This is a genomic window from Neobacillus paridis (assembly GCF_016765675.1).
GTDB classification, from domain to species: domain Bacteria; phylum Bacillota; class Bacilli; order Bacillales; family Cytobacillaceae; genus Neobacillus; species Neobacillus paridis.
The window spans coordinates 1-57,671 of sequence record NZ_JAESWB010000340.1; the positions used below are offsets into that span (position 1 = coordinate 1).

General features: G+C 41.0%; 57 protein-coding genes and 1 riboswitch (1 of these 58 running past the window's edge). Of the genes, 43 read left to right on the forward strand and 14 right to left on the reverse strand.

The annotated features are described in order from the left end of the window. The first annotated feature begins 216 nt into the window (after positions 1-216). Together JK635_RS19785 and JK635_RS19790 are read left to right on the forward strand one after the other, a co-directional pair. Complete coding sequence (locus JK635_RS19785; protein ID WP_202655657.1) at positions 217-456, forward strand: YuzB family protein; 240 nt, start codon at positions 217-219, stop codon at positions 454-456. Positions 457-584: 128 nt separating this feature from the next. Then, the gene (locus JK635_RS19790; protein ID WP_202655658.1) at positions 585-950 is read left to right on the forward strand and encodes a HesB/IscA family protein; all 366 of its coding nucleotides are present in this window, start codon (positions 585-587) and stop codon (positions 948-950) included. A 224-nt stretch (positions 951-1,174) separates the two neighbouring features. On the opposite strand, the gene JK635_RS19795 is transcribed toward JK635_RS19790, so the two are convergent. Continuing rightward, positions 1,175-2,173 (reverse strand): NAD(P)/FAD-dependent oxidoreductase, encoded by a 999-nt coding sequence (locus tag JK635_RS19795; RefSeq protein ID WP_202655659.1) that lies wholly within the window; start codon positions 2,171-2,173, stop codon positions 1,175-1,177. Between the two features lie 421 nt (positions 2,174-2,594). On the opposite strand from JK635_RS19795, the gene JK635_RS19800 reads away from it, so the two are divergent. From JK635_RS19800 to kapD, 8 genes are all read left to right on the forward strand, one after another. Next, a complete protein-coding gene (locus tag JK635_RS19800) occupies positions 2,595-3,821 on the forward strand; it encodes an NAD(P)/FAD-dependent oxidoreductase (protein ID WP_202655660.1) in 1,227 nt (408 codons plus the stop codon). Positions 3,822-4,002: 181 nt separating this feature from the next. Further along, positions 4,003-4,320 carry a YuiB family protein gene (locus JK635_RS19805; RefSeq protein WP_202655661.1) on the forward strand — a complete coding sequence of 106 codons (318 nt, stop codon included), beginning with the start codon at positions 4,003-4,005 and terminating at the stop codon, positions 4,318-4,320. Positions 4,321-4,433: 113 nt separating this feature from the next. Next, positions 4,434-5,039, forward strand: coding sequence for a stationary phase survival protein SpsC (gene spsC, locus JK635_RS19810; RefSeq protein WP_202655662.1), 606 nt, complete (start codon positions 4,434-4,436; stop codon positions 5,037-5,039). Positions 5,040-5,168: 129 nt separating this feature from the next. Next, on the forward strand, positions 5,169-5,549 hold the full coding sequence (locus tag JK635_RS19815; RefSeq protein ID WP_202655663.1) for a DUF309 domain-containing protein: 381 nt from the start codon (positions 5,169-5,171) through the stop codon (positions 5,547-5,549). Positions 5,550-5,610: 61 nt separating this feature from the next. Next, complete coding sequence (locus JK635_RS19820) at positions 5,611-7,119, forward strand: leucyl aminopeptidase (RefSeq protein ID WP_202655664.1); 1,509 nt, start codon at positions 5,611-5,613, stop codon at positions 7,117-7,119. Between the two features lie 206 nt (positions 7,120-7,325). Continuing rightward, positions 7,326-7,559: a hypothetical protein gene (locus JK635_RS19825; protein ID WP_202655665.1), complete on the forward strand. Its 234-nt coding sequence runs from the start codon at positions 7,326-7,328 to the stop codon at positions 7,557-7,559. Between the two features lie 127 nt (positions 7,560-7,686). Next, on the forward strand, positions 7,687-8,070 hold the full coding sequence (locus JK635_RS19830; protein ID WP_202655666.1) for a hotdog fold thioesterase: 384 nt from the start codon (positions 7,687-7,689) through the stop codon (positions 8,068-8,070). Positions 8,071-8,231: 161 nt separating this feature from the next. After that, a complete protein-coding gene (gene kapD, locus JK635_RS19835; RefSeq protein WP_202655667.1) occupies positions 8,232-8,855 on the forward strand; it encodes a 3'-5' exonuclease KapD in 624 nt (207 codons plus the stop codon). 36 nt (positions 8,856-8,891) lie between these two features. Here the strand turns inward: kapD and kapB are convergent, their stop codons facing one another. Beyond that, positions 8,892-9,275: a kinase-associated lipoprotein KapB gene (gene kapB, locus JK635_RS19840; RefSeq protein WP_202655668.1), complete on the reverse strand. Its 384-nt coding sequence runs from the start codon at positions 9,273-9,275 to the stop codon at positions 8,892-8,894. 276 nt (positions 9,276-9,551) lie between these two features. On the opposite strand from kapB, the gene JK635_RS19845 reads away from it, so the two are divergent. The 6 genes from JK635_RS19845 to gnd all read left to right on the forward strand — a co-directional run bounded on the left by JK635_RS19845 (position 9,552) and on the right by gnd (position 14,281). Continuing rightward, positions 9,552-10,088, forward strand: coding sequence for a peptidylprolyl isomerase (locus JK635_RS19845; protein ID WP_202655761.1), 537 nt, complete (start codon positions 9,552-9,554; stop codon positions 10,086-10,088). A gap of 77 nt (positions 10,089-10,165) precedes the next feature. Beyond that, a complete protein-coding gene (locus JK635_RS19850; RefSeq protein WP_202655669.1) occupies positions 10,166-10,375 on the forward strand; it encodes a hypothetical protein in 210 nt (69 codons plus the stop codon). Between the two features lie 131 nt (positions 10,376-10,506). After that, positions 10,507-11,004, forward strand: coding sequence for a superoxide dismutase family protein (locus JK635_RS19855; RefSeq protein WP_202655762.1), 498 nt, complete (start codon positions 10,507-10,509; stop codon positions 11,002-11,004). A gap of 192 nt (positions 11,005-11,196) precedes the next feature. Further along, on the forward strand, positions 11,197-11,415 hold the full coding sequence (locus JK635_RS19860) for a hypothetical protein (RefSeq protein WP_202655670.1): 219 nt from the start codon (positions 11,197-11,199) through the stop codon (positions 11,413-11,415). Between the two features lie 202 nt (positions 11,416-11,617). Continuing rightward, positions 11,618-12,829, forward strand: coding sequence for an alanyl-tRNA editing protein (locus JK635_RS19865; RefSeq protein WP_202655671.1), 1,212 nt, complete (start codon positions 11,618-11,620; stop codon positions 12,827-12,829). A 39-nt stretch (positions 12,830-12,868) separates the two neighbouring features. Beyond that, a complete protein-coding gene (gene gnd / locus JK635_RS19870; RefSeq protein ID WP_202655672.1) occupies positions 12,869-14,281 on the forward strand; it encodes an NADP-dependent phosphogluconate dehydrogenase in 1,413 nt (470 codons plus the stop codon). Positions 14,282-14,340: 59 nt separating this feature from the next. Here gnd and JK635_RS19875 read toward each other — a convergent pair whose 3' ends face one another. After that, entirely contained in the window at positions 14,341-15,504 is a 1,164-nt protein-coding gene (locus JK635_RS19875) for a MalY/PatB family protein (protein ID WP_202655673.1), read from the reverse strand. 229 nt (positions 15,505-15,733) lie between these two features. After that, positions 15,734-15,961, reverse strand: a complete 228-nt coding sequence (locus JK635_RS19880; protein ID WP_202655674.1) for a helix-turn-helix domain-containing protein — start codon at positions 15,959-15,961, stop codon at positions 15,734-15,736. A gap of 231 nt (positions 15,962-16,192) precedes the next feature. Here JK635_RS19880 and yugI point away from each other — a divergent pair, with 231 nt between their 5' ends. Continuing rightward, a complete protein-coding gene (gene yugI, locus JK635_RS19885) occupies positions 16,193-16,591 on the forward strand; it encodes a S1 domain-containing post-transcriptional regulator GSP13 (RefSeq protein WP_202655675.1) in 399 nt (132 codons plus the stop codon). 165 nt (positions 16,592-16,756) lie between these two features. Continuing rightward, a complete protein-coding gene (locus JK635_RS19890; RefSeq protein ID WP_202655676.1) occupies positions 16,757-17,959 on the forward strand; it encodes an ornithine--oxo-acid transaminase in 1,203 nt (400 codons plus the stop codon). A 91-nt stretch (positions 17,960-18,050) separates the two neighbouring features. On the opposite strand, the gene JK635_RS19895 is transcribed toward JK635_RS19890, so the two are convergent. Further along, positions 18,051-18,281 carry a DUF378 domain-containing protein gene (locus tag JK635_RS19895; RefSeq protein WP_202655677.1) on the reverse strand — a complete coding sequence of 77 codons (231 nt, stop codon included), beginning with the start codon at positions 18,279-18,281 and terminating at the stop codon, positions 18,051-18,053. Positions 18,282-18,412: 131 nt separating this feature from the next. Here JK635_RS19895 and JK635_RS19900 point away from each other — a divergent pair, with 131 nt between their 5' ends. From JK635_RS19900 to JK635_RS19920, 5 genes are all read left to right on the forward strand, one after another. Further along, positions 18,413-19,576, forward strand: coding sequence for an iron-containing alcohol dehydrogenase (locus tag JK635_RS19900; protein ID WP_202655678.1), 1,164 nt, complete (start codon positions 18,413-18,415; stop codon positions 19,574-19,576). A gap of 241 nt (positions 19,577-19,817) precedes the next feature. Continuing rightward, positions 19,818-21,167: a glucose-6-phosphate isomerase gene (locus JK635_RS19905; RefSeq protein WP_202655679.1), complete on the forward strand. Its 1,350-nt coding sequence runs from the start codon at positions 19,818-19,820 to the stop codon at positions 21,165-21,167. 168 nt (positions 21,168-21,335) lie between these two features. Further along, positions 21,336-23,006, forward strand: coding sequence for a DUF6044 family protein (locus JK635_RS19910; RefSeq protein WP_202655763.1), 1,671 nt, complete (start codon positions 21,336-21,338; stop codon positions 23,004-23,006). A 20-nt stretch (positions 23,007-23,026) separates the two neighbouring features. After that, a complete protein-coding gene (locus JK635_RS19915; RefSeq protein WP_202655680.1) occupies positions 23,027-24,067 on the forward strand; it encodes a glycosyltransferase family 2 protein in 1,041 nt (346 codons plus the stop codon). Between the two features lie 93 nt (positions 24,068-24,160). Further along, the gene (locus JK635_RS19920; protein ID WP_202655681.1) at positions 24,161-24,787 is read left to right on the forward strand and encodes a LysE family transporter; all 627 of its coding nucleotides are present in this window, start codon (positions 24,161-24,163) and stop codon (positions 24,785-24,787) included. Between the two features lie 135 nt (positions 24,788-24,922). Here the strand turns inward: JK635_RS19920 and JK635_RS19925 are convergent, their stop codons facing one another. Together JK635_RS19925 and JK635_RS19930 are read right to left on the reverse strand one after the other, a co-directional pair. Beyond that, positions 24,923-26,275, reverse strand: coding sequence for an amino acid permease (locus JK635_RS19925; protein ID WP_202655682.1), 1,353 nt, complete (start codon positions 26,273-26,275; stop codon positions 24,923-24,925). Between the two features lie 14 nt (positions 26,276-26,289). Next, entirely contained in the window at positions 26,290-26,445 is a 156-nt protein-coding gene (locus JK635_RS19930) for a hypothetical protein (RefSeq protein WP_202655683.1), read from the reverse strand. Between the two features lie 208 nt (positions 26,446-26,653). On the opposite strand from JK635_RS19930, the gene JK635_RS19935 reads away from it, so the two are divergent. Next, complete coding sequence (locus JK635_RS19935; RefSeq protein ID WP_202655684.1) at positions 26,654-27,409, forward strand: TraR/DksA C4-type zinc finger protein; 756 nt, start codon at positions 26,654-26,656, stop codon at positions 27,407-27,409. A 141-nt stretch (positions 27,410-27,550) separates the two neighbouring features. On the opposite strand, the gene JK635_RS19940 is transcribed toward JK635_RS19935, so the two are convergent. Continuing rightward, positions 27,551-27,763 carry a YozQ family protein gene (locus JK635_RS19940; RefSeq protein ID WP_202655685.1) on the reverse strand — a complete coding sequence of 71 codons (213 nt, stop codon included), beginning with the start codon at positions 27,761-27,763 and terminating at the stop codon, positions 27,551-27,553. An 89-nt stretch (positions 27,764-27,852) separates the two neighbouring features. On the opposite strand from JK635_RS19940, the gene JK635_RS19945 reads away from it, so the two are divergent. From JK635_RS19945 to JK635_RS19965, 5 genes are all read left to right on the forward strand, one after another. Next, on the forward strand, positions 27,853-27,996 hold the full coding sequence (locus tag JK635_RS19945; RefSeq protein ID WP_202655686.1) for a hypothetical protein: 144 nt from the start codon (positions 27,853-27,855) through the stop codon (positions 27,994-27,996). Positions 27,997-28,078: 82 nt separating this feature from the next. Next, on the forward strand, positions 28,079-28,975 hold the full coding sequence (locus tag JK635_RS19950) for a cation diffusion facilitator family transporter (RefSeq protein ID WP_202655687.1): 897 nt from the start codon (positions 28,079-28,081) through the stop codon (positions 28,973-28,975). 266 nt (positions 28,976-29,241) lie between these two features. Then, positions 29,242-30,180 carry a magnesium transporter CorA family protein gene (locus tag JK635_RS19955; protein ID WP_202655688.1) on the forward strand — a complete coding sequence of 313 codons (939 nt, stop codon included), beginning with the start codon at positions 29,242-29,244 and terminating at the stop codon, positions 30,178-30,180. Between the two features lie 176 nt (positions 30,181-30,356). Further along, positions 30,357-31,583 (forward strand): tetratricopeptide repeat protein, encoded by a 1,227-nt coding sequence (locus tag JK635_RS19960; protein ID WP_202655689.1) that lies wholly within the window; start codon positions 30,357-30,359, stop codon positions 31,581-31,583. Between the two features lie 221 nt (positions 31,584-31,804). Next, the gene (locus tag JK635_RS19965; protein WP_202655690.1) at positions 31,805-32,203 is read left to right on the forward strand and encodes a cytosolic protein; all 399 of its coding nucleotides are present in this window, start codon (positions 31,805-31,807) and stop codon (positions 32,201-32,203) included. Between the two features lie 44 nt (positions 32,204-32,247). On the opposite strand, the gene JK635_RS19970 is transcribed toward JK635_RS19965, so the two are convergent. From JK635_RS19970 to JK635_RS19995, 6 genes are all read right to left on the reverse strand, one after another. Next, positions 32,248-33,765, reverse strand: a complete 1,518-nt coding sequence (locus JK635_RS19970) for an MDR family MFS transporter (RefSeq protein WP_202655691.1) — start codon at positions 33,763-33,765, stop codon at positions 32,248-32,250. A 130-nt stretch (positions 33,766-33,895) separates the two neighbouring features. Beyond that, positions 33,896-34,459, reverse strand: a complete 564-nt coding sequence (locus JK635_RS19975) for an FAD-dependent oxidoreductase (protein ID WP_202655692.1) — start codon at positions 34,457-34,459, stop codon at positions 33,896-33,898. Positions 34,460-34,788: 329 nt separating this feature from the next. Then, positions 34,789-38,238, reverse strand: coding sequence for a methionine synthase (gene metH / locus JK635_RS19980; RefSeq protein ID WP_202655693.1), 3,450 nt, complete (start codon positions 38,236-38,238; stop codon positions 34,789-34,791). Beyond that, positions 38,216-40,084 carry a bifunctional homocysteine S-methyltransferase/methylenetetrahydrofolate reductase gene (locus JK635_RS19985; protein ID WP_202655694.1) on the reverse strand — a complete coding sequence of 623 codons (1,869 nt, stop codon included), beginning with the start codon at positions 40,082-40,084 and terminating at the stop codon, positions 38,216-38,218. The genes metH and JK635_RS19985 overlap by 23 nt, the downstream gene beginning before the upstream one ends. 4 nt (positions 40,085-40,088) lie before the next feature. Then, on the reverse strand, positions 40,089-41,270 hold the full coding sequence (gene metC / locus JK635_RS19990) for a cystathionine beta-lyase (RefSeq protein ID WP_202655695.1): 1,182 nt from the start codon (positions 41,268-41,270) through the stop codon (positions 40,089-40,091). Beyond that, positions 41,270-42,382 carry a methionine biosynthesis PLP-dependent protein gene (locus JK635_RS19995; protein WP_202655696.1) on the reverse strand — a complete coding sequence of 371 codons (1,113 nt, stop codon included), beginning with the start codon at positions 42,380-42,382 and terminating at the stop codon, positions 41,270-41,272. The genes metC and JK635_RS19995 overlap by 1 nt, the downstream gene beginning before the upstream one ends. Before the next feature lie 184 nt (positions 42,383-42,566). Next, positions 42,567-42,680: riboswitch (SAM riboswitch) on the reverse strand. Between the two features lie 485 nt (positions 42,681-43,165). Between JK635_RS19995 and JK635_RS20000 the strand changes: the two genes are divergently transcribed. From JK635_RS20000 to JK635_RS20065, 14 genes are all read left to right on the forward strand, one after another. Next, complete coding sequence (locus JK635_RS20000) at positions 43,166-44,989, forward strand: polysaccharide biosynthesis protein (protein ID WP_202655697.1); 1,824 nt, start codon at positions 43,166-43,168, stop codon at positions 44,987-44,989. Between the two features lie 59 nt (positions 44,990-45,048). After that, the gene (gene galE / locus JK635_RS20005) at positions 45,049-46,113 is read left to right on the forward strand and encodes a UDP-glucose 4-epimerase GalE (RefSeq protein ID WP_202655698.1); all 1,065 of its coding nucleotides are present in this window, start codon (positions 45,049-45,051) and stop codon (positions 46,111-46,113) included. Positions 46,114-46,231: 118 nt separating this feature from the next. Next, the gene (locus tag JK635_RS20010) at positions 46,232-46,846 is read left to right on the forward strand and encodes a sugar transferase (protein WP_202655699.1); all 615 of its coding nucleotides are present in this window, start codon (positions 46,232-46,234) and stop codon (positions 46,844-46,846) included. 38 nt (positions 46,847-46,884) lie between these two features. Further along, complete coding sequence (locus tag JK635_RS20015) at positions 46,885-48,051, forward strand: DegT/DnrJ/EryC1/StrS family aminotransferase (protein ID WP_202655700.1); 1,167 nt, start codon at positions 46,885-46,887, stop codon at positions 48,049-48,051. 12 nt (positions 48,052-48,063) lie between these two features. Beyond that, complete coding sequence (locus tag JK635_RS20020) at positions 48,064-48,405, forward strand: helix-turn-helix domain-containing protein (protein ID WP_202655701.1); 342 nt, start codon at positions 48,064-48,066, stop codon at positions 48,403-48,405. A 33-nt stretch (positions 48,406-48,438) separates the two neighbouring features. Beyond that, positions 48,439-49,176 (forward strand): YveK family protein, encoded by a 738-nt coding sequence (locus tag JK635_RS20025; protein WP_202655702.1) that lies wholly within the window; start codon positions 48,439-48,441, stop codon positions 49,174-49,176. Then, positions 49,166-49,855 (forward strand): CpsD/CapB family tyrosine-protein kinase, encoded by a 690-nt coding sequence (locus JK635_RS20030; RefSeq protein ID WP_202655703.1) that lies wholly within the window; start codon positions 49,166-49,168, stop codon positions 49,853-49,855. The genes JK635_RS20025 and JK635_RS20030 overlap by 11 nt, the downstream gene beginning before the upstream one ends. Positions 49,856-49,904: 49 nt before the next feature. Then, positions 49,905-50,669, forward strand: coding sequence for a tyrosine-protein phosphatase (locus tag JK635_RS20035; protein ID WP_202655704.1), 765 nt, complete (start codon positions 49,905-49,907; stop codon positions 50,667-50,669). Between the two features lie 53 nt (positions 50,670-50,722). Continuing rightward, entirely contained in the window at positions 50,723-51,928 is a 1,206-nt protein-coding gene (locus tag JK635_RS20040) for a glycosyltransferase family 4 protein (RefSeq protein ID WP_202655705.1), read from the forward strand. A gap of 23 nt (positions 51,929-51,951) precedes the next feature. After that, the gene (locus JK635_RS20045) at positions 51,952-52,986 is read left to right on the forward strand and encodes a polysaccharide biosynthesis protein (protein ID WP_202655706.1); all 1,035 of its coding nucleotides are present in this window, start codon (positions 51,952-51,954) and stop codon (positions 52,984-52,986) included. A gap of 33 nt (positions 52,987-53,019) precedes the next feature. Then, a complete protein-coding gene (locus tag JK635_RS20050) occupies positions 53,020-54,129 on the forward strand; it encodes a capsular polysaccharide biosynthesis protein CapF (RefSeq protein WP_202655707.1) in 1,110 nt (369 codons plus the stop codon). Between the two features lie 5 nt (positions 54,130-54,134). Next, positions 54,135-55,271 (forward strand): non-hydrolyzing UDP-N-acetylglucosamine 2-epimerase, encoded by a 1,137-nt coding sequence (gene wecB / locus JK635_RS20055; RefSeq protein ID WP_202655708.1) that lies wholly within the window; start codon positions 54,135-54,137, stop codon positions 55,269-55,271. Then, the gene (locus JK635_RS20060; protein WP_202655709.1) at positions 55,262-56,494 is read left to right on the forward strand and encodes a glycosyltransferase; all 1,233 of its coding nucleotides are present in this window, start codon (positions 55,262-55,264) and stop codon (positions 56,492-56,494) included. Before wecB ends, JK635_RS20060 begins: the two co-directional genes overlap by 10 nt. An 80-nt stretch (positions 56,495-56,574) precedes the next feature. Further along, positions 56,575-57,671: the 5' portion of an O-antigen ligase family protein gene (locus JK635_RS20065; RefSeq protein ID WP_202655710.1), read on the forward strand. The gene runs 232 nt beyond the window's last position; 1,097 of the gene's 1,329 nt are visible here — the first part of the coding sequence; it begins with the start codon at positions 56,575-56,577; the stop codon falls past the right edge of the window.

Sequence of the window (57,671 nt, forward strand, 5' to 3'; positions counted from 1 at the left end):
TTTTCATGTATTTAGCTTAGAACACTACCGCGCTTTCGCTTGGTGGCCCCTTTATTTGGTGAGCGATCTGACAATCCCTCACCAAATGAAGGGGTTAAATTTTGCCCACATTAATTTTACTCATACACGTTCTATCTTGACAAATATACTAAAAACATGGTATTTGACGATACTGTTTAAAAATAGTAGGATAAATTATTGTGGAGAGGTGAAAGTATGTTCAAGCCAATCATTGAATTTTGTGTCAGCAACTTGGCTGAAGGTTCACAGAAGGCATTAGAAAGATTAGAAAAAGATCCAAATTTGGATATTATAGAATATGGATGTCTAAGTTACTGCGGGATTTGCGCCAGGTCTCTTTATGCCCTTGTTAACGGGGAAGTTGTGACCGGTGAGACAGCGGATGACTTGGTCGATAATATTTATCAATACTTGGAAGAAAATCCAATGTTCTAATATCGGGGAGCGGATCGCTCTCCTTTTTTAGTACAAATTCATATACTAATACAGAAGTTGGATTGCTTGAGTAGTTTTGGGCAACTGTTTATACTAAAGGAAAGCCTCAATGAAGGAGGGGAAATTTCTTGAGTAAGGATATTATCTTTTTAACGGAAGCTGCCTCACTGCAAATCAAAGACATGATGAAGCATAATGAGGAAGAAGATGCTTTTCTGCGTGTTGGGGTAAAAGGTGGCGGCTGCAGCGGTTTATCATATGGTATGGGCTTTGACCATGAGGTTAACGAAGGTGATTACCAGTTCGAACAATATGGCATCCGCATTTTAGTCGATAAAGAAAGCGCCCCCATTCTCCAAGGAACAAAGATTGATTATAAACAATCGATGATGGGTGGCGGCTTTACCATCGATAATCCCAATGCGATTGCTTCCTGCGGCTGCGGTTCATCGTTCCGCACTGCAACGGCAGCGGGTACACCGGAAGAATGCTGAATAGCAAAAAAGGCGTCCAATGGTGGACGCCTTTTATCTAGTATCACTTGAATTTATATCGTTCTACTTTGAAAATTGTCCAGCTCCAGCGCCTATCGCCTAGCAAACTTCAGGTCTCCTCCCTACGATAAGTCAACATCGATTCACTTCGTTCATCGTGTTTCCTTTATCTCAGTCGAAGCCCCTCCAGTTTGTACGGCGATGATCAAGGCGCTTCCGCTTTTCTATTTATCGAACATGGAAGAACTGTGTAATGGCTGAATTCTTGCCTTTGGATCCATAAAGGCCTTCGCATTGTTTACGGCTGTTGGCGCTTCGCCAAAACCGGCTGCAATTAATTTTACTTTTCCATCATAGGTACAAATATCACCAGCAGCATAGATTCCCGGAATATTTGTTTCCATTTTGGAATTGACAACGATAGAATTCTTTTGAATCTCGAGACCCCATTCTTTAATTGGACCGAGCGATGAAACAAAGCCGTAGTTACAAATAACGGCATCCACATCAATTGTTTCCCGGCTCTTGTCAGCAACGCTTTCCAGCACTACTTGTTTAATGCTATGTTCGTCGCCAATTAAATCAGCAGGAACAAATGGTGTTTTTACTACTACTTTAGAATTAAATAAGTTTTCAACACTATGCTCATGGGCACGGAATTTATCCCGACGGTGGACAATCGTCACTTTTTCGGCAATAGGCTCAAGCATTAAGGCCCAGTCGACCGCAGAATCACCGCCGCCAAATACGACGACTTTTTGACCGGCAAATTGATTGAGATCCTCGATGAAATAATACAGATTTTTCCGTTCATATTTAGCAGCACTTTCCAATTCTAACCGGCGTGGTTGAAAGGCGCCATTTCCTGCGGTAATAATAACCGTCTTCGTATAATGAACTTCACAGTTGGTTGTTAATTTAAATGTTCCGTCTTCTTGTTTTTCTAATTTTTCAACCGATTGTTCCAGTGCCACTGTTGGTTCAAATTTAGCCATTTGTTCTTTTAGGTTGTTAATTAATTCTTGAGCACGAATTTTAGGAAAACCGGCAACATCATAAATATATTTTTCCGGATATAGTGCAGTTAATTGACCACCCAGCTGCGGCAAGCTCTCAATAATTTTCACAGATGCTTGTCTCATTCCCCCGTAAAAGGCAGTAAATAAACCGACGGGTCCCCCACCAATAACCGTAATATCATATATTTTTTGATCTTCCTTCACAATGATCCCCCCAACTAGTAGTTGCAATTCCCACCCATTATCATACCATAAAACAAAAAATTTCTGCTAACTTTCTGCAAAATACGCATTTTTTCGGTTGTAACTTAATGAGGTAATTTGCCTCTTTTCTATTTAGTAAAAATAAATGATGTAAATAGCTTGAATTTGTGAGAAAACTAGCATAAGATGTATTAGGGAATATTGTTAAGATTCTGTGACAAAAAAAGTACATTTTTATGAAAAAATAGTAAAGTGAATGGTAATGTTGAAAGGTTGACGGGAGTATATTTTTTAAAGCCTGGCAACCAATTGATTTCTTTGCATTTATTCGTGAAGTTTATCACATACATTTTCTTACTTTTTAAAATAAAAATGTACAGAGCAGTGGAAAATAAAATAAATATTATTAAAAAGGGTGGAAGTGATTAAGTTGAGAAAGCCAAAAATCGTGATCCTTGGGGCCGGATACGGTGGATTATTAACGACTGTACGCTTGCAAAAGCTGGTCGGGGTTAATGAAGCAGATATTGTTTTGGTGAACAAAAATGACTATCATTATGAAACAACTTGGTTACACGAAGCTTCAGCGGGTACACTTCATCATGATCGAGTACGTTATGATATTCAAAATGTCATTGATCACAGTAAGGTAGACTTCGTTCAAGATACAGTGGTTGAAATCAAAAAGGATGAAAAGAAGGTCATTTTGGAAAAGGGCGAAGTGGAGTATGACTATCTCGTCATTGCACTTGGCGGTGAACCGGAAACATTTGGTATTAAAGGCTTAAAAGAATATGCTTTTGGCATTACCAGTGTTAATTCGTCACGTCAATTACGCGAGCATATTGAATACCAATTTGCCACTTATAATATGGAAGAAGAAAAAGACGACAATCGGTTGACGATTATTGTTGGCGGAGCAGGTTTTACCGGGATTGAATTCCTTGGAGAATTAACGAACCGCATCCCTGAACTATGCCATGAGTACGATATTGATCAAGGAAAAGTGAAAATTATTTGTGTTGAAGCAGCGCCAACGGTACTTCCCGGTTTTGATCCGGAGTTGGTCGATTATGCAGTGTCGCAGTTACAACGGAGAGGCGTGGAATTTTTAATCGGTACAGCCATTAAAGAAGCTACTCCTGAAGGAATATTAGTGGCCAAAGGCGATGAAGAGCCATGGGAAATTAAAGCGGGAACAGTTGTTTGGGCAGCCGGTGTCCGCGGAAATTCAATCATTGAGAAATCTGGCTTTGAAGCGATGCGCGGACGGGTGAAGGTCCAACCCGACCTCCGCGTACCAGGATATGATGATATCTTTGTTATTGGTGACAGCTCGCTTGTGATTAATGAAGAAATCAATCGTCCTTATCCGCCAACGGCACAAATATCGATGCAGCAGGGTGAAGTGGTTGCTCGCAATCTTGCCGCTCTGATCCGTAATCAGCCACAGTTGGAAAACTTCAAATTTGATAACAAGGGCACAGTATGTTCATTAGGGGAAGATGATGCGATCGGCGTTGTGTTTGGTAAAAAACTGACCGGCAGCAAAGCCGCATTTATGAAAAAGGTAATCGACAATCGCGCCCTTTATATGATCGGCGGTGTCTCCCTTGTATTGAAAAAGGGAAAATTGAAATTATTATAATTCGATCTTGAGCGATGAAGGACAGGGATTTTTACATCCTTGTCTTTTTTTGTCCCCGAGCCGACAGGACAGGCCTTTTATTGTTTTTTGGGGGAGTCCATGCCTCAGAAGCAATCTATTTTCATTGACTCCTCCATTTCCATTCAGTACACTAAAAGTTGATGGTTAAAGGGGGATTTTGATGAATATTGCGTTTTTGCTCATCTCAATTGTACTATTTTTTGTTCTGTTTTTTGGAATCGGCTTCATTTTAAATATGATCCTGCGCATGACATGGGTTATGACTGTGATTTATCCATTTATTGTTATTTTTATTATCGATAAAGTGCGTGTTCTTGATTATTTTGTAAAAAGCAAATATGCCTTTCAGGAATTAGGACAGCGCATAACCTCCCTAGCTTCCGCCGATATTATTATTTTGCTTAGCGGCCTTGCCGGAGCGATTGCCTCAGGGATTACCATCAAGCTTTTACGAAAAAAAGGATATCAAATGTTTTAACAGCCTCTTGCCTGTCGGTGAGAGGTTTTTATTTTTTAAAATTTTTCCCCTTCTTTTTTGAATATTTCCTAACATCTTGGGAATGAATATTTTGGGAGGAGTGAAAAATTTTAATGAATAAAATGAAGAAGTGGACAAAGCGTTTCGTGATGACATGTTTATTCATGATCGCATTATTTGTAACATTCCAATCGCTGTCTGGAGTGGACGCGAAAACATTAGTCAGCCGTTTGGCAAATGTTCTTTCCACCAGCAAGAATGTATCGGGGACCCCTTCCTTGGAAGAAGCCTTTGACTGGTCCAAGTACCCAAAATATACGGTGACAGCAACAGGCTACACCGCTGGATATGAATCAACAGGAAAAAATAGAAACCATCCGGAGTACGGAATTACCTATTCCGGGGTTAAGGTAAAACGCGACCTATTTTCCACGATAGCTGCAGACTTAACGGTATTCCCAATCGGTACGATTCTTTTTATTCCAGGATATGGTTATGGGGTCGTAGCCGATAAAGGGGGAGCGATTAAGGGGAATAAATTAGACCTGTATTTTGAAACCGTTGAAGAAGTGTACCGCTCATGGGGAAAAAAACAGGTCGATGTGTATGTCATTCAAAAAGGTGATGGCTCATTAACGGAGAAGCGGTTGCTGGCCTTAAATGAAGATAAGGCATTGCAAGTATTCCGCCAACAATATATGAAATCAGAAAAAAGATAAACAGGTCACGTACCTGTTTTTTTGTTGCCAAGAAAAATAAGGCTCATCGGAAGGATAGTTCAGCTTTGCTTAAATCCCCTTTTTTATGGTACTTTTTTGTTTAAGTATATTTGAAGGTGGAGACCCGTGATGAAGGACTTTCCAATCGAGTATTATGAGTTTTTTGTCAGCTTTAATGAAGGGGATTATTATACATGTCATGATTTATTGGAAGAAATATGGATGACAGATAAGCAGAATTTATTTTTAAAAGGGTTATTGCAAATGTGTGTTTCCCTCTATCACTATTCCTATGGAAATGTGAAGGGTGCGAGGATGATGATGCTTACTGCCTATTATTATTTACAGGACTATCGACCAAAATATTGGGGTCTGGATTTGGAGCAGGTCTATCCTTTCATTGAAGAGTGCCTGATGACATTTCCCAAGGATCTTGACAGTATCCCTTATGAAAGAATTGGTGAACTGCCCCAATTACCAACTTTACTGCTATATTTAGAAGATGATTAGAAAGTCGAAATAATGCTGTTTTTTCGCTATAATTGACACGAATAATGCGGAGGTGATGACCATGTTTCAAGTGAAAACAGAATTAGACTTATCAGCGGTACATGAAGGCTTGATTATTGGCCTATTGGACCAACCAGAGAAGTTTTCCGGTCCGTTAGCAATACTGGATGAACGTTTTGCTGGAATGCTGACAGAGCTTGTTAAATCCGGAGATATTTCTGCTAAGTTAAAATCGATTAGTAAAGTACATAGTTTAGGAAAAATTGCTGCCAAACGCATCTGGTTTGTCGGGCTTGGAAAGGAAAAAGAACTATCCTTTGATCAATTACGCGAGTCATTTGGTAAACTTTTTAAAGAAGTGAAGAACAGCCGCTTGACGGAAGCTGCCGTTTATTTAGATTCCTTCATCACTGAGAAATTCGATGGACGGGATGCCGCGCATGCGCTAAGTGAAGCCGTTGCTCTTGCCAGCTATCAATTCGATGGCTATCGGCAAAAATCGAATGAGCCGGAGCGAAAGCTTGAGCAGCTAACGGTGTACAGTGAATCGGCCGATGAAGCGGACGTTCAGGCATCTTTAACGGTTGGCTATGCTTTTGGCAGGGGAACAAATTCGGCAAGAACGCTTGTGAACACTCCGGGAAATATGTTGACGGCAACAGATTTAGCAAACTATGCTGCTAAGTTGGCTGCCAAGTATGATTTTGAAGTCGAAATATTAGATAAACCGGAAATTGAAAAACTAGGCATGGGGGCATTTCTGGCGGTTAACAAAGGTTCTGACGAGCCGCCAAAAATGATCGTGCTCAAATATCAAGGTAAAGACGAATGGAAGGATGTCATCGGTTTAGTCGGAAAGGGGATCACCTTTGATACGGGCGGTTATTCGATTAAGACAAAAACAGGAATCGTCGGAATGAAAACCGATATGGGCGGTGCGGCAGCTGTTCTTGGAGCGATGGAAATCATCGGTGAGCTTCGACCGGAACAGAATGTTGTTGCTGTCATTGCCGCCACCGATAATATGATTAGCGGCGGGGCATTTAAACCGGATGATGTGATCACCTCGATGAGTGGAAAAACAATTGAAGTGCTAAATACTGATGCTGAAGGGCGCTTAGTATTGGCGGATGCCGTGACCTATGCGAAGCATCATGGTGCCGAGTATTTGGTTGATGTTGCCACGTTGACCGGCGGCGTCATCACTGCACTAGGGGTGCATACAACTGGAGCGATGACCAATTATGAGCCGCTATATGAGCAAGTATTGGAGGCATCGATGGAAGCCGGCGAGCAAATGTGGCAATTGCCGCTGTTTGAGTCGGAAAAGAAACGCGTCCGTAACAGTAAAGTTGCCGATTTAAATAACTCGCCTGGGAGCGAGGGACATGCGATTGTCGCTGGTGCGTTTATTGGTGAGTTTGCCGAAGAAACCCCATGGGTCCATTTAGATATTGCCGGGACCGCCACCGCTTCCAAAGACTATGACCTCGGTCCTGCAGGGGCAACAGGCGTCATGGTTCGTACGCTTGCATTGTTCGTTGAACGATTCGAACCGATTGAAAAATAACGGCAGCGGTTTGGGAACTTAGCGACCAAGAAAAATCCTGGAAATGTTCTCATGACCCGTTTAAGAGAACCTCCGGGCCGGAAAAAGTTACTGTTCAGTTCTCATAGCTCAAACAAATCCGAAGCAATAACCACAGCCCGCCCACTCAAAAGGCCCGCTTCCGGCATATGAAATAGTATAGTAAATATTAAGGAGGTAAGGCCTTCATGTACCCATATTATCGCAGTTCCTATCCGGTTCCGGATCAAAGATTTTTCGGTTGGGGCTGGCCGTTATTGGCAGTAGGCGGGTTGAGCTTTTTAGGAGGATTAATTGGCGGCGGTATAGGCGGCGGACTTGGTGCTGCTTCAGTGCTGCGTCCACCATTTGGATATGGTTATCCCGGTTTTGGCTATCCAGGCTTCGGCTATCCAGGCTTCGGATACCCCGGTTTTTACTAGAAATGAAAAACAGCTGCGGCTGTTTTTTTTTTATAAGAAAAAAGGAAAATCATGATGAAAGGGAGAATAGTGTATAGGAAAATTTCCTAATTGGGGGAATCAAACTGATAAAACATGGAGGCAGAAAATGATTGAAAATACGTTAATTGCTGCGTTAGGAATCGAAATTACTCATCTGGAAGAGGGAAAAGTCATTGCCACGATGCCGGTTGATGAAAGAACGCGCCAGCCATTTGGCATCTTACACGGGGGCGCTTCGGTTGCCTTAGCCGAGACAGTAGCGAGTCTTGGTGCCTATGAATTGGTCAATAAAGAAACGGAGGCAGTCGCAGGACTTGAAATTAACGCCAATCACGTGCGTCCAAAAGCAGAAGGTCTTGTAACTGCGGTTGGCACCGTCCTTCATCGCGGCAAAACAACGATGGTTTGGGATATTAAAATTACGGATGAACAGGATCGGCTTATTTGTGTTTCCAGATGTACCATGGCGATTATTAAAAAGACTAAATAATGTTGAGGATGGTATAATAGACCATCTTTTTTTTGTAAAAAAATGCTTGTGAAATCGTGTTATAATGAAATAGATAAAAATAGAAAAAAAGCACAGTTTTTTGTACATGTTTCGCTATATAATGTATTACAAGACCAATGGTGATAAAGGGGGTGAAGACCATGAGAACGGAGCGGCAACATTTATTTATTGATTTCGAGTTTTCAATGCCGGAACGGAATGTCAGGATGAAGGATTTTTATGCGGAAATCATTGAGGTTGGGATTGTCTCAGTCGTGAATGATCAGATTATCGAGCAATTTTCTTCTTTTGTGACCCCTCTCAAATTTCCAAAACTAACCGAACGTTGTAAGACATTCTTACATATTACACAGCAGCAAGTTGACTCGGGGCTGTCCTTTTATGATTTTATTCGGAAACTGGAAGAATTTAATAAAAATAATTTAGACACTACCATTGTCACTTGGGGAAATATGGATATGAAAGTTCTACGTCATAATTGTCTAAAGGCAGGCGTAAAATTCCCTTTGAATGCTGTTGAATTAGATTTATCGATGGAATATAAACGTTTTTTTGGCGACCAAAATCAAACAGGTCTTTGGAAAGCCGTTCAGGAATATGGCAAGGAAGGGACAGGACGACATCATCGGGCACTTGACGATGCGCTGACTACCTACAATATATTCAAGCTGGTGGAAAAGGATAAACGCTACTTGGAAAAACCGAAACCGACGACGATTGGGGATCGGGTGGATTTCTCGAAATTATTAAATGAATTTGCGTAAATGGCCAAATCGTTCAAATTGATTTGGCCATTTAAATTATGCTTTAAAATAATCTTTTTCTAATAAATGCAGATTTTTTAGACTCATTTCTGCCCACTTTGTCGAATTTGCCTCAAGCTCCTGCTTCATTTTTTCTACTGCTTCCTTTAGGGAATCCCAATAATTTGGAACTTCCTCGGTAAATGGCTTGACCATTTGTTTTGGAATATTGGCCTGCTCTCTATAGGCAAGTGCTCGGCGTTCATGAAAAATCATCACATCTGCGTCTTTTGGATTGTGCAGATCCCCTTGCATAGGATGCTTCAACACCCCAAGTATTCTAACTAAATAATGCTGCGGACGGATATCCGTTATTTCCCCAATATATTTTCCTGTCTTATAAATCCCTGTTACGATAGTCCCGATTTGCAATTCAGGCATATGAACACTCCTAAAACGTATTTTGATACTTCTATTTTAGTATGAATTCGCGGAAAATGAAAAACAAAGTGTAATAAAGTGAAATTTGGAGGAAAGATAAGATGAAGAATTTCTTACCTCTGCTTATTCAAAAAAAGGTTGTTCCTGGGTTGGCACCAGTGTCTCAGGCATGTCAGTAGCGCCAAAACAGAACAGAAGGAAGGAGATCAAAAAGTGGCAAATTCCGTTTATCCTCAGCTGACGACAGAAGTGGCTGAGAACGAAAGGCTCGTAGAAATGGAAACATCGATGGGGAATATTAAGATCAAGTTATTCCCGGAGTATACGCCAAAGGCAGTGGAAAACTTTGTAAAGCACAGTGAGGAAGGTTATTATGATGGGTTGATTTTTCATCGGGTAATTAAAGATTTCATGATCCAGGGAGGCGATCCTTACGGTAATGGTACCGGCGGGGATAGTATTTGGGGGAAACCGTTTGAGGATGAGTTTGTTCATAATCTTTACAACCTGCGTGGAGCGCTGTCGATGGCAAATGCTGGTGCCAATACAAACGGGAGTCAATTTTTTATCGTGCAAAGCAGAAAACTCGATCCATCGATGAAACAACAGATGGAACAAGCCGGCTATCCAAGCGAAATCATTGAAGCATATGATAGAAATGGCGGCACTCCCTGGCTTGACCATCGCCATACGGTATTTGGACAAGTAATCTCAGGAATGGATGTGGTAGATCAAATTGCCGCTGTACCTGTTGATGCGAAAGACAAACCGAAACAAGATGTGGTGATCCAGACGATAAAACTATTAAAATAAGCCGGTTTCTTGGTATGAAGCATTTTTTACTGCTATAATTATGGTTAATAAGCTCCTTTAAGAAGGGAAGTAAAAAGATGTTTCATCCACTTGTATTGTCTTTGTTTTTATATTTTCCTGAAGATAAATCAGAATATATTCCGGCAGCCATCAGCTTTATGATTTTTTTAATCGGGGCATTTTTCACAATGCGCCTGATTATCAAGGTTTCTAAAAGGGAAGCAGATAGAGCTAAGGAATTAGAAGATAAAATCCTAAAAAAGCAAACTCCCAATCAGGACAGCTAATGACGGGCTGTTCCTTTTTTTTACCTTCCAGATTAAATCAGGACTGATTACCATCGTATAACGACTGAGGAAAATCCCCATACTAAGGGCAAATTGTCGATCTTGGAGGTATTACATTGAGGAAGATTTGGATGATTGTTCCGCTGCTCCTGCTGACTGGGTGTACGGAAAAACAAATAACAAAGACAAATGTAAAAATGTATAATGCAGACGGGGATTCACTTGGGACGATTAAGCTGGATGAACAATCAAGCGGTGTAAAACTTACGGTGAATTTAAAAGGGCTGCCACCAGGTGAGCATGCGATTCATATTCATAATAAGGGAAAATGTAAACCGCCCGATTTTAAATCGGCCGGCGACCATTTTAATCCCGAGAGTAAAGACCATGGACTTCTCTATCCAAAAGGGGCACACGCCGGGGACCTCCCTAACCTGGTTGTGGAAGATGACGGCTCCGTTAAAACGGATTTAATGGCACCCAATGTTACCCTAAAGGATGGGAAGAAATCATTGTTTACCAAAGACGGTACCTCCATCGTCATTCACGATGGAAAGGACGATGGAATGACACAGCCGGCAGGCAACTCGGGCAAGCGGATTGCCTGCGGCGAGATTTCGAATGATTAGCAGTAAACCGGTTCTCTAGAGGTCATGATAAAAATAGCACTTCAATCAGGTATATGGTGAAGTACACCAGTTTCATAAAAAATAGGGCGCCTTTCCATAGGGACCGCCCTTTTTTCTTTTTATAGGTAAAAATCTAAGCTTATCCCAAATTTTGTACATACACTACCATGAGATTGTATAGGAGGGATTTAGATGGAAAAGAGGCAATTCGGCATGTATCCAGGTCAGTATTTCCCGCATATGGGTTATCCACAAATGGGGGGTTTTCAAGGCTATCCGCAAATGGGCTACCCGCAAATGGGCTACCCGCAAATGGGCGGCTATCATGGCTATCCGCAATTTGGAGGTTACCACGGCTATCCGCAAATGTCGGCTCCATACTATGGCATGCGTAAAACAGACAAAAAATAAAGGAACGAATTTATTTGGTTCTTTGGAAGAAAACCTGTTGCTGTTAAAGGACAGGTTTTTTTAGCTTTTTAGAGGTATAATTCAATTACACCTTTTTTTGCCTGTAATAGATTCATTGATCAGCAGTTTGCTTTCAACTTGATTTATTTTTCATTTTTATTAACAATTAGGATAGAAGTTTACCTAATGGGAGTGCGAAACGATGACCAACAAATTATTTTATACCGACCCATATTTACAATCATTTTCAGCCGTAGTTTTAAAGCAGAACCAGGATGAGAATGGCAGCTGGTACGTGGTGTTAAATCAGACAGCTTTTTATCCGACCGGCGGTGGGCAGCCATATGATACCGGAATGATTGGTGACAGCAAAGTAATCAATGTAGAAGAGATAGACGGGGAAATCCGCCATTATCTTGAAGCCCCTTTGTCGGAAATCGGAGCGGAGAAAAACTGTCAGATCAACTGGGAAAGACGATTTGATCACATGCAGCAGCATTGTGGCCAGCATATTTTATCAGCCGCATTTGAACAATTATTCGATTACGATACAGTCGGTTTTCATTTAGGGAATGATATTGTCACGATTGACTTGGAGACTGAACAATTAACGGAAGAGGAAGCAGCCCGAGCGGAGGAACTGGCCAATCAAATCATTATCCAAAACAGGCCGATTGAGATAAAATGGGTCACTGAGGATGAGTTGTCTCAATATTCGCTGCGGAAAGCGCCAAAAGTAAAAGAAAATATCCGGCTCGTCATGATCAAGGACTTTGATTACAACGGCTGCGGCGGAACCCATCCGCATGGAACCGGTGAGGTCAGTGCCCTTAAAATCTTGACTTGGGAAAGACAAAGAAAGAACATCCGCCTGCAATTTGTCTGTGGAAAACGCGTCATCAACCAATTGGGACAAAAGCAAAAGATACTGCAGGACTTAACCAAGCTGCTTAATTCCCCGGAGAGCGAAATGGTCCAAGCTGTCACCAGGATTTTGGAAAATGGAAAATCGCTTGATAAATCATTGGAGCAGGCACGCGAGCAATTGCTGCAATATGAGGCCCAAGAATGGCGGCGAACAAACTATGACGAGAATCATGTGATTAGCCGCGTGTTTCAAAATCGCTCGATTCAAGAGCTGCAAAAGCTGGCCAGAATGATCACGATGGAAGATGACGCAGCCTTGGTTCTAGCTGTTTCCGAAAATGAAAACCGCCTTCAGCTTGTATGTGCCAGGGGGAATAGCAGATCAGAAAATATGAAAAACTTGATCGTTAATGCTTTATCATTGATAAACGGCAAGGGCGGGGGCAATCCTTCATTTGCCCAAGGCGGCGGGGACTTATCTATGTCCGGCGAACAAATTCTTGAGCATCTGTTCACGCTGCTAAAACAGGAAAATGTGCAAGCATAGCCGTAGAAAAAAATAATACACCATGAGAGGATGGTTTAGGTGCAAAAACAACAAATTGGTGTGGTTGGTGTCGGTGTAATGGGGAGAAGCCTGGCACTTAATTTTGAAAGCAAAGGCTTTTCTGTAGCTATATATGACCTTTCAGAAGAAAAGGTAAATGAACTATTAGCAAATCATCATGGAAAAAATATTGTTGGAACGGCGAACATTCAAGCTTTCATACAATCGCTTGAACGTCCGCGGAAAATTCTTTTAATGGTCACTGCCGGAGTGATTACCGACCGAGCGATTGAATCGTTGCTGCCTTATTTAGATAAGGGCGATATTTTGATTGATGGAGGTAATACTTTTTTTCAAGATACGATCCGCCGGAATAAAAAACTTGCTGAAAAAGGGATCCTGTTGATCGGCGCTGGAGTGTCCGGCGGTGAACAAGGGGCGCTTAAAGGGCCGGCGATTATGCCAAGTGGCCAAAAGGAAGCATACGAGGCAGTTGAACCGTTATTAACGGCTATATCTGCAAAGGTGAATGGCGAACCGTGTTGTACATATATTGGTCCCGATGGTGCCGGGCATTATGTGAAAATGGTTCATAATGGCATCGAATATGGCGATATTCAGCTGATTTGTGAATCATATCATGTAATGAGGTCTCTGCTGGGATTATCGGCTAACGAACTTCATGAGGTATTTAAGGAATGGAATCAAGGAGAACTTGATAGCTATTTAATTGAAATCACGGCTGATATTTTTACAAAAATCGATGAGGTGACTGGCAAACCACTAGTCGATGTCATCCTCGACCGTGCCGGACAAAAGGGAACAGGTAAATGGACAAGTCAAAATGCGCTTGATCTGGGTGTTCCATTAACAATGATTACCGAATCCGTTTTCTCCCGCTTTCTGTCGGCCATGAAAGATGAACGTGTGAAGGCAAGTAAATGGTTAAAAGGACCATCGCAGAATAAAGTTGTTGGCAATAAAAAAGAAATTATTGAGCAAATCCGTAAAACACTATATTTTAGTAAAATTATTTCTTATGCTCAAGGTTTTTCCCAATACCAAATTGCCTCCAAGGAATATAATTGGAATTTGCAGCTTCGTGAAATTGCCAAGATCTTCCGCGGAGGCTGTATCATTCGAGCGGCATTTTTGCAAAATATCATGGATGCGTATGAACGAAATCCTCAGTTAGAGAATCTGCTGCTTGATTCTTATTTCCAATCAGTAACGGCAGATTATCAGGAGGCAGCTCGTGAAGTCGTTTCGGCGGCAATAAAAGCCGGCATTCCCGTTCCCAGCCTTTCGAGTGCTCTTGCCTATTATGACAGCTATCGCAGTGCGGTGCTTCCGGCAAATCTGCTGCAAGCACAAAGGGATTACTTTGGTGCTCACACCTACGAGCGAATTGACAAGCAAGGAAGCTTCCATACGGAATGGTTAGAAAAATAATTATCAAGCCGGACGTCTTTATTTCGCGTCCGGCTTTTACTAAATCTGTGATTTAACCGTTATTTCAAAGCGTTTTTCAAACGCTTGAGTCCTTCCATTAAGTAGTCCTTCGGGCAGGCGATATTCATGCGGACAAAGCCTTCGCCACCAGGTCCGTATTTTGATCCCGGTTCTAAGGCCAGCTTTCCTTTTTGCAGCAATGCTGTTCGCAATTTCTCATCCGATAACCCAAGCTTGCGGCAATCAAGCCAGAGCAGGTATGTTCCTTCCGGCTTAACACAACTGATTTCTGGTAAATGTTCCTGCAAAAACCTGAGCGCATATTGTTTATTTTCTTGTAAGTAATCGATTAATTCCTCAAGCCAGGCTTCACCGTCACGATAAGCCGCTTCCATTGCAGTGATGCCAAAGGTATTCAGGGAAAAATAACCCTGCCGCTTTAATGTCTCGTCAAACTGTTTTCGCAGCTTGGTATTTTTAATAATCGCCACCGAAGCTTGCAGGCCTGCTAAATTAAACGTTTTACTGGGAGCAATACAGGTAATGACATTTTCCGATAGATCATTTGTTAAGGAAGCAATCGGTATATGTTTATACTCTTTATAAACTAAATCGGAGTGAATTTCATCGGAAAGGATCAGGCAGTTATATTTTAGACATAACTCACCGATTCTTGATAACTCCTCTTTCGTCCAGACTCGGCCCCCGGGATTGTGCGGATTGCATAATAAGAAAAGTTTGCAGCCTGATTTTAGTGCATCTTCAAATCTGGTGTAATCTATTTTATAGCCGTCATTCTCAAGAATAAGCGGTGCATTAACGACGATCCGGTTATTTTGTTCAATCATATTAAAAAACGGCGTATACACAGGGGACTGCAGTAATACGCGGTCACCCTCCTCTGTGAATGCTTGAACCGCGGTACTAATGGCCTGTACAACACCGCTGCAGTAAATAAGCCATGAAGGATCAATGGACCAGCCGTGTCTTTTTAGCACCCATGCCTGAATGGCTTGTTTGGTCGATTCGGGGATAAACGTGTAGCCAAAAACTCCATGATCAGCTCGTTTTTGAATCGCCTCAATCACGGCCTGCGGCGGTTTAAAGTCCATATCAGCCACCCACATCGGCCACAAATCAGCTTCGCCAAATACCTCTTTTGTTGCTTCCCATTTGACCGAAGCGGTGTTTAAACGGTCAATTTTTTCATCAAATATCGTCATAACTACGCCACCTCCAATAATTTCAATCCTACCAGTTTCACTTAATATGATAAATGATTCCAAGTAATTGTTAAACACTAACTGTACATAAAAAAAGTGGACAAACCATGGCGGTTGTCCACTAAAAAGGGGGGAATACTAGAAAGCTTATGTGATTATATTTGCCAAATTTCCCCTATTCTATACGTTGAAGTTTAAAAAATACTAAGTTTTGTAGCAGCACGAGTTACTATTTTTTTTCATTGCTGGGCTGGGTGGGGATCTTTTCCAAAAGATCTGTAACCGCAATATCCAGAACAGTAGACAACTTTAAAATCGTTTGCGTACTCGGTATTTGTTCATCAGATTCATATTTTTCAATTGTATGCGTACCGACTCTAACTTTTTGGGCTAATTCCTCCAGCGACATTTGCTGCATTTCCCGAGCAGCCTTAATTGTTTCACCAATCGTATTCATACTGTTCACCCCTTATAGAAAATATACTTTCTCAATATAAGATTAACATGATAATGATTATTTTTTTAGACTTAATTTGAACATTCTGTTACGATTTTCGGATATTTTCACATTGGTTAACGATATTTACCTTGTTTGTCCCGAATAGGTTTTGATTTAAACTGCTTCAATATGTTATAATTTTATACTGCGTATAAAAGGGTATAAATAAACTTATTTAGGAGTGTTTTCATGACAGATAATATTGAAATAGGCAGTATTTTAACAGGTAAAGTAACGGGAATCCAACCATATGGTGCATTTGTTGCTTTAGACGATCATAATCAAGGACTTGTCCACATATCCGAGATCACCCATGGTTACGTGAAAGATATTCACGATCACCTTAAAGTGGGTGACGAGATTAAGGTGAAAGTTTTATCCATTGATGAAGAAGCAGGAAAAATCGGTCTATCGATCAAGGCCACTGAAGAACCACCCGTAAACCAGTCAGTACGTTCAAGGAAGCCGCGGAGACGCCAGGCGGCAGCCATTATTTCCGAAGGCGACGGGCAACAGGGTTTCAATACTTTAAAAGAAAAGCTTCAAGAATGGATTGATCAATCCCAACGTGAAGAAATCAAAAAATAATGATATAAAGCCTAAGATGCCCGGTTGCAGACTAGGCTTTTTCTTATTTTTTGGCTGAAATTGATATTGCTGACTTATTAAAGTTTTGTGAACTATTCACTCTTTTTTGTTCCTAGGCTACAATAGTAGTATGTACATATTTCTATGGGAAGCGAGGGAATGAAAATGACTGAAACGCAAAAATCACAAAACATCATTGAACAAACAGAGAAATATGGAGCACATAACTATCATCCGCTACCAATCGTTGTTTCACGAGCAGAGGGAGTGTGGGTGGAGGATCCTGAAGGCAATAAATATATGGATATGCTTAGCGCCTATTCCGCCGTCAACCAAGGTCATCGCCACCCGAAGATCATTCAAGCATTGAAGGATCAGGCTGACAGGGTAACGTTAACATCCAGGGCCTTCCATAATGATCAGCTTGGACCGTGGTATGAAAAAGTTTGTAAATTAACAAATAAAGATATGGCATTGCCGATGAATACAGGAGCCGAAGCTGTCGAAACGGCCTTTAAAGCGGCGCGCCGCTGGGGCTATGAGGTGAAGGGGATCGCCGCTAATCAGGCTGAGATTATTGGCTGCACAGGCAATTTCCATGGCAGAACGATGACAGCAGTTTCCTTGTCCTCAGATGAAGAATATAAACGGGGATTCGGCCCGATGCTGCCGGGAATTAAGCTTGTTCCATACGGAGATTTGGCAGCCTTAAAGCAGGCAATTACGCCAAATACAGCAGCATTCTTAGTGGAACCGATTCAAGGTGAAGCAGGGATTGTAATTCCACCTGAGGGCTATCTTAAGGCAGCATTTGAACTTTGTAAGGAAAATCATGTCCTGTTTATTGCCGATGAAATCCAGGCAGGCTTGGGTCGGACAGGTAAAATGTTCGCTTGTGAATGGGAAGGAATTGAGCCTGATGTTTATATTCTTGGCAAAGCGCTTGGCGGCGGTGTTATCCCGATCTCTTGTGTCGTTGCCAACAAAGATATTTTAGGAGTCTTTAATCCTGGCTCACATGGCTCAACATTTGGCGGAAATCCACTGGCATGTGCTGTTTCCATTGCTGCACTTGATGTGATCGTGGATGAAAAACTGGCCGAAAAGTCATTGGAGCTTGGGGAATATTTTATTGACAGGCTAAAGCAAATAAACAACCCTGTTATTAAAGAAATACGCGGCCGTGGCTTGTTTATTGGCGTAGAATTACATGATAAGGCCCGGAAATATTGTGAGCAATTAAAAGAAGAGGGGCTGCTATGCAAGGAAACACATGAATCTGTTATCCGCTTTGCTCCGCCGCTGGTCATTACGAAAGATGAATTGGACTGGGCATTGGAACGAATTATGAAAGTACTTGGGGCATAAAATGGTAAGGGAAATTACCAAGTATCCTTGAGACTAACAAGTGAAAAGGGAATAATGAACCGGGCAGAGGATCGTTTGCCCGGTTTCCTTTCTATGTTCGATTGACTTCAGGCTTGTTCATGTAATCATCATTTGTTTGAAAGAGAAGCCCAAGATTAATCAAACCGGCAACTCCGACTAAGCCATAAATAATTCTTGCAAGTGGATTATTGCTGCTGCCAAATAGGCTCGCTACAAGATCAATTTGGAAAAAACCGATTAATCCCCAATTGATTGCGCCGATAATCGTCAGCAGCAAGGCAATCCGTTGAATAGCGCTCATGCTGATACCTCCTTTTTGGATTAGTATTAGGCTTTGACAGTTGATGGCAATTTATTCAAATGAACCAAAACTGGTTTTTTTAAAAAAAATACATTATAACTAATAGGAAAATAGCATAGGAGGGATACACCTTGGAAAATTTCACATTTTATAATCCTACAAAGTTAATTTTTGGAAAAGGGCAGCTCGAGAAATTAAAATCTGAGATTCCCCAATATGGAAAAAAAGTGCTGCTTGTCTATGGGGGCGGCAGCATTAAGCGATCTGGTCTTTATCAACAGGTAACCAGCTTGCTTGAGGAAATCGCTGCAGAAGTCTTTGAACTTCCCGGTGTTGAACCAAATCCTCGGGTTTCAACTGCCAGAAAAGGGGTTGAAATTTGTAAACAGGAAGGCATTGATTTTCTTCTTGCCGTGGGCGGGGGCAGTGTCATTGATTGTACAAAGTTAATTGCTGCGGGAGCCAAATATGACGGAGATCCCTGGGATTTAGTTATTAAGAAGGCATTTGCCAACGAAGCTCTGCCTTTCGGGACTGTATTGACACTTGCGGCAACAGGATCGGAAATGAACTCCGGCTCGGTGATTACCAACTGGGAAACGAACGAAAAATACGGCTGGGGAAGCCCTGCCACATTCCCGAAATTCTCGATTCTTGATCCGGTAAATACTTTTACGGTGCCAAAGAACCAAACCATTTATGGAATCGTCGATATGATGTCGCATGTTTTTGAACATTATTTTCACCTTGAAGAGAACACTGATTTCCAAGACCGGATGTGTGAATCACTGCTATTGACGATCATGGAAACAGCGCCAAAATTGCTCCAAAACCTGGAAAATTATGAACATCGCGCCACCATTCTCTATGCCGGAACGATGGCATTAAACGGCATCCTGAATATGGGTTACCGCGGCGATTGGGCAACGCATAATCTGGAACATGCCGTTTCGGCCGTTTATGATATTCCGCATGGCGGAGGGCTGGCCATTCTCTTCCCGCATTGGATGAAGCATCATCTCGCTGTGAAACCGGAGCGGTTTAAGCAAATGGCTGTCAGAGTCTTTGGGGTTAACCCTGAAGGAAAAACTGCAGAACAAGCAGGGTTGGAAGGTATTCAAAAATTACGGGAGTTTTGGAACAGTATCGGAGCACCGAGTCGGCTGGCTGACTACGATATTGATGACAGCAAGCTTGATGTTATGGCGGACCGGGCAATGGCGAACGGTGAGTTTGGTACCTTTTCTAAATTAAACCGGGAAGATGTGTTAGCCATCTATCGTGCCTCCCTTTAAAACAATTGAGTGTGAAAAAATGTCCGATGTGTGGTCGGACATTTTTTTGGCCGATAGGAAAGTATAAAAACTTTCCTATCAGGCATAAGTGTAACTACGCCTCATGAACCGCCTTAAAGGCTCGCCAATCGCCGAGTTTTCTTTATAAAATAGGTTGCGCTTACATTACAGGGGCTTCCTTGATAATCTAATTTCCATCATGTAAAGTGATTATTGAAAATAAAAGAATGGAGGATCAGAGATGACACATGTTCGTTTTGATTACTCGAAAGCACTCGCCTTTTTTGGTGAACATGAAATTACATATCTACAAGATGCCGTCAAGGTGGCACATCATTCCCTTCATGAAAAAACAGGAGCCGGCAGCGATTTTTTAGGCTGGATCAACCTTCCCACTGACTATGATAGGCAGGAATTTGCCCGAATTCAAAAAGCGGCTGCAAAAATCAAAGCTGATTCCGACGTCCTTCTCGTCATTGGGATAGGCGGTTCTTATCTTGGGGCAAGGGCAGCTATTGAAATGTTGAATCATAGCTTTTATAATGCCTTGGCGAAGGAAAAACGCAATGCACCGCAGATCATTTTTGTCGGCAATAATATTAGTTCATCTTATATGCGAGACGTGATCGACCTGATTGAAAATAAAGATTTCTCGATCAATGTTATTTCCAAATCAGGAACGACGACGGAACCGGCGATTGCCTTCCGAATTTTCCGTAAGTTGTTAGAAGAAAAATATGGTGCGAAAGAAGCGCAAAAACGGATTTATGCAACGACAGATAAAGCTAGAGGAGCTTTAAAGACATTGGCGGATAACGAAGGCTATGAAACTTTTGTAATCCCGGATGATGTCGGCGGCCGCTACTCAGTGCTCACAGCAGTTGGCCTTCTGCCGATTGCCGTAAGCGGAGCCAATGTTGAAAAAATCATGGAAGGAGCAGCTAGAGCACAAGCGGATTTTAGCCAATCTGAACTTAAAGATAATTTGGCTTATCAATATGCTGCTGTAAGAAACATTTTATATAACAAAGGGAAAACCATCGAAATGCTGATCAATTATGAACCGGGTCTGCAATATTTTTCCGAGTGGTGGAAGCAGTTATTTGGTGAAAGTGAAGGCAAGGACCAAAAAGGAATCTATCCTTCCTCTGCAAACTTCTCGACTGACCTTCATTCTCTTGGACAATATGTTCAGGAAGGGCGCAGGGACTTATTTGAGACCATCATCAAAGTCGAACAGCCGCGTCACGAGTTAACGCTTGAAGCGATGGAAAATGATTTAGACGGGTTAAATTATTTGGCTGGAAAAACGATCGATTTTGTCAATAATAAGGCATTTGAGGGCACCATGCTTGCTCATACCGATGGCGGAGTGCCAAACTTAATCGTGACGATTCCGGCAATGGATGAATATACCTTTGGCTACCTCGTTTATTTCTTTGAAAAGGCATGCGCGATGAGCGGCTATTTGCTTGGGGTGAATCCATTTGATCAGCCCGGTGTCGAGGCCTATAAAGTCAATATGTTTGCCCTTTTAGGCAAGCCTGGCTACGAGGAGAAAAAGGCCGAATTGGAAAAACGGTTAAAATAAATAGATGCATAAATCACGATTGAGGAGGGATTATCATCATTCCCTTCTCTTTTTTGTGGATTATTCTGCGTTCGCTTGTGCCATAAAGTATAATTTTTCCGTCTTTGCACAGTTTAAAGGTAAAACAACCCATTAATACAAGATTTTTGAGGTGCAGGTAATATCATGATGGAAACGAGAAACGAGCGGAGATTAATTGTCTTGGCTTTGATTGTGATCGCAATCTATCTCTCGCCGCTGTTTATCTTGCAGGAAAATGCGCATATCCGGGTCCATGATAATTTGGATTCCAACTTGGGCTGGTATAAGGTGCTGGCACGAAGCGGGGAACTATTTGGCGGGATTCATGGGGTCATTCCGCAAATCATCAACGGCCTGTTGCCACGTAACGCCTTTGGAACAGAGTACAGCGTGATCGTCTGGCTATATGCCCTGTTCCCAACCATGGTGGCCTATGGTTTCAGCCAAGCCTTGACAAGGGTTGTTGCCTTTTTCGGGATGTATTTGCTATTAAAGACTCATTTGCTTCCCGGAGTGAAATGGCAGCAGCTTAATATCGCCACAGCCCTTGCCTTTGCCCTGACACCGTTTTGGCCGTCCGGAATGCTGAGTACATTGGGGATGCCGCTTGCACTTTGGGCGTTCCTGAATATGCGCAATGGCACGGGCTCGTTGAAGGATTATCTCGTGCTGACATTTTTACCTTTATATTCGAGTATTGTCTTAGGGTTTTTCTTTTTCCTAACGGCAATGGGAATTTTCTGGCTGGTCGATGTAGTCCGTGGGAAAGGCTGGAATTTCCGTTTTTTGTTATCAATTCTCTACATGTCATTTATTTATCTGCTGGTCGAATATCGCTTAGTGTATTCGTTTCTATTTAAAGGAGAGCCGAATAGCCGGGATGAATATTTTCATGCTGAACTGCCCTTTTGGCGGGCGGTACGTCTGACCTTTAAAAACTATATCCTTGGTCATACCCATGTAATGACAGTCCATACCTTATTCATTCTGCCGGCCACCTTGATTGCGATTTACTTTGTCTATTCGAAAAAGCTCTGGAAACAGGAAAAAGTCTTTGTGTTTCTGTTTGCTGTAAATTTTATCCTCTCGCTTTGGTATGCCTTTTGGTTTTATGAAGGCTGGCTGCCATTAACTAAAAAATTCCATTTTATGGACACCTTTAATTTTGCCCGCTACCATTTTTTACGACCGCTTGTGATTTATGCCAGTTTCGCTCTCGCTTTAAAGATCATTTCTCTCCAAGGTTTCAGCTGGGCGAAAACTGCTAAGTGGCTGGCAGTGATGCAAATATTATTATTGGGACTATTTAATGATGAAATCATTTATCATAAAAAACCGACCGTGAGGGAATTTTATGCCGAGGAATTGTTCGGGGAAATCAAGGAACATATTGGCTTGCCACAGGATGCGTACCGCGTGGCAAGCATTGGCATCCATCCTGTGATTGCTCAGTACAACGGCTTTTATACCCTTGATACGTATAATAATTTTTACCCATTAAGCTATAAACATCAGTTTAGAAAAATAATCGAAAAGGAATTGGCAAAAAATAAAACGATTCGCAAGTATTTTGATAAATGGGGCGGCCGCTGCTATATTTTTACTGCTCAGCTCGGGAAGCGGTACATGATCAAGAAAGACTCCAAGCGGCATTTGAAGGATTTGCAGTTAAATACTGCTGTGTTTAAGCAAATGGGCGGACGTTATATTTTTTCCGCACTACCGATTGATAATGCTGAGGAAAATCAGTTAACGCTGGAAAAAGTATTCGTCTCAAAGCTGTCGGCATGGAAAATTTACTTATATAAGACAATGTAGACTTCAGGGGGTAATCTAGCATGAGCGACGCAGTCCTTACTATTGTTGTACCGTGCTTTAACGAGGAAGAAATTTTACCGGAAACGATTAAATGCCTTCATGGACTGTTGACTGGGCTGATTGATGAAGCACTCGTCTCCGATCGCAGTAAAATTCTCTTTGTCGATGATGGCAGTAAGGATCGGACATGGGAGATTATTTATAAAGAAGGATTAAGAAATCATTATGTCAAGGGGCTGAAATTGGCCCGCAATGTCGGCCACCAGAACGCATTGATCGCGGGAATGCAGACAGCAGCCGAACGCTCCGACTGTATTGTTTCAATTGACGCTGACCTGCAGGATGATATTCAAGTCATCCGCGAATTTATCGTAAAGTTCCATGATGGTTGTGAGATTGTTTATGGAGTGCGGAAAGGCCGTGAAACAGATACGTTCTTTAAGCGAACAACAGCACAAGGCTTTTATAAAATAATGAAAAGCCTGGGTGTCGACCTTGTCTATAATCACGCTGACTTTCGCTTAATGAGCCAGCGGGCAGTCAAAGAACTGGCGCGGTTTAAAGAGGTAAATCTGTTCCTGAGGGGAATCGTGCCGCTTCTCGGTTTTCGTTCCGATGTTGTCTTTTATGACCGTTTAGAAAGAAAGGCCGGTAAAACGAAATACCCTTTGAAAAAAATGCTCGCCTTTGCCTTCGATGGCATCACCTCTTTTTCGGTTTCGCCGATCCGTTTCGTGCTTGTTATGGGCATGATTTCTTTTCTGTTGAGCCTCGCCTTTGGCAGTTACTTTTTAACACTAAAGTTTCTCGGCTATACTCAGACAGGCTGGACATCACTGATTACTTCCATCTGGCTGATTGGCGGCCTTCAATTAATCGCCATCGGCCTGATTGGAGAGTACATCGGGAAAATTTATAAGGAGACGAAGCAGCGGCCCAAGTTTATTATTGATATCGATACCTTTAATTTGCCGATGCCAAAGCGCCATTTGCTATCGCAGCCGGGAGAGGAAGACCTCGTTCGCCGTGATTATCGAAAGATATCTGAAACGAGCAAATAGAAATTTCTCTGCTAATTTTTATGTCGTACAACCCCCGCAACGTGAATATGAATAGGTTGACAGGCTTTTTCACAGTCGGGGAGGAGAATGAACATGAATATATTTTTGAGCTACATTTTGCTGGGACTATCGCTGGCTGCTCCGATTGGTCCCGTTAATGCAGCCCAAATTGATCGCGGCATCAGAGGGGGATTTTTACATTCTTGGCTTGTGGGAGTCGGAGCAGTCATCGCTGATGGGATTTATATGCTGATCGTTTACATAGGCGTTGTCAGGTTTTTGGAAACAGAATTTATGCAAACATTGCTGTGGCTGTTTGGTTTTTTTATCCTTATCTATACCGGGATTGAAACGATCATGAATGCCGGAAAAATCCACTGGCAATATGCAAGAACGAAAGAGCCGCTAATCAAAGCTTTTCTCACCGGCTTCCTGATGTCAATCTCTAATCCCTTAACGATTCTTTTTTGGCTAGGGATTTATGGATCTGTTCTTGCCAAAACCGCGGCGGTTTATAAGACCAGTCAATTAGTGCTTTACAGCGGCGCAATATTTATTGGGTTGTTAATCTGGGATATTGCGATGGCGAGTGTCGCTAGCAGTTTCCGCAAATATTTAACCTCGCAGCTTTTAGTGACCATCTCATTGTTATCCGGTCTGTCGTTAATTGGCTTTGGGTGCTACTTTGGCTTTCAGGCCTTTGAAAATTTATTTACCTAAAAACAGCTAGCATGATAAGCGCTAGCTGTTTCCTTTGTCCAGTTTGCCATTGGGGACTTTAAATGAGACATCACACGAAAACGGATTATCTTCAAGGCGACTATTTGTCAATAAACGTATCCTGCCATCTGCTGCTTAGGCAGTCGGCCATGGGGAGAGTACTCGTTTCCGTTTTTTTTTCCACTTTGCCTGCATAATCAGAGTAATCCCGCCAATTACAGCAATGAAGGCTAAGCTGATAAACAACCCCGGCCTGCTTGTATGATGAAAAAGTGTTCCGCTGACTGCGATTAAAATCAACACAGCCCCAATGACATATTTAATTTTATCGCTTGTCGAAAGCTTCAGCAGTTTTCTCGTTGAGGCAAGGATAAACATCCAATTATAGAGCAGCATTAACCCGGCAGCAGTCGTAATATATTCATAAATACGATTAGGCATTAATAATGCGGAAATAACCGAAGCGGCAATTCCCAGCATTGTCAGGATCAGGGTCGGCAGCGGTACCTTTAATTTTCCTTTCTTTGAAAAACTTACGGGAGCATCGCCTTCTTCAGCTAAGGTAACTAACACGCTTGTCACCCCATAAAGGGAAGCAACCATTGTAGAAAACCCGGCAATAATTAAAGCCCCGTTAAAAATATGCGGGACAAACGAAAGGTTATAGGCATCCAGGGCGATAACAAACGGACTTTCTTTGGCGTTAAATTTATGCCATGAGACCATGGTAACGGCAAGGCCAATTGCCAGGGCATAAATAATCATAAGTGAAAACAACATCACCCGTCCGGCTTTTGGAGCTTCCTTCGGATCCCTCAATTTGGTGGCCATCAGTCCTAATATTTCAATCCCGCCAAAGGCGTAATAGGCAAAAATGGCTGCTGACCACAATCCGATAACGCCGCCGGGGAATATCTCCTTCATTCTATTTGGATATGCAATCGGGCGGTCGCCGTCAATAATCCCAAATAAAGCCAATAACGCAAGGATAACAAACATTAAAATGGCTGATATTTTAATCACGGCTAAAATATTTTCCAACTTATTTAGCAACCCGACACCAATTAAAACAACCACCAAGCCAAGCACCGCATAGCCTGCTGCAAACAGCCAAAGGGGCACTTTGGGGAACCAAAAGCGGGAAAAAATCGCCAGAGCGGTCATTTGGCTTCCCATAATCAGCACCTCCGAGACCCAATAGACCCAGCCGCTGCTAAAACCTGCCCAGCGGCCATAGGCTTTTTTGGCATAGGACCTGAACCCTCCATCGAGGGGTTCCTGTGCAGTCATCCTGGAAAGAGCATCAAAGACGATATACGTGCCAACGGCAGCCATCATATAGGCAATTAACAACGAAGGTCCTGTCATTTTGATCGCCAAGCTTGAGCCAAGGAAAAATCCTGTTCCGATTGTGCAGCCGACGCCAAATAATGACAGCTGCCACCATTTCAAGTTGTTTTCCTGCGTCCCAGACTTAGATTTTCCCATCCACCTTCTCCTTCTTAGCGGCCAGTCGCGCCCGGCGATTTATCCGTAATGCTTTGATTATTAAAATCCCGATCGTTGAGTCCGGCTCTTTGTTTGCGATCTGTCCCTAAATGTTCTCCCTGGTGCTTCTTTTGAATTTGATTAAATCTTTCAAAATCAGGATTGATCATGTGAATCTCCTCTTTTCCTAAGTAATTTATTCATTCTTAAGATACACCTCAGGTTGTTTCTTATGCGGCAACGCTACTTGGATTTTGATGGAATTAAATATTTAGTACATAATCAACTGCAAAACAATTGAAAATATAGGAGAGCTATTTAATCCTTTGAACTTAATTTGTGATCTACACGCGCTTTTCTCTGAAAGGAGTAGATACGATGTTATCAACAGAAAAGCTGGCTGATTTACGTTTACAATTATTAGCTGAAAAGGCTGAAGTAGAAGAGCATCTAAAGCAGAATGATCATTTTGGTTATGAGCGAGGCTTTTGGCATGAGTCGATGGGGGAATTATCGAGCTATGATAATCATCCTGCTGACGAAGGAACTGAGCTATTTGAGCGAGGGAAGGACAACGCCTTGTTGGAGCACTACAAAATCCAGTTGAACAATATTGATAAGGCGCTCGCCGCAATGGAAAATGGCACTTACGGGAAATGTGAAGTTTGCGGTAAGGACATTCCTATTGAGCGGTTAGAGGCATTGCCCAATACCACCTACTGCCTTGAACATAGCCCAGATCAGGTTACTTCCCATATTCGCCCAATTGAAGAGGGGGTCTTACTGCCTCCATGGGGAAAGTTCGACATGGACAACAAAGACGAAGATGTGGCCTTCGATGCAGAAGATTCGTGGCAGGCGGTGGCAGAATGGGGAACATCGGAAACCCCTTCTGATTTAGCCTCTTCGATGGCTCATTATAATGACATGTATATAGAGTCAGAAGAAAACATTGGCTACGTAGAGGATTTTGAAAATTTTGTCGGTAATGATATGTATGGAAAAAATATCACGGTCTACCCCAATATGCAGCATGAACAATATGAAGACGCACTCGATGAAGAGGGCACTATGACAAGCTTTGGTGACCTGCCGGCATTTGAGCATGATCCGTATGTGGAGGATGACGAATAGCGGAGAAAGGAACTTAGCCTTCTGTTTTCAAGTTGGAAATGTAATCTATTTTACTCATGCTTCATTCCGAGTTTTAGTCACGTTTTACCCCCATACCTTAAGAAAACAGCTTTCCCTTTGAAAAGCTGTTTTCTCTGATTTTTACCCTTGGTCACTGTTGTGCAGTGGTACCTGTTTCCCGGTTCCATTATCAATAACTGCACCAATTTCACCCTCAGCATAGACGTCGCTAACCTGCTCATGGGTTTCCGCAAGTCCTGAGGAAAGCTGATCATGTTCATGATCATAACTTGGGTGATAGAAGCTCCCGGCAACCTCCTTTTTGGGATTTGCTTTTTGTTTCTGTTTATCCAATTCGTATCACTCCTTTTTAAAATGGATTCAACGGTATTTTCGTCTTTTTTCGTCAGGATTACTCATAAAAAATCAAAGGAGTCGCCTATATGAATAAAAAAACTGACTTTCCATCCCGTAAACAGCTGGATGAAGCGTTCCATTTTCTTCATGACCAAATCAATAGAATCGCGATAATGGAAGAAATTGAAATGATGAAACAGGAAAACGAGGAGAACGATTCGATTCGATAAATTTTGACAAAATGATTGTTTTCCGTGTTAAAACGATGTATAGTTTCAATGGTTCTACTGGATTGTAAAAGGTGGTCTATCAATGGTCATGAGAGAAACCCTGGCTAAAAAAATAGCCTGGATTAGTCTAATATGTAACTTGGTTCTTACCTTAGGGAAAATTATCATTGGCTCGATTGGAAATAGTGACGCGGTCTTTGCAGACGGGATCCATTCAGCAGCTGATGTATTTGCCTCTGTTATTGTCTTGTTGGTGATTAAAATTTCCAATAAACCGGCCGACAAAGAACATCCATATGGTCATGGAAAGGCTGAAGTGATCGTCTCCGAAATTGTTGGGATGCTGCTCCTGCTTGTTTCCATTTATGTTGCCTACGAAGGTATTGCCGGATTCTTTCAGGAAGTGGAATCACCAAGCATCTTAGCGATGTGGGTAGCCGTTTTTTCGTTTGCTGCAAAGGTGATTTTATACCGCAGCTCCTTACAGGTGGCAAGGCAGAATAGCAGTAAAGCAATTGAAGCAATTGCTTTTGATCATAAAGCGGATATTGTTGCTTCCATTGCAGCTGCCATTGGGGTCCTGTTCTCGATTATTGGCCAGCGCTTCGAGATCCATTTCCTTTTATACGGTGATAAGGCTGCCAGTATATTTGTTGCCTATTTAATTTTTAGAATTGCCAAGGAGATGTTAACCGAAGCCTTCGATATATTGCTGGAGCGGAATATTAACAATGAGATCATTCAGGAATATATTGATATTATCAGCACATTTCCCGATGTGAAGCGAATTGACCGCATTAGAGCAAGGGAGCACGGCCATTATGTTTTAGTCGATCTGAGAATTTCGATTGATCATTTTAAAACAATCAAGCAAGGACATGATTTGGCTAAGGCTATCAAAAAAGAAATGATGGTACGGAACGATAACATTCATGAGGTGTTGATTCATTTAAATCCTTATTTTGCGGATAAAAATTAATTTCCAAAAAAACTGGTTTGTACTTTCGGAAGAATCGGTTTATGATAGGAAGGGATTAAAAAATTTTCATTCTGACGGTATGGAACATGACCGTCAGACCCTAATAAATGGTTATTGTAAAGGAGATGATATTTTTGAGTTATTCCATGGATCCAGACCCTAGCAGTAGGCAGGGGGAAGTCAATGTTTTCTATGAATTGATCAAGAATATCAACTCTGGAAGGGTTGTTGACTTCCCCAATTAAAGTAAGTGGGGAGGTTTTAACATGCTGGAAATTTTTAAAAGCACCGAAGCTAGGAAATTAGAAAAAGTTGATGTCATTTCAAAAGGCTGCTGGGTAAATATGTATGCCCCAACGACTGAGGAGATTAATAAAGTATCCAATGATACTCAGGTGGATGTAGATATTATTAGGGACGCTCTGGACGATGAGGAACGTCCACGGATTGAACGTGATGATGGCCGGGTTTATATCATTGTCGACTTCCCATATATCGTTCATGATGAATCTGGTATGGCTGTATATGAAACGATTCCGATTGGAATTGTCCTGACTGAGGAAAATATGATTACGGTTTCCTTAAAGGATTCCCCGATCATTGAGGAATTTCGCACCAACCGTGTGAAGGAATTTTTCACCTTTAAAAAGACACGATTTGCCTTGCAGCTGTTGTTTGTTATCTCATCTTATTATCTGCGGTACCTAAAACAAATTAATAAGAAAACCAATGATATTGAAAAGGTCGTCCATCAATCATTGAAAAATAAAGAATTGTACGCTTTTCTGGCATTAGAGAAAAGCTTGGTTTATTTTACGACTTCATTAAAAGCAAATAAAGTCGTCTTGGATAAAATTTTGCGCTTCAATTATTTAAAAATGTATGAAGAAGATAAGGACCTTTTGGAAGACGTCATTATCGAAATAACCCAGGCGATTGAAATGGCGGAAACGTACCATACGATTTTAACAGGGATGATGAATGCTTTTGCTTCGATCATTTCAAATAACTTGAACATCGTTATGAAGTTTTTAACTTCGATTACGATTATTCTTGCCTTGCCGACAATGGTCGCTAGTTTCTATGGGATGAACGTCAATATTCCATTTCAATATATTCATTATTCCTTTGTTATCCCGCTAGTCATTTCTGGGTTTTTTGCTAGTTTAACAGCTTTTGTTTTTTGGAAAAAGAAATATTTCTAGATTGCCAGCCTTGTTCAGGCTGGTTTTTCTTTTAAAAAATTTAATCTTTGAAACAGGGATATCAAAAATTTTCCCAACTTTTTTGCTAAAATTTAAATAGTCAGAATAATTATTTCGAAATAAAAGCTAATAGGGTAAAATAATGATAAAAAAGAGACGAGATGAGTGATGAAATAATGGAATTTGGAGCCCTCATTAAATTTTACCGGACTCAGAGAGGATTGACCCAGGGAGAATTGGCCAAGGGAATTTGTTCAGTTCCCCATTTGAGCAAGATCGAAAACAATTCCAAAGAAGCAAACGAGGAAACGATCGCGCTTCTGCTCGAACGCTTAAATATAAGCATGGAGGAGGTGGAAGCGAATGAGGAGCAAATTAAACTCCTGCTGCGGGAATTTAGCGATAACATTAACTTTTATTTAAAAGATGAGGTTGAACAAACCTATCAGAAATTGAAACAGATTGAACATCTGATTCCATTCTCTCATTATATCCATATTTGGGAACTTTATAAATATCGATATCTTTTATTTAAAGGATTACTGGATGAAGCGGGGTCTCAAAAAGAACTTTTACATAAGCAAAGGAAAAATTTTTCCCAACATGAAGACTATTTATTTCGCTACTATAATGCGGTATGGTTAATGTGGAAGGGCCAATATAAGAATGCTGATGAGATTCTTGACTCCTTGCATATGGAAAATTGTTTTCAAACAACAGATGGAGAATTCCTTTATCATCGTGCACTGATTAAAAGTTTGCTTGAACAGTCGGGCCATGCGATCCATTTTGGTAAACAGGCGTTGCAAATCTTTATGAATGAGCATAATTTCTTGAGAGTCCTTCACACACTAATGCTGCTGGGGATTAACTATACCCACTCCAATATCTATGAAGAAGCTGAAGTGTGTTTCCGTCATTTAATTCGCAATGCCGAAATCATGAAGGAAGAAGCATTGTTGCCGCAGATCTTTCATAACATGGGCTACCTGCAGCGAAAAATGAAAAATTATAAGCTGGCACTCTACTATTTTGGGAAGAGTTTAGCTTTGCAACCAAGCCGTAATCATGATTATCTTGTAACTTTATATGTCATCGGGGAACTGCATTACTCTCTCAATGAGATGGAAAAAGCAAGGAAATGTTTTCAAGATGTTTATTCTTTGGCCAGAGAGCTGGGGAGTAAAAAATTTCGGCTGTTAGCGGATTTTTATCTGCTCCACATGGACTCGCCGGAAAAAGGGTTTAAATATTTAGAAACAAAAGTCATTCCTTTTTTAGAAGAGGCGAATGAGCATGCTGATGACATTACTCACTTTTATAAAATGCTTGCCGATTATTATACGAGGCAGGGAAATGCAATGGATGTAGTAAAATATTTAAATAAAATAACTGTGCAATAAAGGAGGAAAATCAAGTGAAAAGAATTGCGTTACAATTAGTTACATTTTCAGCAGTTTTGTTAGTTACTGTTCTAACATATCCAATTCACCCGCCAATCGGTTGATGAAAAAATCCCTGAGATTCTCAGGGATTTTTTTCGTTTATGGCTTGTTGATTTCCTAGAATAGGGCATAATGGAATTATGTGCTTTTAAATTTGTCTGTGAGCGAGGAGGATTTTTATGAAATCATTTGTTGTTAGCTTTCATCAAGAAGATAATGTCGATACGATGCAGGTTCAAAAATTAAATCAGGAGGATTTTGATAAGGCCACAGAAGGCGGGACAAGGCACTTATTTGAGCTGGATACCAACATTGGCTTTTTTGTCTTTTTCGATGCTGCCGATAAGGACGGCGACCTATCCTACATGGTGCTGCAATATGAGGAAGACAATGAAGAGCCTACTGCCTGTTATGCCTTTCAACTAAGTGATTTTTACGAGTTCATGGCTTTGTATTTGAATGATATGGAATTTAGTGAGGAAATGGATGAAGAAGAAGAAGAGGAATACGGCCCGATCCATCATCTCGCCCACCTGTTATTCCATATCGTAGAAGAAGGTAAAGACATCGGAGTATAATGAAATAAGCACTGGACCCTAATATGTGGTTCCAGTGCTTTTTACTACCCTCGTGCCGATTCTTTATGGATGACAATCCGGGCTTTTCCCATGAAAAAGATCGTAATCGCGGCAAGCCCGATTGGGATCAAAGCGAGCAAGAAAGTTTGTGTAATCGATGCCGACATGGCATCAATAATTTTATCCAAAATAAAACCGGGGATTTTTGCCCTTTCACTTGCTTCGAAAATTTCCCGCGGATCGCCCATTTTAAATGTCTGTCCACCGGTTCCGCCCATTCCTTTAAATGCTTCTTTCAATTGGTCGGTGAAGACATTATTCTGAATCGTTCCGAAGATGGTAATCCCCAGTGTCATGCCAAATGAACGCAGAAAGGAGTTAGTCGAATTGGCTGTCCCGCGGAATTGCGGCTCAAGATTATGAATCGAAGCCGTCGGCAGCAAGGAGAAGGAAAAACCGACTCCAAAGCCTACGAGAATCATATAAACCGTAAGTATGATTCTAGCAGTATCAACTGTCATCGTCCCAAGTAAATACATTCCGGCAAGATATGAAATGATGGAGATCACCATCAAATTTCGATAAGAGGTTTTCGTCGAAAAAATCCCACCAATTGCACTGCCGGCAACCGACCCGAGCATCATCGGCGTCAAGATCAAGCCGCCATTTTTTGCTGTACCTCCATAAACAGCTTGAACGTAAATCGGAATAAACACAGTTAAAATAATAAATGTGCCGCCATATAAAAAGGCGAGGATTTGCGAGGCGGCAAACAGCCTCCGCTTAAACAGCCATAGCGGTAAAATCGGCTCTTCTGCTTTAACCTCGGCAATAAAGAACACAATAAAAAGAATAAAGAAGCTTGCGAACAGACTGATAATGGGCGTCGAGTTCCATGCATATTCCTTGCCGCCTAATTCTAAAGCAAACATGAGGCTGATAACGGAAATGACCAATGTAATCGCACCAAGCCAATCAATTTTTTGCTTGGAATGCTGCAAAGATTCATGGTAATAGCGGATAATTAAAACAATAGAAACTAAACCAAGAGGGATATTGACGTAAAAAATCCAGTGCCAGCTGATGTAATCAGTAATATAAGCACCCAAAAGCGGACCTAATACACTTGATGTGCCAAAAACAGCTCCGAGCAGCCCCGTCATCTTTCCACGCTTTTCTGGCGGAAAGATATCAAATACAATAGTAAAGGCAATCGGCATCAGTGCACCGCCGCCAATTCCTTGAATCGCCCGGAAAATACTTAATTGTACAATTGTTTGGGCAATCCCGCATAAAGCAGAGCCAATTAAGAAGACAGATAATCCAAACATAAAAAAGCGTTTGCGGCCGTACATATCAGACAATTTCCCGAAAATCGGCATTCCGGCCATGACGGCAACCATATAGGCCGAGGTTACCCAAACAAACTTATCAAGTCCGCCAAGGTCCGCGACAATAGTTCCCATAGCTGTAGCAACAATCGTATTATCCATCGCCGACATGAGAATAGCCAGCAATAGACCGGTTACGACAAAATGAATCTTATTGTCCTTAGTGATCATGTAGAGTCTCCTTGAAAATAGGGATTTTTTTGAAATGATAAAGAAATTTTAATGGGAAAGGCTGTAAACTGTCAATGACTTTTTACTTAAGGAAAAAAAGTCCCCTTTTATTGGGGACTTAAAGTGGTATTTAAGATTTTAAAATATCATGGTCAACGTAGCGTTCGCCATTTAATTCACTAATTACGTTAATGGCAACCTTGGCTCCGTCACCGGCAGTAATGATCGTATGCATGCTGACCCCGGCAATGGTACCGGCTGCCCAGATGCCGTCAACATTTGTTTTTCCAGCAGCATCAACATCAAGAATGGTTTTTACCCTTGGTTCAGTACCTGGTTTTGTGTTAAGACCAGCCTTTTCCGCCAAGTCTGCGAGCATCCCCGTTGCCACGATAACATGTTTTGCTTCATATTGATGGTTATCTGTTTCAACTTTAAAACCGTCATTGGTTTTACTAATATTGGTTACGGTAGCTTGGACAATTTCAGCGCCAAATTTACTGGCTTGCTCTTTACCAATCTCTACGAGGTCGGGACCGGTAATTTCTTTTACCCCATAATGGTTTTCAATCCAAGCCCTTTTGGTTACACTTTTGTCATTGTCAACGATAAGTGTTTTCTTGCCAGCTTTTGCTGTAAAAAGAGCAGCACTTGCGCCAGCGGGACCTGCACCTACAATAACAACATCAAACATATGTAAAACCTCCTAATTGAATTTTTTTACAACTATATTATCGGCTAATGAGTGTCAAAAGTAAAACAAACTGCTTATTTCATAAATTTAGAAAAACGAAATAAGCAGTAGTTAAATAATTTTTGCATCAAGAATTATAGAAATATAAAAAATAGCTTCCTTATAACAAGATGTTATCCAGTTTATACCAAACATTGTAAAAAAGAAGCGGGATTATGTAAAATTCCGCACGGATTACGTAAAAAAGTGCCCGGATTTTGTAAAATTATGATAGATATTTTTCCACAAAAAAAGAATTCCGCGGCCTCCGCGGAACTCTTAACTAAATTCTATCTTAATACATTAAAATATCTGGCTTCTGGGTGGGCGAAGACCATTGCTGATACAGAAGCTTCTGGTTCCATCATGCAGCCATCCGTCAGCTCGACGCCGATTTCTTCTGGATGAATCAAGCCAAACAACTTTTTCTGATCATCTAAATCTGGGCAGGCCGGGTAACCAAACGAGAAACGCTGTCCCTGGTACTTTGCGGCAAACCGGTCCTGCATGGTAAACTCAAGCGGATCAGGGAAGCCCCAGCGATCACGCATTTGCCGGTGGATGAACTCAGCCAACCCTTCCGCACTCTCAAGCGCCAAAGCCTGTAAAGCGTGGCTCTCAAGAAAACGCCCACTCTCCTTCAACTGTTCAGCGACTTCACGAATTCCTCCTCCGGCGGTCACGGTAAATAAACCGACATAATCGATCATTCCGCTGGAGACCGGCTTCAAATAGTCTGCCAAACATAGATGTGGCGCTGATTCCTGACGTGGGAAATCAAAGGTTTCCAGGACAACATTAAGATTCTCAGGGTCATAAATATAAATTTTATTCCCCTCTGACTGCGCTGGGAAAAATTGATAAACGGCCCGCGGGGTAATCCAATTGTTGGCAGAAGCGTCAGCCAGCAATTGATCAACCATTTCTTTTACCTTTAAAGCCTTCTCATCCTTTTCGGCTAGTAACTTAGCGACTTTCCCTTTCACCCCAAGATGATGGCCCAGCAGCATTTGCATATTAATATAAGGTTCAATATGCGATAAAGAATACGATTTGATGATATGCCGTTTAGTATCCTTTGGAACAAACACCGGGACCTCAGTCGAGACTGCCGGTCTTGTTTTCACTGCTACGGCCGCCGCCGCCCGTACCGGCAAATCAAGCGAAACAGCAGCAGCCGCCAGTTTTTCCTGTTTCGCATTGAGCAGCTTTTCCCGCTCCTCTGGTGACTGAACCTGATTGGCAAGTGACAAACCGGTCATCGCATCTTTTGCATAAAGGACGAGCCCGTCGTACTCTTTGGCAATTTTCGTATCGGTGAACTTCCGTGACAGGGCAGCACCGCCAACTAAAATCGGCAAGCTGATACCCGCTGCCTTCATATCTTGAGCAGTTAGCACCATTTGCTGGGCCGATTTCACCAACAGCCCTGAAAGGCCGACAATATCCGGCTTTTGCTCACGAATTGCCTTAATCAGATCAGCCGGTGCCACTTTAATTCCGAGATCATGGACCTCATAGCCATTGTTACTTAAAATAATGTCAACAAGGTTTTTACCGATATCATGGACATCGCCTTTAACCGTAGCTAATAATACTTTCCCCTTCGCTGCCGACACATCGCCTTTTTCCATATATGGCTCCAGGAAAGAAACCGCTGTTTTCATCACTTCCGCACTTTGCAGAACCTCGGCAACAATTAATTGATTATCATTAAACAGACGGCCAACCTCCTTCATCCCGTCCATCAATGGACCATTGATAATATCCAATGGAGTAGAGTACTCGGCTAGAGCAAGTTCCAAATCCGGAATCAGGCCTTCTTTCGTTCCTTCCACAACATAATAAGCAAGCCGCTCTGCAAGGCTTAAATTAAGTTCAGCCGTTTTTACTTCTTTCTTTTTCTCCCGATAAAAATCAGTAAACGAAGCCAGTGATTCATCTGTTGTTTCAAACAACAGTTTTTCTGCTAATTCCACTTCCTCCTTGGCAATGGAGGCAAACCGTTCGAGCTTTTCCGTATTGACGATCGCGTAATCGAGTCCCGCTTGGGTACAGTGATACAAAAAGACTGAATTCAAAATTTCCCGGCCCACCGGCGGCAGCCCGAAGGAGACGTTGCTGATGCCCAGAATTGTTTGCACACCCGGTAGCTTTTCCTTAATCAGGCGGATTCCGTCGACCGTTGCTTTAGCGGAGCCGATGTATTGCTCATCCCCTGTACCTACTGGAAACACTAATGGATCAAAGATAAGATCCTGCGGCTTTAGCTTATATTTGTTCACCAACAGGTCATAGGAACGGTTAGCAATCTCCAGTTTCCGCTCTGCCGTAACACCCATGCCTTGTTCATCAATCGTTCCCACAACGACGGCTGCGCCATAGCGGTGAATCAGGGGAACAATCGCTTTAAAGCGGTCTTCGCCGTCCTCAAGGTTAATCGAATTAATAATCGCTTTCCCTTGTGAATATTTCAGCGCTGTTTCAATCACCTTTTCATCCGTCGAATCGATGACTAGCGGCACTTTAACCTTTTTAACTACTTCTTTGATGAAATTTTCCATATCGGCTAATTCATCGCGGTCAGGGTCGGCTAAACAAAGGTCAATGACATGTGCACCGTTTTTTACTTGAGCGCGGGCGATTTCCGCTGCTTCTTCAAATTTCCCCTCGGCGATTAACCGCTTAAATTTGCGTGAACCAATGACATTAGTCCGCTCACCAACAAAGATCGGCCGCAGTGTCGGGTCATCGTAAACAAATGGCTCGATCCCGGAAACCATGTGAACATTGGCACTGCCAAATTCCCTCGGAGAGAAATCTTTCACTGCTTCTGCCATTGTCCGAATATGGGCCGGTGTCGTCCCGCAGCAGCCACCGACAATATTTAGCCAGCCATGGGCGGCAAAATCAGCTAATTTTTTCGCCAAAGTTTCCGGTGTTTCATGGTAATGACCTTCTTCATCGGGCAGTCCTGCGTTTGGATAGCAGCTGACCGCTGTATCCGCCAAGCCTGCCAGCGAGCGAATATGGTCCTGCATGAATTCCGGACCGGTGGCACAATTCAGCCCAACAGCGACAGGATTCATGTGTTGGACGGAAATATAAAAGGCTTCAATCGATTGGCCGGCAAGGGTTGTACCCATTGGTTCAATGGTGCCGGAGATCATGAGCGGCAATGTTTTGCCTGTTTTGGCAAAGGCATTTTGAATCCCGACATAGCCGGCTTTAACATTCAACATATCCTGGCTTGTCTCAAGCAGTAATAGATCGACACCGCCGTCAATTAAGCCAAGCGCCTGTTCCTCGTAGGCAGCAGCAAGGGTATCAAATGTTGTTCCGCCGGTGACGCTCAGCGTTTTGGTCGTCGGTCCCATTGAACCAGCGACATAACGCGGCCACTCAGGTGTGGAAGCTTTTTCTGCTTCCGCGACTGCGATTTGTGCTGCTTTTTTATTTATTTCATAGGCTTTAAACCCGAGAGCATATTCGTCAAGAACAATGCTCGTGGCACCAAAAGTATTGGTTTCAATAATATCGGCTCCGGCCGCGAGATACTCGCGGTGAATATCGGCAATCACATCAGGGACGGTTAAGTTCAAGTTTTCGTTACAGCCTTCATACTGCTCGCCGCCAAAATCAGCGGCAGTCAAGTTTGCTTGCTGCAGCATCGTTCCCATGGCACCGTCGATAACGAGAATGCGTTTTTTCAGTTGCTCAGTAAATGGTCGTTTCAACATAGCTGTTCCCCCTAAGAATACCTGCCCGTTCTTTAGCGTAATGGGCAAGCTCAAGCGTTAGTTCGTATCGTAAAAATGGTGTAATTAAATAAATTCCATTGAATAAATCCAGGGCGGCATCAATGAGTTGTTTCGTAATTTCAATTCCTTCGCGGGCAGCTTGCTCTGGATCATTATTATAGGCAAACATCTGCTCGCGAATCGAATCAGCAATCTTGATGCCTGGCACTTCATTATGAAGAAACTCGGCATTTTTACTGCTCGTCAACGGCATCAAGCCGATATAGATGGGTGTATCCAAATGTTTCGTATTTTCATAGACTTCGAGCAGCTTCTCCTCTGAAAAAACCGGCTGTGAAATAAAGTAGTCGGCACCATAGCTGATTTTTTTCTCCAAACGTTTGACTGCTTTTTCAACGGAGCGGACATTTGGATTAAAGGCAGCAGCAACGCTGAACACTGTTTTTTCACCTAAATCTTTCCCGGAAAAAGATAAGCCTTGATTCATCTGCTTGATCATTTGAATCAATTCAAAGGAAGAGACATCGTAAACGGAAGACGCTCCTGGGAAATCCCCGACCCGGGCCGGGTCACCGGTAATTGCCAAAACATCATTCATACCGAGGGTGAAGAGCCCCATTAAGTGCGATTGCAGGCCGATCAAGTTGCGGTCACGGCAGGCGATATGAATAAGCGGCCGCACGCCCAGTTCTTTTTTTACTAGATAGCCTAATGATTCATTGGAAATCCGCACGGTTGCCAAGGAATTATCAGCCATTGTTAAGGCATCAATCCCGGCTTGTTTCAGCGCTTTCGCTCCTTCAAAAAACTTCTTCGTATTCAGCTTTCTCGGAGGATCTAATTCGACGATGATCGAAGGCCGTCTTTTGACAATATCCTGAAGCGGCTCGTATTCAGGTTTAGCCTTAGGAGCTTTCTCTTTCATGACGATTTCCTTTTGCTTAAATTTTACTACTTTATTGGTAACGGGTGTACGGTCTTTTAAGGCAGCTGCAAATGCTTTGATATGATCCGGAGTCGTGCCGCAGCAGCCGCCCAGCAGGCGGACGCCTTGGTCGCGAAAGCTTTCAGCCGAGCTGCGGAAGTAATCGGCATCACCCACATAATGAAACTTCCCATCCGTATAGGCTGGAAGGCTGGCATTCGGATAAGCAGAAAGAAAGGCTTGCTGCGGAAGCTTGATTTGTTCCAATGTTAATAGCATATGGTAAGGCCCGAGCCGGCAATTAAGGCCAACAACATTGGCACCAAGTTCCTCTAATCTGATTAGGGCATCATTGATGGGCGTACGATTTTGTAAAACACCCGGCTCTTGCAGGGAGACCTGAGCAATGATTGGCAGCTTCGTTTCCTTACGGGCAATCGTCAAAACCGTTTCCAGCTCTTCTAAGTCATAAAAGGTTTCCAGCAGCAAACCGTCGACCCCTTCCAGTAAAAGGCAGTCCAGCTGTTCACGAAAGCTCCGTTTGATGTCTTCTATTGGAATGGATTCCGGTTTGATACCGCGGTTCCCGCCTATCGTCCCGACAACAAAAGTATTCGCTCCGGCCACCTGCTTGGCATGGCGTACCGCAGCACTGTTAATTTCTTTAACTGAATCTTCGATGCCGTAGCGCTGCAGCTTTAAATAGTTGGCCGCATACGTATTCGTCTGAATTACATCGGCACCAGCTTCAATATAGGCTTGATGAATCGCCTGGATTTGTTCCGGATGGGAGAGATTCAGTTCCTCAAAACAGCTGTCCGTTCCGTAAGAATAGAGAAGTGTCCCCATCGCTCCATCAGCAATCAAAATTTCCTTGCTTAATTTTTCTAATAGGTTCATATTCTTATTCTCCTCGCAACAGTTCTGGCTGATCTAACTGTTCCGAACTGCGGGAGAAATCTTGAATCAGATCATCCGGATTCTCAAGCCCGACCGACAAACGCAGGAGACTGTTTTTGATGCCGCGCTTTTCCCGCTCCGCCTGCGGCATCGCCGCATGGGACATTTTTGCCGGATACGATAAAATCGATTCAACTGCCCCGAGACTGACAGCAAACACAGGGATTTTCACGCCGGCGACAAATGTGCGGAGAGCGGCTTCATTTTTAAGTTCAAATGACAAAACAGCACCGGCCCCTTGAGCTTGGTCCCGCTGCAAATGATAATGCGGGTGGTTGGGCAGTCCGGGATAATAGACAGTTTCAATCAACGGATGTGCTTGTAAAAATTTCGCAATCTTAAGCGCCGTATGTTGTGAAAAATCCAGCCGGACACTGAGCGTTTTCAAGCCGCGCAGTACGAGCCAGGCATCCTGAACCCCGAGAATAGCACCAAACGAATTTTGCAAAAATCCGAGCCGCTTCGCCAGCGCCTCATCATTCACCACAGCAAGTCCGGCAACTACATCGCTGTGGCCTGATAAAAATTTTGTGGCACTGTGGAGGACAATATCAGCCCCAAGCTCAAGCGGCCTTTGCAGTGCCGGTGTTAAAAACGTGTTATCGACAAAGGTTAAGGCACCAATCTCTTTCGCCAAGCGGCTAATCGCACGGATATCTGTCACTTTTAATAACGGATTCGATGGTGTTTCCACATAAAAGGCTTTTGTGCTTGGCCGGATAGCCTGTTTCACCTGCTCTAAATCGGTCATGTCGACGAAGGTGTGCTCAATCCCAAAGCGAGATAGCACCTCTGTCACCATGCGGAAGGTCCCGCCGTACACATCCTCGGTAATGACCACATGGTCGCCAGCCGACAGCAACAGAAAAGCTGTGGAAATCGCCGCCATTCCGCTTGAAAAAGCAAAGCCTTTTACGCCGCCTTCAAGCTCGGCAATCACATCCTCAAGTGCTTCTCGAGTCGGATTTAAACTGCGGGCATAATCATACTTTCCAAAATGATCAACATCAAACTGGTGAAACGTCGAGGCGTGCTGGATTGGAACACTCACAGCCCCTGTTGCCGGATCGATTTTATGCTGATTATGAAGTAATCTTGTTTCAAAACGATATTCATCGTATGTCATTATACGGTCACCCCTTCATGAATATTAGCAAAGGCCTGATCTAGGTCAGCAATTAAGTCTTCTGCATCTTCTATACCGACAGAAAATCGTAACAAGCGGTTGCAAACCCCTTGGGCAATGCGGATTTCTTCAGGAATATCGGCATGTGTTTGGGTTGCCGGGTAGGTTATGAAGCTTTCCGTTCCCCCAAGGCTTTCAGCGAAGCTAATCAGTTTTAACCCTGTTAAAAATGGATTGACCCAAGCCTCATCCTTGATACGGAACGAAACCATCCCGCCGTGCCCGGGATAAAGCACATCTGTGACATCAGCATGGTTCGTAAGATATCCAACAATGGCCTTCGCATTTTTCTCATGCCTTTCCATACGCAGTGACAAAGTTTTCATTCCGCGCATTAACAGCCACGAATCAAACGGGCTAAGCACACCACCGGTGCCGTTATGATGAAATGCCAGTGCTTCGCAAAGTTCCGCGCCCTTCGCAACAATCAGACCGGCTAGGACATCATTATGACCGCCTAAATATTTCGTGGCGCTGTGGATGACAATATCGGCGCCAAGCTTAATCGGCTGCTGCAACAGCGGCGTGTAGATAGTATTATCAACAATCAGTAACATTCCGTGTCGTTTGGCAATCTCCGCAATGGCGGCGATATCGGCCTGCTGCATCAACGGATTGGTTGGTGTTTCGAGGAAAATTGCTTTTGTTTGCGGTGTAATGTTATTTTCAACGGTTTCCGGACAACAGGTATTGATATAGTGACAAGTCAGGCCCCATTTTTTAAAGCCTTGTTCCAATAAACGGTAGGTTCCCCCATATAAATCCTCACTGACTAACCATTCATCTCCGGATTTGAATAAGGACAGCAGCGTAAAAATCGCCGCCATTCCGGAACTGCAGGCAAAGCCTTGATCGCCGCCTTCGAGATCCGCGATTGTTTTTTCAAGAAGCTGCCGCGTCGGATTTCCGGTACGGATATAATCAAAACCCGTTGACTGCCCGATGCCATCGTGGCGGTAGGCGGTTGAAAAATAAACAGGCGGGTTGACAGTTCCAGTGGTGGTCTCACTGCGATTACCAATTTGGGCTAATTTGGTGTCGATTTTGTACATTATGCATTCTCTCCTTTAAAAAATTTAAGCAGCTCGGTGCAGTCATTTTTAGCGGAGGCGGCTGTCTTTCCTAGTCCAGCTCCAGTGCCTTGTGACTACTCCGGATAGGGGGGATTTCGTTCTCCATTAAAAAAAGCCTTCTATAAGAAGAAGACTTTTGTAAGCACGAACCACTCGGTCATTCTTCTTATCTCGCAAATTACTAAAAATTTGCAGGACTTAGCACCTTTTCAATGGAATCCCACTGAAGGTTGCTGAGGTGTCATTGGGCCCTTCCCTCAACCTCTCTTGATAAGAAAATCGAATATTTTGATTTTTATTAAATTTACTACACTAAGACAATAGTGTCAATATATATTCAAAAGGGGGATGGGTTGCAGAAATTAAATACTTAGCAGCCTGTTCTTCTTAGTGAACAATTGATTAATAGCGTAATAAAAATTTTTTATAAAAAAGGGTTTATTTTTTAGGTAAATGGGATTATAATGTTCTTAATTAAGTACAAAAAGATTAGTTAAAAAGTAATAATTTTGAAAGGTTTATTTTTTTGCTCAATACGTTCTATAAAAAGAACGAAATAAATTTTGAGAATTTTGGGTGATGTCTCCTTACCATTATCAATGGAGACACTCGGTCATGCTGTGGGTAGAAATACCTTAGACGCTAGTCGTCGAGAGTGTGATGTGAGGGCGGGTTAGATGCCCATTTTAAAATTTATAAGTTTGTTCTTTTATTGATGGAGAGGATAAACTTATAAATTTTATAAAGAAAGTGGGTTGAGGGATGACGTATATTCAAAGATTATCATTTTTTATTTTTATTGATTCATGGTTAGTTTTGGCAGCCATTCTTGTTAGCAGTTTTTTAATTAAAGATGAGCTCGAAATTTTTTCCTTTTCTTTTACTCTTAGTTTAATTGTAATTTTACTTGTCCATCATTTTCTCTCGTTTCAATTCAAGTTATACAAAAAAGTTTGGGCATATGCGAGTGTGGGGGAGTTAATTAGTATATTAAAAGTAGAAACATTTACGATCCTCTTTACAGTAATCATCCAACAGCTTGTGTTAGATGAAGTCTTTATTCGCTATCTGATCGTAACTTGGATGCTGAATTTGTTGTTTGTTGGTTCTTCGCGTTTCTGTTTCAGATGGTTCAGAGATTCAGTGCTTAATAAAACAAATAATAAAAAAAGAACATTAATTATAGGTGCCGGATCAGCTGGGGTGATGGTGGCCAGGCAATTAAAAAAAACAAATGAAGCCAACCTTTTGCCAGTTGGGTTTATTGATGATGATGAAAAGAAACACAAACTTGATATTTTAGGGATTCCCGTCTTAGGTGGAATCACAAAAATTGAAGCAATAGTAAAGAATTTTAGTATTGATCATATTGTGATTGCGATTCCTTCTCTTAATAGAACAGAATTGAATAAAATTTTTGCAGAATGTGTGAAAACAAGTGCAAAAACACAAATTCTTCCAATGCTCGAAGATTTAGTAACGGGAAAAGTTTCGGTCAAACAATTTCGTGATGTGCAAGTAGAGGATTTACTTGGGAGAGAACCTGTGGATTTGGATATACAAAGCATCACAGCAATTGTCACGAATAAAGTTGTTTTGGTTACCGGTGCCGGCGGTTCGATTGGATCTGAAATTTGTCGCCAACTTGCCGCATTTTATCCTAAACAGCTGATTTTATTAGGTCATGGGGAAAATAGTATTTACACCATTGAAATGGAATTAAAAGAACGTTACCAACAATCACCCATTGAATTTATTTCTGTGATTGCGGATGTACAGGATGAGAGAAAAATGATGTCAGTGATGAGTACATACAGACCGGATGTTGTATATCATGCTGCTGCACATAAACATGTTCCATTGATGGAAGAAAATCCAGAGGAAGCAATAAAAAATAACTTGATTGGAACGATCAACACTGCAGAAGCCGCCAGATGGAATGGGGTAAAAGCATTTGTCATGGTTTCTACAGATAAGGCGGTTAACCCAACAAGTGTAATGGGGGCAACCAAAAGGCTTGCAGAAATGGTAATCCAATACTTGAATACAGAAAGTGAAACAAAGTTTGTTACAGTCCGATTTGGTAATGTTTTGGGAAGCAGGGGAAGTGTCATTCCGCTTTTTAAGCGACAAATAGAAAAAGGAGGGCCCATTACCGTAACCCATCCGGATATGGTGCGCTATTTTATGACGATACCCGAGGCCTCTCGATTGGTACTGCAGGCAAGTGCCCTAGCCAATGGCGGGGAGATTTTCATATTAGATATGGGCCAACCGGTAAAAATTCTCGATTTAGCAAAGAACCTTATTAAGCTTTCAGGTTTTTCTCTGGAAGAAATTGAAATTGAGTTTACGGGAATAAGACCAGGAGAAAAGCTTTTTGAGGAATTACTTAATGAAAATGAGGTTTATGAGCAACAAATCTACCCAAATATTTATGTAGGTAAGCCGTCTGATCTGTTTATTCAAGAAATTGAAGAATTAATTTCTCAATACTCAAACCTTGAAAAAGAAGGAATTAGGAACAGGGTTATTCAGCTTACAAATCGGGAACAGGTAAAGACAAAGTTGTCAGTACCGATTTAATTGGAGTTTAAACATTATTATAAAAAAGAAAAGTTTCATAGACTGCGAAGGTGATTTTTTTGGTCATACTTGTTACTGGTGGAGCTGGGTTTATCGGCACCCATACGATTGTGGAATTGCTAAATGCCGGATATAAACCAGTTGTTGTTGATAATTTTTTGAATAGCAAACCTGCATCATTACAAAGAGTACAGGAACTAACCAAACGAAATTTTAAAATATATAATATTGATCTATTAAATGAAACCAAGCTAGAAACTATTTTTTTGGAAAATCAAATTGATGCGGTCATTCACCTGGCAGGAATTAAAGCTGTTGCTGAATCAGTGAGCAATCCTCTTTGGTATTACCAAAATAATATTTTGACTACAGTAAATCTTTGCAGGCTAATGAAAAAATACCATGTCAAAAAAATGGTTTTTAGTTCATCCGCAACGGTTTACGGAATACCTAAAAAAGTTCCGATTACAGAAGACTATCCTCTTGATGCTTTGAATCCATATGGCCGGACAAAACTGGCGATTGAATTAATGTTGAGGGATATATATCAATCTGATCCAGAATGGAGCATAGCCTTATTAAGGTATTTTAACCCAATTGGGGCTCATAAGAGTGGAAAAATTGGCGAAGATTCTAAGGGAATTCCCAACAATTTAATGCCTTTCATTACTAGAGTTGCAGCCGGCAAATTAGAGGTTCTTCCGATATTTGGTGATCATTATCCAACGGTTGATGGTACTGGTGTAAGGGATTATATTCATGTTTCGGATTTAGCCACCGGCCATTTAAAGGCTTTGGAAAAAGTAATCCAGTCTACAGGGGTAGATGCTTATAATTTGGGAACAGGACAAGGTTATAGTGTCCTAGAATTAGTGTCTGCGTTTGAATCGGTGACCGGTATTCGAATTCCTTATCAAATAACCTCTCCACGGCCTGGTGATGCTGCAATATGTTATGCCGATCCATCAAAGGCAAAAAATGAACTGGGCTGGAGGGCGGAGAGAGAAATTAAGGAAATGTGTGAAGATTCCTGGAGATGGCAATCTCAAAATCCGGATGGATATTTGGATGATGAAGAACTGAATAATCTTTTAGAAATACCAGATTACCAGAGTAGTAGTTAAAATTTTTAATGTTTCTTATTTTGAATTACAGCTGAGTGGTTTGCAGCAGATAGTATTGGTTTCCTTGTGATAAAAAAGTAAATTATTACATTGCTCGTAATTGAAGGGATTTTGTGATATGAAAAGATTGATGGATATATTTGGTTCATTATTATTATTGATAATATTCACACCGGTTATTTTGGTAATAGCCATTTTGGTTAGAATAAAATTAGGTACACCAATACTGTTTAAACAAAGACGACCAGGATTAAATGGTAAAGCTTTCTATCTTTATAAATTTCGAAGCATGACAGAACAAAGGGATGCTTTTGGAAGACTGCTTCCGGAAGAACAAAGGATGACACCATTCGGTTCCTTTCTGAGAAAATTTAGTCTAGACGAACTCCCTCAACTAATAAATGTATTAAAGGGAGAACTAAGCTTAGTAGGTCCTAGGCCACTATTAATGGAGTATCTTCCATTATACACTAAAGAACAGGCAAAGAGGCATAATGTGAAGCCAGGAATTACCGGGTGGGCTCAAGTTAATGGCCGAAATGCAATTTCATGGGAAAAGAAATTTGAACTGGATGTATGGTATGTGAATCATCATACATTATTACTAGATATAAAAATATTGTTTTTAACCATTATTAAGGTAATTCGTCATGAAGGTGTAAATCAAGGGGAACATATTACGATGGAGACCTTCACGGGAACAAAAATAGAAGAAATAGGAAAGCATGGATAACTGAAAGGACAGTTATATCAATATCGGAGGTGATTCACATGCTGCAAACGGTCAAAAAAAATAGAATTTTCCTTTCCCCTCCCCATATGAGTGGAATGGAAATGAAATATATTCAAGAAGCGTTCGAATCCAATTGGATTGCTCCTTTAGGGCCGAACGTTGATGCGTTTGAAAATGAAATAGCAAGTATTCTAGGAGTCAATGGGGCTGTTGCGGTGAGTTCAGGTACCGCCGCCATTCATTTGGCTCTTATTTTATTAGGAGTGAAAAAGGGTGACGCCGTTTTTTGTTCGAGTCTCACTTTTGTAGCAACAGCTAATCCTATACTATACCAAGGTGCAGAACCGGTATTTATTGATTCGGAACCGGATACCTGGAATATGTCACCAAGAGCGCTTGAAAATGCATTTAAAGAAGCAGTTTCATTAGGTAAGCTTCCAAAAGCTGTTATTATAGTGAACCTTTATGGACAGTCTGCCAAGATGGATGAACTCGTCTCCATTTGTAAAAAATTCAACGTCCCGGTAATTGAAGATGCAGCAGAATCCCTGGGCAGTCAGTATAAAGGAAAGATGAGCGGCACATTCGGAGATTTTGGCATCTTTTCATTTAATGGCAATAAAATAATCTCTACGTCTGGAGGAGGAATGCTTGTTTCCAATCATACAGAGGCGCTTTCAAAAGCCCGATTTTTAGCCACACAAGCAAGAGATGCGGCCCCCTATTACCAGCATAGTGAGGTAGGGTTTAATTATCGAATGAGTAATATTTTAGCGGGGATTGGGAGAGCACAAATTACGGTATTGACAGAAAGAATTACGGCAAGAAGGAGAATATTTGATCTATACCAACAGGAGTTATCCCAACTGCCGATTACTTTTATGCCGGAATTAAAGAACACCTTTTCAAATCGCTGGCTAACCGCGTTTACAATAAACAAAGAAAAAACGACTATTACGATTAACGATTTATTAGCCGTATTAGAGGCGGAAAATATCGAGGCACGGCATATATGGAAACCACTTCATATACAGCCTCTGTTTAAAGAATATAAATACTATTCGCACGATGAGAATAGCAGTTTTTCAGGGGAACTTTTTGAAACTGGAATTTGTTTGCCTTCAGGTTCCAACATGACAATTTCAGATCAAATGAGGGTTATTGACTGTATTAAACAAGTATTTTCCAAATTAGCAAGGGGATAAAGAGGGTAGCTCATGATTGGAGAAAAAATTGCGGAAATACGGAAACAAAGAGGGTATTCCTTAACAGAGCTGGCGGAATTAGCCAATATATCAAAGTCATATTTAAGCAATATTGAACGCAATTTGAACAAAAATCCTTCTCTCAAAGTAGTGATTAAAATTGCAAAAGTTTTAAAAGTAGACTTATTAACACTACTAAAAAACGGAAGTGACTTTGAAACTCATATATATATCGAAAAGGAATGGGTCGAATTTGTGAATGAATTGAAGGAAATGGGAGTGGAAAAGGAGCAGTTGGAACAATACAAAACCCTGATAGAATTTATCAGGTGGAAAAATCAACAACCAGAATAAAATTTCTAGGGCTGAATTTTTTTGGAGGATTATATGGAGGGAACAATCAGTTTAATAGATATGATCAATATACTTAGGAAGCGCTGGAAGCTAATCGTCCTTCTGACAATAACAGCAGCGGTCGTGAGCGGGATCCTTTCTTATTATTATTTAACACCGGTCTATCGCGCTTCAACCCAGATTTTAGTTAATCAGAAAAATGAGAAAAACCAGCTCGACTATAGTCTGCTTCAAAGTAATGTCGGATTGATCAACACTTATAGCGCGATTATTAAAAGTCCAGTTATTTTGGAAAAAGTGATTGAGAAGCTGGAACTGAAAGAAAGTGTCGATAGCCTTAATCAAAAAATGACAATTAATAGCCAGGATAATTCACAAGTATTTTCCATCATCGTCGAAGATGAAAATGCTCAGGAAGCGGTGAAAATTGTTAATGCTATATCCGAAACGTTTCAACAGGAAGTCAAAAGTATTATGAGCGTAGATAATGTTAGCATCCTTGCGAAAGCCGTTTCGAAAGAGAATCCTGCCCCGGTAAAACCCAATCCTATCCTAAATATCGGAATTGCCGTTGTGATAGGGATGCTTGCTGGAATGGGAATCGCCTTCCTTTTAGACTTCTTGGATAATACCTTGAAAGATGACCGGGATGTCAATGCGATTCTCGGTCTGCCGGTGCTGGGAACGGTTAAGAAAATGTCTCGGAGTGAGAATAGGAAAAGGGTAAATCGAACTGCCCGCAACGTGGGAGGGGAAACAATTGTTTCGTAAATTTAAAAAGAAAGATAAAAGAAGAGTACATTTAATTGCTCATTATAATCCAACGGCATCTGTTACGGAACAATATCGGCTAATAAGGAATAATTTGCAGTTTTCTTCGGTGGATAAAGAAATTAAATCGGTTGCGATTACATCACCGGAAGCATCTGACGGAAAGTCGACAACAGCGGTCAATTTAGCCATTGTCCTGGCACAGCTTGGAAAACAGGTATTGGTGATCGATACAGATTTAAGAAAGCCGACCTTCCACTATTCTTTTAGCATTAGCAACCTGGATGGGCTGACAAGTGTCCTTACGAAGAAAATTGACCTAAAACAGGCCATATCGCATACAATTATTCCAAATTTGGATGTTTTAACAAGTGGTCCCACTCCTCCTAATCCATCAGAGTTATTGGATTCGAAAGCGATGGAAAATATCATGATGGAATTAAAAAACACGTATGATTATATCGTTTACGATACACCGCCATTGTTGGTCGTAACAGATGCCCAAATCATGGCGAATAAATGTGATGGCGTTGTCATGGTCGTTTCTAGTGGGAAAACGAAAAAAGACGGGGCACTGAAAGCAAAACAATTATTAGAAAAGGCCAATTCGAATATACTTGGTGTCGTCGTAAATGGAGTGGAATCGAAAAGGAAGAATAGTTATGGCCATTACAGTTAAACGGCCCATCAATAATTGGATCAATTGATTAAAAAGAGGGAAGAACAAGATGATTGATATCCATTGTCATATTTTACCTGGTATAGACGATGGTCCCCAGCACTTTCATGAGAGCATAGAGATGGCAAAAGCGGCAGTAGAAGAGGGGATTACTCATTTATTTGCTACACCGCATCACCTGAATGGACAATATGAAAATGTAAAGAGCGATATTCTGAACTACGTACTAAGCCTTAATCAACATTTGCAATCCGAAAAGATTCCCATTACGATCCATTCTGGCCAAGAAATTAGGATTCATCGAGAATTATTGTTTTCCCTTGCAAACGATGAAATATTGACCTTGGATAATAGGCAGGAATATTTGTTATTGGAGCTTCCTTCCGGGGAGGTACCGAAATACACCCTAGAAATGGTATATGAATTGAAACTTAGAGGGCTCACACCGATCATTGTCCATCCTGAAAGAAATAGAGGTTTTATCGAGAACCCCCTGCTTCTCTTTGAAATAATCCAAGAGGGAGGTTTGACACAACTTACCGCCGGGAGTGTCAGTGGTCATTTTGGGAAAAAAATAAAATCGTTTTCCGAAACAATGATCGAACATCATTTGGCGCATTTCATTGCATCGGATTCACATTTTACCAGGTTAAGAGGGTTCTTTTTTCAAAAAGCGTATGACACGATTACAAAGAGGTTTGGTATCCAACATACTTTTTATTTTAAAGAAAATGCTCAACTACTTTTATCCGGCCAACATCCACATATTGAAAAGCCGCTTCCAATTAGAAAAAAAATACTGGGGGTTTTTTGAAGGACAATGTCGGTATTGTGATTCAAACCTAAACACGAAGACGGTGATGATGATTGAATATATTGTTTCTAACTTTAGCAACTATGGAGGATATTCATGAAAGGGGAATATATACAGACCTTGTAAGGGAACTAGCAAGTAAAGGCAATAATATGTATGTCGTCTCTCCAAGAGAGAAACGTACAGGACTACCTACTGAGGTAAAGATAGAAGAAAATATCAAATTATTAAAGGTAAGGACTGGAAATATCACCAAGACAAACTTTTTTGAAAAAGGGGTTTCTACTCTCACGATAGAGAACCGTTATCTAAGAGCAATAAGGAAATTTTTTTCGGGTGTTCACTTTGATTTAATCCTATACTCCACTCCGCCGATAACGTTTGAAAAGGTCGTTTCCTATTTTAAGAAAAAGCATCAGAGTAAAACCTATTTAATATTGAAAGATATATTTCCACAAAATGCGGTGGATTTAAATATATTAAAAGAAAATAGCCTTGCTTGGATGTATTTTCGCCGAAAAGAGAAAAGACTATATAAAGTATCGGATGTCATTGGCTGCATGTCAGAGGGGAATGTGAATTATGTATTAAATCATAATTCTTTTATCGAAAAGCATAAAGTGGAAATCTTCCCTAACTCGATTGAACCGGTTGAAAGATTGTCGAAAGCAGATCCGAGTAAACAGTTTTATAAAAAATATAACATACCATTTAGTATTACCTTATTTGTCTATGGAGGAAACTTGGGTAAACCGCAAGGAATTGATTTTTTGTTAGAGGTTACCGATAACTTCCATAAGATTGAAAATGGATTCTTGCTCATTATAGGGTCAGGAACTGAATATGAAAAAATTAGAAATCATATTGAAATGCATAAACCTAAAAATGTAAAACTGTTTAAAAAGCTTCCTAAAGAGGAATATGATCAACTGCTGGAAATTGCAGATGTAGGGTTAATTTTTCTGGATAAAAGATTTACCATACCAAACATCCCTTCAAGGTTAACCTCTTACATGGAATACTCGCTGCCGGTTCTTGCCGCGACTGATAAACAGACAGATTTAAAAGATATATTAATGGATTCAAATAGCGGATTATGGTCTGAAAGCGGTGATATGAAAGCATTTATAAAGAATGCCAGAAGACTGGCCAACGATAACAGTTTAAGAGAGCAGATGGGAATCAGTGGGAGGCACTACTTGGAAGAACGTTATGACATTAGAAAAACGGCTCATATCATTACGAAACACTTGCAATAAATTTTAATGGGAGGAGTGAAGACATGTTTAGTAATAAAACGTTACTTATTACTGGAGGAACCGGCTCCTTTGGAAACGCGGTAATGGAAAGATTTTTAAATACTGATGTCAAGGAGATCCGGATTTTTTCACGCGATGAAAAAAAACAGGATGATATGCGAAAAAAATATCATCATGAGAAACTCAAATTCTACATAGGGGATGTTCGAGATCTCTCCAGCGTTAAAAATGCCATGTACGGGGTAGATTATGTTTTTCACGCTGCAGCCCTAAAGCAGGTTCCTTCCTGCGAGTTTTTTCCTCTTGAAGCGGTAAAAACAAATGTGTTGGGAACGGATAACGTCCTGACTGCTTCGATCGAATATGGGGTAAAAAAGGTGATTTGTTTATCTACGGACAAAGCAGCCTATCCCATTAATGCAATGGGGATATCCAAAGCAATGATGGAAAAGGTATTTGTCGCCAAATCAAAAACGGTGTCTCCCGAAAAAACATTGATTTGCGGGACTAGATACGGGAATGTGATGGCTTCCCGAGGTTCAGTTATTCCACTGTTCATTGAACAAATTAAAAGCGGACGAACCATCACGATAACTGATCCGAATATGACCCGATTTCTTATGAGTCTTGAAGAAGCGGTAGAACTGGTTATTTTTGCATTTCAACATGCTAAGGCTGGGGATATTATGGTTCAAAAGGCGCCGTCCTGTCTGATTGGGGACTTGGCCCAGGCGTTGAAGGAATTATTTGCTGCCGATAATGAAATCAAAATCATCGGAACACGCCACGGAGAAAAGCGGTATGAAACACTGCTGACAAAGGAAGAATATTTAGTTGCCGAAGATATGGGGGATTTTTTCAAAATTCCTGCCGATAAGAGAGATTTGAACTATGACAAGTATTTTATTGAAGGAGATAAAAAATTATCAGCAGAACAAGAATATAATTCTCATAGTACAAAAATATTAACAGTTGAAGAGATTAAAGAAAAACTACTTGAACTCGACTTTGTTCAGAATGAACTAAAATTTACCCAAGTAAAAGCGAAGGCGATCTAATAATAAACCAGTATCAGAAAGGCTTGATGATTTGTGAAAATCCTCGTTACGGGAGCAAATGGCTTTGTCGGAAAAAACCTTATTGCTGAATTGGAAAACAAGGGATATAAAGACATCTATAAGTTTACGAGGGATACAGATTCCTCCAAGTTAGAAACGTATGCGAGGGAATGTGACTTTATCTTTCACCTTGCCGGCGTGAACAGGCCTAAAGATGAAAAAGAATATTTGGAAGGAAATGTCGGGTTTATACTAAAACTAGTCGAACTGTTAAAAAAACATCTTAATCCATGTCCAATCCTTTTTACCTCCTCTACCCAAGCTGCTTTGGATAATCCTTACGGTCAAAGCAAAAAGACGGTAGAGGATGTATTGTTTTCATACAGTAAAGAATATGGAGCCAAGGTGCTGATTTACAGATTGCCCAATCTGTTTGGTAAATGGTGCAGACCGAATTACAACAGTGTGGTTGCAACCTTTTGCCATCACATTGCAAGAAATAAAGACATTCAAATTCATGATCCTAATAGAGAGTTAACACTGTGCTATATAGATGATTGCGTAGCAGAATTTTTACAGGCATTGGAAGGAAAGGAAACAGTGAATGGAGATTTCTGTGTTGTTCCCGTCACTCATAATATTACTTTAGAAGCGTTGGCAGAAAAGCTTTACTCTTTCAAGGAAAACCGTGAAACCTTAGTAATGCCATCATTAGAAAATGAACTGGATAAGGCGTTGTACAGTACATTCCTCTCCTATCTGGAAGAAAATCAATTTTCTTATAAATTAACAAAGAATGCGGATCACCGCGGCTGGCTCGCGGAGTTTATTAAATCGAAAGCAAATGGACAAATCTTTATTTCGAAAACAAAACCGGGTGTTACGAGAGGAAATCATTGGCATCATACCAAAGTGGAGAAGTTCCTTGTTATACAAGGGGAGGCTACCATTCGGTTTAGAAACATCAATAGTGAAAATGTACTGGAATATAGGGTGAATGGGGAAGTTCCGGAGGTTGTTGACATCCCACCAGGCTATACACATTCTATCGAAAATACCGGGACGGAGGATGTTATTACTTTATTTTGGGCCTGTGAAATTTTCAATCCGGATAAACCTGATACCTATTTTGTGGAGGTTTAAGGATAGTGGATAAATTGAAAGTGATGACGATTGTGGGCACAAGACCGGAAATTATTAGATTATCAGAAGTCATCAAAGCTTGTGACCAATATTTTAACCATATTTTAGTGCATACAGGGCAAAATTGGGATTACACCCTTAATGAAATCTTTTTTGAGGAACTTGGACTGCGGCAGCCGGACCATTTTCTCGGTGTTGTAGGGGAAGATCTTGGTGAAACAATGGGAAATATTATTGCCCGTTCTTACAAGATTTTGAAACAAGAACAGCCGGATGCCTTGCTGATTTTGGGCGACACCAATAGCTGTTTAAGTGCTGTCTCCGCGAAACGATTAAAAATACCAATCTTTCATATGGAAGCAGGAAATCGCTGCTTTGACCAAAATGTACCGGAAGAAATCAATCGGAAAATCGTCGACCATGTGTCAGATATCAATCTGGCCTATACCGAGCATAGCCGCCGCTATTTGTTATCTGAAGGAATTCGCAAAGAACATATCTTTGTGACAGGTTCTCCGATGACAGAGGTATTAAACAAAAATAGGGCCCGAATTAAAGACAGCACAGTGCTTCAAGACCTAAAACTCGAAAAAAGCAAATATATTCTTGTCTCCGCACACCGTGAGGAAAATATCGATCATGAGGGAAATTTTCAATCATTGATGAATGCAATTAACTATATCGCTGAAAAATATCAGCTTCCTGTTATTTATTCAACTCATCCGCGGAGCTGGAAGAGGATTGAAGAGCGGGGATTTAGGTTTCATCCCTTTGTTCAAAAGCTGAAGCCATTTGGCTTTTTGGATTATAACCAATTGCAGCTTAATGCTTTTACTGTTCTATCGGACAGTGGAACACTTTCAGAGGAATCTGCAATATTAGGTTTTCCTGGAATCCTGATCAGGACTTCAACAGAACGCCCGGAAGTTCTTGATAAGGGGACGGTCGTAATAGGAGGGATTACAGAGGGAGATATCGTTCAGGCAGTAGAGCTGGCAAGGGCAATGTGGGAGAACGAGGAGAAGACATATGTTGCAAATGATTATCTTGATGAAAATGTTTCGGTAAAGGTTGTAAAGATTGTGCAAAGCTATACGGAAATTGTGAATAAGGTGGTTTGGAGAAAAAATAGATGGAAATGAAAAAATACAATTTAGATATATTGTTTTTGGGAGGAGTTTTTAAAGAAGGAGAAATAATGAAACAAAGTAAGAGCAATGTGCAGTTTGCTGCCAATGTTCTTCAATGGAATATAATAGAAGGTTTAGATTATTTAAATGAGCAACCTGTAAATTTATTAAGTGCTATATTTATTGGATCATATCCAAAGTACTATAAAAAAATTCTGATACAAAGAAAAGACTGGTCCCATTTACCAGGAGCTAAAGACAAAGAAGTAAAGTTCTGGAATATTCCAATTCTAAAAAAATTTTCACGTGGGTGGAGTTTATCGAAAGAAATTATGATTTGGGCACAACAGAAAAATGAAAGAAAAAAAGTAATTATTGCATATTCAATGGATTATTCTATATTGAGTGCATTGAAGTCAGCAAAAGTAAGCAATTCAGAAATAATAACTTGTCTTATTGTTCCGGATTTACCACAATTTATGAATCTTTCCTCTTCAAAAAACTATAGTTATAAATTGTTAAAAAATATAGAAAGTGATCTAATTTCTCAACTCCAAAAATATGTGGATTCTTATGTTTTATTAACAAAGCATATGGCTGACTTTTTGAAAATACAAAATAAGCCATATGTAGTTATTGAAGGAATGGTAAACTTCAAGGATCAGACAACATATTTAGATAGAAGAAGGGAAGAACAGGAGAAAAGTCGTAAAACCATTTTATATACTGGGACGCTAAATGAAAAATATGGAATTTTAAATCTATTAAAAGCATTTGAATTAATAAAAGATAAGAATTATAGATTACAAATATGTGGAACAGGGGAAGCAGAAAAAGACATAGTGGAAATGGCGAAACAAGATAATAGAATTGATTTTCGTGGACGTGTGTCTAGGGAAGAAGCAATACTTCTCCAAAAGAATGCAACGGTTCTAATAAATCCTCGAAATAGTGAAGGGGAATTCACCAAATATTCCTTTCCCTCTAAGATAATGGAATATTTGGTTTCAGGTGTACCAACAATTGCTTATTCATTACCAGGGATGCCTGAGGAGTATAAAGATTATATGTACTTTATTAAAGATAATACAGTACAGGGCATAGCAAATACAATAATTAATGTATGTGAAACAAACCCAATTCAATTAAAAAAATTCGGAGAGGCATCTAGAAAATTTGTTTTATCCGAAAAAAATAATATAAGGCAGGTAGAAAAGATAATGAATATATTATGATGATTCAGTAAGACAATTTATGATTAAATCATTTAATCTTAACCATCCAAATGGTTCACATTAGTTAGTGAGGGGAAAAAATGCAATCAAATAAAAAACAAATAGAATTAATCAAATACGATTTTAAAACCAGCAAAATAACTAATGTAAACCCGCTCACAACTATTAATGAGTGGATAATCATACTTATGTGTATTTGGATTTCATGGCAGTATTTTAATTTTAAATTAGGAGTTTTACCTTTTTTAGCGCTGACTGCAGCTTGGTTTATTTCGTCTGATTATAGGTGGGCCTTTAAAGGTCTGCCTTTAGATATTGTGATGATTATCGTGTGGGGTTTAACATTCCTGCCATATATGGTAACGGGAAATTTCTTTTATGGTGGCTTAGATATTAAATATACAATAATAACTTTTATGTTATTTACCTTTGGAATATTTATAAATTATTACTATATGTATTACAACAATAATCCAGCGGTTTTAGGGAAAATTGTGTTTTTTACCATGTTTTTTTATTTGATTTCTTCCATTCAAACCTATATCGGCTTGAAGAAATACCCGCTTGCTGCTCGGGAATTAGCAACAGGAAGTGATCCATCGCAAGGTACCTATTCATCATTGGGAATTGGCGGCTTTGGTTTTATCTATAGTGCTGTTTTCTTAAATATTGTGATACTATATTTTGTTTTAATTAATAATCGAGTATCCAAAAAATATAAATTCTTCGCCATAACTGTTTGTTTTATGATTACGATTATGCTAATTTCTGCCTCATATGCTACATCTTTAATAATTGGTTTTTTAGGAGCATTTTTGGTGATTTGTGTTAGAGATAAAAAATGGTTTATCTTAAGCATGATCTTAGCTGTATTATTTTTTATTGCATTTCCTAAAGAAATAATTGGTTACTTTTTAATAGATATTGCTAAGTTATTTGACTCATCCTATGTGATACAATCAAAATTTTTAGATTTAGCACAAGGGTTTTTAGGTAATACATTAGGATCTCAGACTTCCGGAAGAAAGGAGCTTTATTTAGCATCATTACAAACATTTTTACAAAATCCATTTTTTGGGATTTATGGGCCGTTTGGTAATGCCTTTCATGCAAAAGTAGGTGGCCATTCTGGTTGGCTGGACCTTATGGCTTATTACGGATTATTTGGATCGCTCCC

Coding starts and splice junctions, on each gene's coding strand:
- JK635_RS20060 (WP_202655709.1), top strand. CDS start 55,262: ATGGAAATGAAAAAATACAATTTAGATATATTGTTTTTGGGAGGAGTT.
- JK635_RS19805 (WP_202655661.1), top strand. CDS start 4,003: ATGAATATTGCGTTTTTGCTCATCTCAATTGTACTATTTTTTGTTCTG.
- JK635_RS19905 (WP_202655679.1), top strand. CDS start 19,818: ATGACACATGTTCGTTTTGATTACTCGAAAGCACTCGCCTTTTTTGGT.
- JK635_RS19860 (WP_202655670.1), top strand. CDS start 11,197: ATGGAAAAGAGGCAATTCGGCATGTATCCAGGTCAGTATTTCCCGCAT.
- JK635_RS19975 (WP_202655692.1), bottom strand. CDS start 34,459: ATGTTTGATGTTGTTATTGTAGGTGCAGGTCCCGCTGGCGCAAGTGCT.
- JK635_RS19935 (WP_202655684.1), top strand. CDS start 26,654: ATGTTATCAACAGAAAAGCTGGCTGATTTACGTTTACAATTATTAGCT.
- JK635_RS19920 (WP_202655681.1), top strand. CDS start 24,161: ATGAATATATTTTTGAGCTACATTTTGCTGGGACTATCGCTGGCTGCT.
- JK635_RS19950 (WP_202655687.1), top strand. CDS start 28,079: ATGGTCATGAGAGAAACCCTGGCTAAAAAAATAGCCTGGATTAGTCTA.
- spsC (WP_202655662.1), top strand. CDS start 4,434: ATGAATAAAATGAAGAAGTGGACAAAGCGTTTCGTGATGACATGTTTA.
- JK635_RS19845 (WP_202655761.1), top strand. CDS start 9,552: ATGGAAACATCGATGGGGAATATTAAGATCAAGTTATTCCCGGAGTAT.
- JK635_RS19960 (WP_202655689.1), top strand. CDS start 30,357: ATGGAATTTGGAGCCCTCATTAAATTTTACCGGACTCAGAGAGGATTG.
- JK635_RS19830 (WP_202655666.1), top strand. CDS start 7,687: ATGATTGAAAATACGTTAATTGCTGCGTTAGGAATCGAAATTACTCAT.
- JK635_RS19910 (WP_202655763.1), top strand. CDS start 21,336: ATGGAAACGAGAAACGAGCGGAGATTAATTGTCTTGGCTTTGATTGTG.
- JK635_RS20045 (WP_202655706.1), top strand. CDS start 51,952: ATGTTTAGTAATAAAACGTTACTTATTACTGGAGGAACCGGCTCCTTT.
- JK635_RS19945 (WP_202655686.1), top strand. CDS start 27,853: ATGAATAAAAAAACTGACTTTCCATCCCGTAAACAGCTGGATGAAGCG.
- JK635_RS19925 (WP_202655682.1), bottom strand. CDS start 26,275: ATGGGAAAATCTAAGTCTGGGACGCAGGAAAACAACTTGAAATGGTGG.
- JK635_RS20000 (WP_202655697.1), top strand. CDS start 43,166: ATGACGTATATTCAAAGATTATCATTTTTTATTTTTATTGATTCATGG.
- JK635_RS19985 (WP_202655694.1), bottom strand. CDS start 40,084: ATGAACCTATTAGAAAAATTAAGCAAGGAAATTTTGATTGCTGATGGA.
- JK635_RS19895 (WP_202655677.1), bottom strand. CDS start 18,281: ATGAGCGCTATTCAACGGATTGCCTTGCTGCTGACGATTATCGGCGCA.
- yugI (WP_202655675.1), top strand. CDS start 16,193: ATGACAGATAATATTGAAATAGGCAGTATTTTAACAGGTAAAGTAACG.
- JK635_RS19865 (WP_202655671.1), top strand. CDS start 11,618: ATGACCAACAAATTATTTTATACCGACCCATATTTACAATCATTTTCA.
- kapB (WP_202655668.1), bottom strand. CDS start 9,275: ATGCCTGAATTGCAAATCGGGACTATCGTAACAGGGATTTATAAGACA.
- JK635_RS19815 (WP_202655663.1), top strand. CDS start 5,169: ATGAAGGACTTTCCAATCGAGTATTATGAGTTTTTTGTCAGCTTTAAT.
- JK635_RS20015 (WP_202655700.1), top strand. CDS start 46,885: ATGCTGCAAACGGTCAAAAAAAATAGAATTTTCCTTTCCCCTCCCCAT.
- JK635_RS19855 (WP_202655762.1), top strand. CDS start 10,507: ATGATTGTTCCGCTGCTCCTGCTGACTGGGTGTACGGAAAAACAAATA.
- JK635_RS20020 (WP_202655701.1), top strand. CDS start 48,064: ATGATTGGAGAAAAAATTGCGGAAATACGGAAACAAAGAGGGTATTCC.
- JK635_RS19965 (WP_202655690.1), top strand. CDS start 31,805: ATGAAATCATTTGTTGTTAGCTTTCATCAAGAAGATAATGTCGATACG.
- metH (WP_202655693.1), bottom strand. CDS start 38,238: ATGTTGAAACGACCATTTACTGAGCAACTGAAAAAACGCATTCTCGTT.
- JK635_RS19955 (WP_202655688.1), top strand. CDS start 29,242: ATGCTGGAAATTTTTAAAAGCACCGAAGCTAGGAAATTAGAAAAAGTT.
- JK635_RS19825 (WP_202655665.1), top strand. CDS start 7,326: ATGTACCCATATTATCGCAGTTCCTATCCGGTTCCGGATCAAAGATTT.
- kapD (WP_202655667.1), top strand. CDS start 8,232: ATGAGAACGGAGCGGCAACATTTATTTATTGATTTCGAGTTTTCAATG.
- JK635_RS20025 (WP_202655702.1), top strand. CDS start 48,439: ATGGAGGGAACAATCAGTTTAATAGATATGATCAATATACTTAGGAAG.
- JK635_RS19915 (WP_202655680.1), top strand. CDS start 23,027: ATGAGCGACGCAGTCCTTACTATTGTTGTACCGTGCTTTAACGAGGAA.
- JK635_RS19820 (WP_202655664.1), top strand. CDS start 5,611: ATGTTTCAAGTGAAAACAGAATTAGACTTATCAGCGGTACATGAAGGC.
- JK635_RS20035 (WP_202655704.1), top strand. CDS start 49,905: ATGATTGATATCCATTGTCATATTTTACCTGGTATAGACGATGGTCCC.
- JK635_RS19880 (WP_202655674.1), bottom strand. CDS start 15,961: ATGAATACGATTGGTGAAACAATTAAGGCTGCTCGGGAAATGCAGCAA.
- JK635_RS19785 (WP_202655657.1), top strand. CDS start 217: ATGTTCAAGCCAATCATTGAATTTTGTGTCAGCAACTTGGCTGAAGGT.
- JK635_RS19890 (WP_202655676.1), top strand. CDS start 16,757: ATGACTGAAACGCAAAAATCACAAAACATCATTGAACAAACAGAGAAA.
- JK635_RS19995 (WP_202655696.1), bottom strand. CDS start 42,382: ATGTACAAAATCGACACCAAATTAGCCCAAATTGGTAATCGCAGTGAG.
- JK635_RS20010 (WP_202655699.1), top strand. CDS start 46,232: ATGAAAAGATTGATGGATATATTTGGTTCATTATTATTATTGATAATA.
- JK635_RS19875 (WP_202655673.1), bottom strand. CDS start 15,504: ATGACGATATTTGATGAAAAAATTGACCGTTTAAACACCGCTTCGGTC.
- JK635_RS19970 (WP_202655691.1), bottom strand. CDS start 33,765: ATGATCACTAAGGACAATAAGATTCATTTTGTCGTAACCGGTCTATTG.
- JK635_RS19930 (WP_202655683.1), bottom strand. CDS start 26,445: ATGATCAATCCTGATTTTGAAAGATTTAATCAAATTCAAAAGAAGCAC.
- metC (WP_202655695.1), bottom strand. CDS start 41,270: ATGACATACGATGAATATCGTTTTGAAACAAGATTACTTCATAATCAG.
- JK635_RS19850 (WP_202655669.1), top strand. CDS start 10,166: ATGTTTCATCCACTTGTATTGTCTTTGTTTTTATATTTTCCTGAAGAT.